The 40,590-nt window shown below is 58.6% G+C and carries 36 protein-coding genes; 16 read left to right on the top strand and 20 right to left on the bottom strand.

The features are described 5' to 3' along the window. The 8 genes from wecB to PLJ71_03655 form a co-directional block, all read right to left on the bottom strand. Positions 1-747 (bottom strand): UDP-N-acetylglucosamine 2-epimerase (non-hydrolyzing) (wecB, locus tag PLJ71_03690; protein ID HQM47762.1); only part of this gene is annotated, 747 nt, incomplete at its 3' end. Further along, positions 744-1,805, bottom strand: coding sequence for a DUF354 domain-containing protein (locus PLJ71_03685; protein ID HQM47761.1), 1,062 nt, complete (start codon positions 1,803-1,805; stop codon positions 744-746). The genes wecB and PLJ71_03685, both read right to left, overlap by 4 nt. A 10-nt stretch (positions 1,806-1,815) precedes the next feature. Beyond that, positions 1,816-2,496 carry a class I SAM-dependent methyltransferase gene (locus PLJ71_03680; GenBank protein ID HQM47760.1) on the bottom strand — a complete coding sequence of 227 codons (681 nt, stop codon included), beginning with the start codon at positions 2,494-2,496 and terminating at the stop codon, positions 1,816-1,818. Between the two features lie 6 nt (positions 2,497-2,502). Beyond that, a complete protein-coding gene (locus PLJ71_03675) occupies positions 2,503-3,372 on the bottom strand; it encodes a sulfotransferase domain-containing protein (GenBank protein HQM47759.1) in 870 nt (289 codons plus the stop codon). Then, positions 3,369-4,124, bottom strand: coding sequence for a hypothetical protein (locus PLJ71_03670; protein HQM47758.1), 756 nt, complete (start codon positions 4,122-4,124; stop codon positions 3,369-3,371). Before PLJ71_03670 ends, PLJ71_03675 begins: the two co-directional genes overlap by 4 nt. A gap of 3 nt (positions 4,125-4,127) precedes the next feature. After that, entirely contained in the window at positions 4,128-5,084 is a 957-nt protein-coding gene (locus tag PLJ71_03665) for a glycosyltransferase family 2 protein (protein ID HQM47757.1), read from the bottom strand. 35 nt (positions 5,085-5,119) lie between these two features. Further along, positions 5,120-5,707 (bottom strand): acyltransferase, encoded by a 588-nt coding sequence (locus tag PLJ71_03660; GenBank protein HQM47756.1) that lies wholly within the window; start codon positions 5,705-5,707, stop codon positions 5,120-5,122. Positions 5,708-5,909: 202 nt separating this feature from the next. Beyond that, positions 5,910-7,091 carry a hypothetical protein gene (locus PLJ71_03655; protein ID HQM47755.1) on the bottom strand — a complete coding sequence of 394 codons (1,182 nt, stop codon included), beginning with the start codon at positions 7,089-7,091 and terminating at the stop codon, positions 5,910-5,912. Positions 7,092-7,338: 247 nt separating this feature from the next. Here PLJ71_03655 and PLJ71_03650 point away from each other — a divergent pair, with 247 nt between their 5' ends. From PLJ71_03650 to PLJ71_03635, 4 genes are all read left to right on the top strand, one after another. Continuing rightward, positions 7,339-7,893 carry an acyltransferase gene (locus PLJ71_03650; protein HQM47754.1) on the top strand — a complete coding sequence of 185 codons (555 nt, stop codon included), beginning with the start codon at positions 7,339-7,341 and terminating at the stop codon, positions 7,891-7,893. Between the two features lie 69 nt (positions 7,894-7,962). Beyond that, positions 7,963-9,189 carry a glycosyltransferase gene (locus PLJ71_03645; protein ID HQM47753.1) on the top strand — a complete coding sequence of 409 codons (1,227 nt, stop codon included), beginning with the start codon at positions 7,963-7,965 and terminating at the stop codon, positions 9,187-9,189. A gap of 34 nt (positions 9,190-9,223) precedes the next feature. Then, a complete protein-coding gene (locus PLJ71_03640) occupies positions 9,224-10,444 on the top strand; it encodes a glycosyltransferase (protein ID HQM47752.1) in 1,221 nt (406 codons plus the stop codon). Between the two features lie 262 nt (positions 10,445-10,706). Continuing rightward, positions 10,707-12,995: a protein kinase gene (locus PLJ71_03635; protein ID HQM47751.1), complete on the top strand. Its 2,289-nt coding sequence runs from the start codon at positions 10,707-10,709 to the stop codon at positions 12,993-12,995. Here the strand turns inward: PLJ71_03635 and tsaE are convergent. From tsaE to PLJ71_03620, 3 genes are read right to left on the bottom strand one after another with little or no spacing between them, the layout of a single operon-like run. Continuing rightward, positions 12,992-13,477 carry a tRNA (adenosine(37)-N6)-threonylcarbamoyltransferase complex ATPase subunit type 1 TsaE gene (gene tsaE, locus PLJ71_03630; protein HQM47750.1) on the bottom strand — a complete coding sequence of 162 codons (486 nt, stop codon included), beginning with the start codon at positions 13,475-13,477 and terminating at the stop codon, positions 12,992-12,994. The genes PLJ71_03635 and tsaE overlap by 4 nt on opposite strands. Further along, a complete protein-coding gene (gene glgA, locus PLJ71_03625; GenBank protein HQM47749.1) occupies positions 13,477-14,958 on the bottom strand; it encodes a glycogen synthase GlgA in 1,482 nt (493 codons plus the stop codon). Before glgA ends, tsaE begins: the two co-directional genes overlap by 1 nt. Continuing rightward, the gene (locus PLJ71_03620) at positions 14,955-16,055 is read right to left on the bottom strand and encodes a Nif3-like dinuclear metal center hexameric protein (protein ID HQM47748.1); all 1,101 of its coding nucleotides are present in this window, start codon (positions 16,053-16,055) and stop codon (positions 14,955-14,957) included. Before PLJ71_03620 ends, glgA begins: the two co-directional genes overlap by 4 nt. A 415-nt stretch (positions 16,056-16,470) precedes the next feature. Here PLJ71_03620 and PLJ71_03615 point away from each other — a divergent pair, with 415 nt between their 5' ends. Next, positions 16,471-16,887, top strand: a complete 417-nt coding sequence (locus PLJ71_03615; GenBank protein ID HQM47747.1) for a hypothetical protein — start codon at positions 16,471-16,473, stop codon at positions 16,885-16,887. A 4-nt stretch (positions 16,888-16,891) separates the two neighbouring features. On the opposite strand, the gene amrB is transcribed toward PLJ71_03615, so the two are convergent. After that, positions 16,892-17,713: an AmmeMemoRadiSam system protein B gene (gene amrB / locus PLJ71_03610; GenBank protein HQM47746.1), complete on the bottom strand. Its 822-nt coding sequence runs from the start codon at positions 17,711-17,713 to the stop codon at positions 16,892-16,894. A 44-nt stretch (positions 17,714-17,757) separates the two neighbouring features. Beyond that, positions 17,758-18,393 carry an LON peptidase substrate-binding domain-containing protein gene (locus PLJ71_03605; GenBank protein HQM47745.1) on the bottom strand — a complete coding sequence of 212 codons (636 nt, stop codon included), beginning with the start codon at positions 18,391-18,393 and terminating at the stop codon, positions 17,758-17,760. A gap of 172 nt (positions 18,394-18,565) precedes the next feature. Between PLJ71_03605 and PLJ71_03600 the strand changes: the two genes are divergently transcribed. Continuing rightward, positions 18,566-19,330, top strand: a complete 765-nt coding sequence (locus PLJ71_03600; GenBank protein ID HQM47744.1) for an exodeoxyribonuclease III — start codon at positions 18,566-18,568, stop codon at positions 19,328-19,330. A 10-nt stretch (positions 19,331-19,340) separates the two neighbouring features. After that, on the top strand, positions 19,341-19,922 hold the full coding sequence (locus tag PLJ71_03595; protein HQM47743.1) for an ATP:cob(I)alamin adenosyltransferase: 582 nt from the start codon (positions 19,341-19,343) through the stop codon (positions 19,920-19,922). Positions 19,923-19,927: 5 nt separating this feature from the next. Here the strand turns inward: PLJ71_03595 and PLJ71_03590 are convergent, their stop codons facing one another. The 7 genes from PLJ71_03590 to PLJ71_03560 all read right to left on the bottom strand — a co-directional run bounded on the left by PLJ71_03590 (position 19,928) and on the right by PLJ71_03560 (position 29,656). Further along, a complete protein-coding gene (locus PLJ71_03590; GenBank protein ID HQM47742.1) occupies positions 19,928-21,550 on the bottom strand; it encodes a fused MFS/spermidine synthase in 1,623 nt (540 codons plus the stop codon). Between the two features lie 58 nt (positions 21,551-21,608). Next, positions 21,609-23,201, bottom strand: coding sequence for an aldehyde dehydrogenase family protein (locus PLJ71_03585; protein HQM47741.1), 1,593 nt, complete (start codon positions 23,199-23,201; stop codon positions 21,609-21,611). Between the two features lie 131 nt (positions 23,202-23,332). After that, a complete protein-coding gene (locus PLJ71_03580; protein HQM47740.1) occupies positions 23,333-24,532 on the bottom strand; it encodes an amino acid deaminase/aldolase in 1,200 nt (399 codons plus the stop codon). Continuing rightward, a complete protein-coding gene (locus tag PLJ71_03575; GenBank protein HQM47739.1) occupies positions 24,529-25,866 on the bottom strand; it encodes an MFS transporter in 1,338 nt (445 codons plus the stop codon). Before PLJ71_03575 ends, PLJ71_03580 begins: the two co-directional genes overlap by 4 nt. A gap of 20 nt (positions 25,867-25,886) precedes the next feature. Beyond that, on the bottom strand, positions 25,887-27,380 hold the full coding sequence (locus tag PLJ71_03570; protein ID HQM47738.1) for a Gfo/Idh/MocA family oxidoreductase: 1,494 nt from the start codon (positions 27,378-27,380) through the stop codon (positions 25,887-25,889). A gap of 277 nt (positions 27,381-27,657) precedes the next feature. Then, on the bottom strand, positions 27,658-28,572 hold the full coding sequence (locus PLJ71_03565; protein ID HQM47737.1) for a hypothetical protein: 915 nt from the start codon (positions 28,570-28,572) through the stop codon (positions 27,658-27,660). A 25-nt stretch (positions 28,573-28,597) separates the two neighbouring features. Beyond that, a complete protein-coding gene (locus tag PLJ71_03560; protein HQM47736.1) occupies positions 28,598-29,656 on the bottom strand; it encodes an MraY family glycosyltransferase in 1,059 nt (352 codons plus the stop codon). Positions 29,657-30,258: 602 nt separating this feature from the next. Here PLJ71_03560 and PLJ71_03555 point away from each other — a divergent pair. From PLJ71_03555 to PLJ71_03515, 9 genes are all read left to right on the top strand, one after another. After that, entirely contained in the window at positions 30,259-30,984 is a 726-nt protein-coding gene (locus tag PLJ71_03555; protein HQM47735.1) for a metallophosphoesterase family protein, read from the top strand. Positions 30,985-31,008: 24 nt separating this feature from the next. Further along, the gene (hisB, locus tag PLJ71_03550) at positions 31,009-31,599 is read left to right on the top strand and encodes an imidazoleglycerol-phosphate dehydratase HisB (GenBank protein ID HQM47734.1); all 591 of its coding nucleotides are present in this window, start codon (positions 31,009-31,011) and stop codon (positions 31,597-31,599) included. After that, positions 31,596-32,429, top strand: a complete 834-nt coding sequence (locus PLJ71_03545; GenBank protein ID HQM47733.1) for a universal stress protein — start codon at positions 31,596-31,598, stop codon at positions 32,427-32,429. The genes hisB and PLJ71_03545 overlap by 4 nt, the downstream gene beginning before the upstream one ends. 17 nt (positions 32,430-32,446) lie before the next feature. Next, a complete protein-coding gene (locus PLJ71_03540) occupies positions 32,447-33,322 on the top strand; it encodes an HDOD domain-containing protein (GenBank protein HQM47732.1) in 876 nt (291 codons plus the stop codon). A 47-nt stretch (positions 33,323-33,369) separates the two neighbouring features. After that, positions 33,370-33,609 (top strand): hypothetical protein, encoded by a 240-nt coding sequence (locus tag PLJ71_03535; GenBank protein ID HQM47731.1) that lies wholly within the window; start codon positions 33,370-33,372, stop codon positions 33,607-33,609. 117 nt (positions 33,610-33,726) lie between these two features. Beyond that, complete coding sequence (locus PLJ71_03530) at positions 33,727-36,480, top strand: hypothetical protein (GenBank protein ID HQM47730.1); 2,754 nt, start codon at positions 33,727-33,729, stop codon at positions 36,478-36,480. Continuing rightward, complete coding sequence (locus tag PLJ71_03525) at positions 36,477-37,631, top strand: glycosyltransferase family 4 protein (GenBank protein HQM47729.1); 1,155 nt, start codon at positions 36,477-36,479, stop codon at positions 37,629-37,631. Before PLJ71_03530 ends, PLJ71_03525 begins: the two co-directional genes overlap by 4 nt. Then, positions 37,609-38,700: a glycosyltransferase gene (locus tag PLJ71_03520; GenBank protein ID HQM47728.1), complete on the top strand. Its 1,092-nt coding sequence runs from the start codon at positions 37,609-37,611 to the stop codon at positions 38,698-38,700. Before PLJ71_03525 ends, PLJ71_03520 begins: the two co-directional genes overlap by 23 nt. A gap of 127 nt (positions 38,701-38,827) precedes the next feature. Further along, on the top strand, positions 38,828-40,590 hold a 1,763-nt coding region (locus PLJ71_03515; protein ID HQM47727.1), incomplete at its 3' end, for an ABC-F family ATP-binding cassette domain-containing protein.

The following is a 40,590-nucleotide window of genomic DNA, read 5'->3' as shown; positions in this document are numbered from 1 at the left end:
GCCCAATCGCCGGAGATTGGCGCCAGTTCGCGGATGAACGGGAAACACGACAGGAAAGGTCTTGCAAACTTCCTCCAGAATTTCCAGGATACGCAGCAGGCCCTCTTCCGAATCCACGTTCGAGGGCCGATGAACCGTCATTACCGCGTATCGCTTGTCTTGGAGCCCGAGCTTCCGGGAAGCCTCAGCTGCCTTGATAGCAGGCAAACATGCCACCAGCGAATCAATCATTACGTTGCCGACCAGAAACGCCTTTTGTTCCCTTCGGAGTCCCTCGCGCTCCAAGTTCGCCATCCCCGCCGGTTCACTGACAAATAGAAACCGCGCGAGGCGATCAACCAGCAAACGGTTTATCTCTTCGGGCATCGACATATCGAAGCTTCGTAATCCTGCCTCGACATGCGCAATCGGGATGCAGAGTTTCCCGGCAGTCAGCGCCGTGGCCAGAGTAGAATTGACGTCGCCCACCACCAGAACGAGATCAGGAGAATCACAGACACACAGTTCTTCAAATTGCGTCATTATGTCAGCCGTTTGCCTGGCGTGACTTCCCGGCTGCACGCCCAGGTAGCAGTCCGGTTCAGGGAGGTTCAACTGTTCGAAGAACAACTCCGACATGGCGCGGTCATAGTGCTGTCCCGTATGTACCAGTTTCGCGCTGATTCTTGTGCTTCTTGAGAACTCCCGCATGAGCGGAGCCATCTTTACAAAATTGGGGCGGGTCCCCACCACGGCAAGAATCTTCATGTACAGGGCCCCCGCTTCCCGGTCATGTACTCCTCGACGAATTGGACCATCCAGGAGGTCATGTCGCCATGTTCCGCGAGGTAGCGTTCGCGCTTCTTCATCCACTCTTCCTTGAGGTTTCTCCGTGCAAGGAGTTCTTCGATCTTCGATAGCATTTTCTCAAATTCGCTCGGCCTAAAGCCATAGGCCAAATCGTACTTTGACTCAAGTTCGTCAATTACCGTGGTTCTCCCTACAAACGAGTTGCAGCGGAGCGCGGGCGTCCCAAGTATCGGCGCCTCGACGCTCATACTCTGGCTGTCGCCCACAAAGAGCGTGGCATAATGGAGCGCGTCATGGATGCGGTTCGGTTCGATGCGAAGCCGGTACGGTTCAAAATCGGGGTCCAACTCCGTCTCGGACGTGATGAATACCCGGCCACGAGCGGCAAGAAACGCGACCAGCCGTTTCTTGGCATCGATGCTGAGCCCGCCTTCTCCAATATCATGGCTCGCACCCCAAGCGATGAAACGCACTACAAAATACGTCTCGCCGGGTTTCACGCCAAGTTCATCCAGCACGGACGGGTCTGGCGTGAACCATTTGGGATGCGTATCCGCGAGTTTATGGGAACTGTTGTGCGTGTAGACCTTCTTCCCCCACGTATATGACAGACAATTGGGCAACACAATGGCATGCGCAAATGGAAAGGACAGCCAGACAATGAACCTCACCAGGCTCGGGTCGCTCTCCATAAACAGGATGGACTTGGCCGGGTACAGCCGCGAGATATGCGTGATTGTGACGGAAGTGCCCAGCATGACATCGGGCTTCACCTTCATGGCGTACCGAAGCATTTTCCAGTCCCGCTGAACCATCTCACAGGCCATCCCGAGAAGCCCCTTGCGGTGGGATGACAACACCGTGTACTCGAAACCGTACTGGTCCAGAAGCCGGATCACGATGTCTTTGTCCCGCGCCGTCCAGAACACCGCATGCCCGCGCTTCTCCCATTCCCTCGCCGCACACCGGAACAGATGAACGTGAGCTGGATGATTCACATCTATGAGGATTCGCATCAGGTGTGTCCTACGCCCCCTCCAGCTTGCGAACCACAACTGTGGCCCGGAGAGGCAGGCCGCTGAGTTTCGTAAACGCGGTGGCTGCGGCGCTGCCGGGCGGGTCCATGGCGTGCCGCCGGAAAATCAACCAAGTCAATGGATTTGCGGCGAAGCGCCTCTCGATTCGAAACCCTTCGAAAACCGCGAAGTGCTCCACGTATTGCGAAAGCGTATGATTCATGCGGGTAGTCTTGCGCCCGCTGAGATCCGTCGTCTTGCGGAAAATCAGAACGCCGCCGGTCTTGAGCAATCCCAGCAAGGTCCTCATGAACCCCTCCTGAGTCCGCAGCTCTTGCGTATTATAGGTGGGAAATCCGCTCAGGAAGACGGCGTCCAGGCTGCCTTTTCGGACGGGCAACGCCAAAGCATCCCCTGTGAGATACATGCCCCCGCCGAACCCCCTTGCCGCCTTACAGATCCCCGCCTCTGCAAGGTCCATTCCATACGCATGTACCCCATTGCGCCGGAACAATTCTGTATACCAGCCGGTACCGCAGCCGATATCCGCCAACAGCTTCCCTCGCAGCCCCAGGGCGTTCACAAGCGTACGAATCTCGATGGGGTCCGCCCAGGAAAAATGCTTGAAGTCCTTCCGGGCATAGAAGTTTTCGTAGAGGTCTTTGGCTTCTTCTCGGTCATAGGCCTCCACGAGTACTCAAAACCTCCTGTCTTGCTCTTCGGCCGCGTAACCGTATCGTGCCATCAGAAAGCCGCATAGTTCGGCGAGTTGCTTCTTCCTTTCAGATGTCCAGTCACTGTAACTCGGAAAATACGTCTTCTTGCTTACATTCGTTTGCTTTCTGAAGACGGATTCAAACCTGGATTCGTGCGGGATGTCTAAAAAAGAAAGGAAAGAGGCGAGCACCTCTTCACGCCGCTCTCCGAACATAACGTCCTCGAAACGCAGTCGCATGTAGCGCGGGCTGTCCGAAAACAGTATCTCCAGCAGCTCGTTTTTGAACCGCCAATGCCAGCACACACGCTGAAATTCGTCCAGCGCCCGCCACTCACGAAACGAGAACTCTCCTGCCAGCCATCCGTTGGGGTGCCAGCCTGGCGCCCCCTTGTTGGCGATATAGCTCTTGAGACGCGTATGCGTCCAATTGAGATACGAGGGAACAAAGGTGCGAGGATCGCGAACGACATGCACAATCCGGACATTATCAAAGGCATCATGTAAGATCTTTGCCGCCAGATGGTCAAAGGCGAAACTTTGCACATAGTGCCTGCACTTGGCCTTTCTGATCTGGGGGATTCGGATACGCCGAACAAGCGCCTGCAGGGCTCGGGTGGGCAGGAGCCCGTCAAGCCAGAGATTTGACGCGCACGTCAACAGCCTCGAGCCTGGAGGCTGGTGATGGCATTCCAGAACTTCTCCGGCCAGGCCTTCCGCAAAAGCCTTCGTTCCCGTGCGCGCGGTCGAGAGTATGAATACGACACGCTCAGGAAGGTCAGCGTTGCACTCGTCCAGTGGAGTTTGCGAGCGTTCCAGCTTGCAGAGGCGTCTGAGTATCGCTTCTTTCACGTGGCCCCGGCTCCCAGCCATGTCTTCAGGCCGTTGACAAGCCAGTCGAATATGGAATGAAGCGCCACCGCCGCGTTTCCTTCAGGCCAGCGTTCAGGGTGCGTGGTTATCAGCACCAAGGGCTCCGTCCGCGGCTGGAGCACACCCGGCAAGTCATTGGGAGAGGTGGGATTACGCAGATTCTTGCCATTCGACCAATCCCTGCGGTTATGGGGACTGCCAAATATCCCGCCTGTGTCAGTCACGTAGAAGACTCTGGAGAAATCCATGTGTACCTGCGGTTCCCCAAGCAAACCGAGAGACTCAAGATCCAGCCCCTCTGAAAACCGCATGTTTGAGAATCGCGAGAGCGGGCTGCCGTGCGCGGCCACGGTTGCTACCTCGGCGAGTTCCCGCAACCGTGCAAGCTCCTCTCTGAAGAGTATCCGGGCATGTTCGGTGTTGCCTTTTGCCTGCGTCATGACATCGTAATGATATCCGATTTCATGCCCCATCACGGCAATTTCGCATACGGCCTTTTCCGGGAAAACACCCCTGGGACGGCACCTGAAATAGTATGTCGACAGGAACCCGGCCTCGGACTCAGCCTGTGCCATTCTGACGGCCCGCCCGGAAAGTCTGTCCACATCATGCCGCAAGAAAATGAACGGCTCAGGATACTCTCCCCAGTACTGCTTTACGGGCCCCGCATCATAACCCCGTCCACGGAGGGCGCCGAGCATGTCCATATAATCCGACAGAGGAAACGCCACCGCTCACTTCCCCTGGAGGTCTTTATTGGCCTCCATGTCGAAAAGCATCGCGAATAAAATGGACTGGAATCCCATAAAAGCGCAGAAGAGCACGGCAAATGCGTTCTCAACGGTCACCGACGCTCCCTGAGTCCATCTGAAGATGAGGCGCACCGCCAACGGAACGTCCAACAGCAGCATGAACCCTCCCAGAAGGTAAAAAAACACGAGGGGATGGGTATTGCGGATAATGTACTTCTGCACCATGCGGTACATGAAAAGCCGGAAAAGAAGCAAGGGGATCGTGAAGAAGACCTTGCGGATCTTGATCCCCGATGTCTCCCCGATATTGTAGACGGGTTTCACATGAACGTCTTTCACGCGAAAGTCGTAGACGTTCAGCTTCACCAGCATGTCGTTGGGCATGCCATAGCGTTTGTATATTCTGTCCAGGTCAAGGGTCTTGAGCACTTGGAGCGACGCCACCGTGTAGCCCGTCTGTGAATCGGCCACATGCCAATAGCCCGAGGCGATCTTGGTCAGCAGGGAGAGTCCCGAGTTGCCCAGATACCGAAGCCTGGGAATCATGTGCCACGCGTCTCCGTAGAAGAGCCGGTTGCCTTTCGTATAGTCCGCACGCCCCTCGACAACGGGGTCGAGGAGTTTGGGCAGGTCGTCGGGGTCCATCTGCGCATCACCCGCCATCACGGCCGTACAGTCTATCTCGCTGTCGCGCGCCCATTTATACCCTTCCGCGATGGCCCCGCCGACCCCCTGGTTCACTTTCAGGTCGAGCAACGCGACGCGGTCCGGGTCGCGACGGACATATTCCTGCACCACCACGGCCGTGTTGTCCGTGCTCTTGTCATTCACGACAAGTATCTTGTCCACAAAGGATGGCATCGTCTCGATAACCTTCCTGATCAGGACTTCTTCATTGTACGCAGGCACAACCACGGCGACGGTCTTTTCCCTGTACATCGATGCTCCTATGCTCCGCCGAACGCCACTGCGGCTCAGGCTGGTTCAGCAGTCATAACCACCACTTCGGCGCCTTCGCTCCTGTACTCCCTGCCGCAGGCGGCGCAACACGTCTCGTTGCCGCCCCCAAACCTCAATCGTTCGCCGCACCAGCAGACCCAGCCTTTGAGACGCGCCGGGTTGCCGAATACCAGTGCGAATGGGGGGACATCTCTCGTGACGACCGACCCGGCTCCCACAAATGCGTATCTCCCGATGCGGACTCCGCAAACAATGGTCGCGTTGGCGCCGATTGACGCTCCGCGCTCGACCACCGTTTCCTTGAATTCGTCGCGACGGCTCACATGACTTCGCGGATTGACGACGTTCGTGAACACCATCGAGGGGCCGCAAAAGACGTCATCCTCCAGGCGCACACCCTCATACACACTCACGTTATTCTGGATCTTGCAGTTGTTCCCGATAGTCACGCCGGGTCCAATCATCACGTTCTGACCGATGTTGCACCGTTCCCCGATATGGCTCTTCTTGAGCACGTGGCTGAAATGCCAGATCTTGGTGCCGGGCCCGATTTTACAGTCCTCATCAACGATCGAGGTGGGATGCACATAAAACTCGCTCATAACACTCCATTCTCGTCAGGTGAACTCGCCTCGTCTGCAGCAGGGGAGAGCCGGCCGCGGACACGGCGAGACGCTCATTCCCCAGCAGCGCCTCCACATGACCCATTGACTGTGCATAATTTCGTTCTCACCACAGAACGGACGAGAAGCCATACTAGCGATTTCCAGGGAACACTCGCAAATGACCGGTTTGCGCAGAGGCCTATTCTCGCAACGCGTCGATAATGCGCCTGAAGCTCCCGCTGAGCGAACTCGGCGACAGTTCTTCGCGCACCCGAAGGATGTTCGCGCACTGTTGTTGGTAGCGTTCCTTGGGAAAGCCCCGGCACAGGCGGATTAGCAGGCCGCGCATTTCTTCAAACGAATCAACCATGTAGCCGATATCGCCCATCCGCTCGAAATAATGTTCCACATACGCATTCCGAACATAGATTCCTGGTTTGGCGTAATACAACGAGTCGAGGAACGACGCGCTTGCCACCAGCCGGTAGTGTTCCGGCTCGCCTGTCCACACCGAATACGTCAGCGCGGATGCCCGGTTTGCGAACTCGTCAGCGTCCAGGGGCTTCGTTCCCACCCCCTGAACGGCGCCGCAGTGCTCCGTCTTTTCGCCTCCCTGCGTAGCGAACCCCGCCAGCACGAACTCGGCGTTTGAGGTTTCCCGCGAAACCTCGAACGCGAGCCTGCAAAACCAGTCAAAGCGCTTGATAGTGCTGGTCGTGCCCAGGAAGCCGAACCGAACCGCCCCGTCGCCTGCATTCGACACAGGCGCGGCAGCCGGCCATAGATAGGGATGGTCGAGTCCCACGAAAGTTCGCGCCAGCCCCGGATGCTCCAGTCTGAGGTGGCGCATGATAGGTTCTCCCAGGGCGACATAACCCAGCCTGCGCGGATGCGGAAGACGCATCACGCGTTTGAGGTGTAGCGCCCAGTGCCACGGCTTCCAGGGAGCGGGACGCTCCAGCGAGCCGAGTATTCCGTGCAGGAAAGCCACCACCGGCTTCGGAAAACGCGAGAGCCACATCAACGGTTTCAGAAACAGCAGGCCAGTGTTTGTTACCGAGCACAAAACAACGGAATCCACGTCTACGTGCTTCGCTTTCCGAAGGACCTGCCGGCACCACGCCCATTCTTTCCTCAGGATCTTGAAGCCGTTTGCTCCCCTGACGGGAACCTCAATCGGTATCCATGAAACAGCGCCTTCGAACGCGACCTTGTGCTTCTTGAGATGTTCTTGGACCAGGCGAAGATGCTTCTCCTCGCCCAGGAACGAAACCGGCCATCCCGGATACGCTTGCAAGACCGTGGCCAATAGCGCGGAATTGAACGGCACATGCACAAATCCGGTGCACTGCGGCTCACATACAATTATTCGTCGCGTCACCGCAAAACCCCTTATTGAGTCTCATGAGAGGATGCGGTAATGAACGCCGGGATTTCAATGCTGACACGAATGCATTCGGTCTGCTAAGATTCCGTTTGCCGTTCGGATGGGGTATGGCAGGGTGCGTGCGTTCTTTTTGAGGACGCCGATTGTTGGTCTACCGTCTATACTTGGGGAGATATCAGGGATTTCGGGATGCAGGGCGTGGTTGCTCCCTGGATGTCCAATTTCCTGTGGGAAGTTGACGATGCCAAGCCTGAAACGCAAAAGCAAGACTATGTTGCTCATGCTCTATTTGGCGATTGCCAATCACTTGGTGAATAGGATTCCCTTGAACGGCGTGCGGAACTTCCTCTACCGCCGCCTTTACGGCATCAGAATGGGCCGCGGCTCCGTCATCCACATGGGCCTTTTTGTCGAGAAGCCCCGTTGGATTTCCATTGGAGAGCACACCCTTATCAACCCCAACTGTATCCTGGACGGACGAAGCCGCTTGACCATCGGCAATAATGTCGATATTGCCATGCAAGTCGCGATTTTTACCCTCGCGCACGATATTCGTTCTGCTGATTATGAAGTGAAGGGTGCGCCCGTCGTAATCGAAGACCGTGTCACCGTATTCTCCCGGGCGACTATACTCCCCGGCGTGCGCATCGGCGAAGGTGCTGTTGTGGCGGCGGGAACCGTGGTCACGCGGGACGTGGACCCCTATACCGTTGTGGCAGGAAACCCCGCCCGAAAAATCGGCGTTCGGCCCCGGGACTTGACCTACACCCTGCACGTGACGCGGTATTTTCACTGATTTATTATTGAAGCTCAAAAAACCTGCCGTCCAAGCTGCTGGCGGCGTTGGGCGGGTGGAGCGCATGCCGTGAGAATCCTGATGATGTCCACGTCGTTTCCCTATCCCCCGACCCACGGGGGCGCTCTGCGGGTGTGGAACATTCTTGCGCAGGTCGCACACCGGCATTCGGTAACATTGCTTGCCATGGTGCCGCCGGACACCGAACCGTCGCGGGATGCCGTTGCCGAGGTACTCAAACTGGCTCGGCGTGTGGAACTGGTTCCGTTGCCGAAAAGCTTGGCGGCGCGAATCTGGAATGCTTCAGCGTCGCTGTTTACCGCGACCCCGTATACCATTGCGAATTTCCGGGTTCCCGCTTTCGAGGAAAAGATTCGGGAAATGCTCGCGGAAGAGCGTTACGACCTTGTCCATGCCCACTATCTTCACATAGCCCAGTACCACGAGGCTTTCGGGGACATGGTTCGCTATTTCGACTGCCAGAATATCAACCGGCACCTGTGGGCGCGTTACGCCGAGTCCCCATCGACCGGCGCACTCCGCGGTGTTTTTGCGCGCCGCCAAGCCCGCCTTCTGGAACGCTTCGAACCGGCCATCTGGAAGAAATTCGACGTGGTGACCTTTTGCTCGGAAGACGAGCGGGACTATGCCGCCGAACACTTGCCAGGCGGCCCGTACTTCGTATCGCCTAACGGCGTGGATTGCGCATATTTCCAGCCATTTCAGACCGAACCGGAGCAGCATGCTATCGTATTCAGCGCGTCCATGAACGCAACCCAGAATATCGATGCGGCCGTTTACCTGGCAGAAGACATTCTTCCGTTGATCCGGGCGCGTTACTCAGACAGTATGCTCTATCTCGTTGGCCAGAAGCCCGCGCCGGAGGTAAAGCGTCTGGCCTCGGCGAACATCGTAGTCACGGGGACTGTGGATGACGTGCGTCCCTATGCAGAAAAAGCCGCGGTATATGTGGCGCCCATTCGTATCGGCGGGGGGACGCGCCTGAAAATCCTGGAAGCAATGGCGATGGAGAAGGCCGTGGTATCAACTACTGTCGGAGCAGAAGGGATCCGGTGCACTGCGGGCGAAGACATCATCCTCGCCGACAGCACGGAGGGGTTTGCGTCGTCGGTACTCGCCCTGTTTGAACATCCTGAGGAGCGGTTGAAACTCGGCCGGGCAGCCAGAAAGCTTGTCGAAACCACATATGAATGGAGCGCGATTGGAGAGAAGATAGAGCAGTATTATCAGATAGCATGCGAGAACGCGCGGAAACGGCGGGGGAGACCGGCATGAGGCCTGCTATCCATGATCCGGGGCATCACCATCCATGAAGGTCCTCTTCCTCACACCGCGTCTGCCCTATCCTCCGGCTGGCGGCGACAAGGTGACTGTTTACAGCCACATCCGGCTGTTATCGCCACTGGTCGAGTCCATCCATCTTCTTTCCCTGATTGAGGACGACCGAGAAACAGAATCCGCGCGCGCATTCCAGTCCGAGTTCCCGAATCTCACCGTCGAAACCATCCGGCTCTCCCGTACCCGGTCGCGGTGCAACGCGGTTCTGGGGCTTGCAGCGTCGGCTGAACCGCTGCAGGTTCATTACTATCATTCCGCGCGCTTTGCCCGCCGCGCAGCAGAACTGGCCCGAGAAAACGCGTTTGATGCCTGCTACGCTCATCTCGTGCGCATGGCGCCTTACGCCAGGAACCTTCCGGTACCCGTCAAGACCTTGTGTATGACCGATTGCCTCACCCTTCGCTATGAGCGCTCCGCTCCTTACGCAAAGGGAATCGCGCGCCACATCGAAAGAATCGAGAGAGAACGTATGGCAGCCTTCGAGACCCGCTGCACGGAAGACTTCCTCTTTTCCATCGTGGTTACGGACCTTGACCGGCAGAAGCTCCTTGAACTCGGAGCGCGTGGCCAAATCGTTGTGATCCCGTTTGGAGTGGACCTCGGCATGTTCTGTCCTGAAGAAAGCGAGCGGCGCGATTCGGACACCGTCGTTTTTCTTGGCAACCTTCACAGCGCGCCCAACCGCGATGCGGTACGTTATTTCGTGGATACCATTTGGCCACGGATTCGAAAGCGGAAGCCAAGTGCCCGATTTATCATCGTTGGTGTCAATGCTCCAAGCTGGATTCAGCGTCTGCATGGTAAAAAGGGCATTGAAGTTGCCGGGGCCGTCGCCGATGTCCGCCCATTTTTGCGCCGGGCCGCATGCACGGTGTGCCCTATGCGGATCGGGGCAGGGATTCAGACCAAGAATCTCGAGTCTCTCGCCCTGAAGACGCCGGTCGTCAGCACAACCGTTGGTTTCGAAGGGCTGGAGGCGCAAGAGGGGGAAGGGGTGCTTGTGGCAGACTCTCCGCAGGAATTCGCCGACAGGGTTCTTCTGGTGCTCACGGATTCCGGGCAACGGACACGGCTGGGCGAGGCAGGCCGCAGAATCATCGAAGAGCGCTATGATTGGAATACCCGGGCTCAGGCGTTGTATTCCCTGCTTTCGGGCAAATTGCCTGGGACGGGAGTGGGGCAGGCACCGTAGCTCAAGGGCATAGAAGCCCCTCCTCTGCAATCTGTGGGGCGGGATTCAGCGCGGCGGGGCTCTTGAACCGCTCGTTCTCCGTTTCGCCCTCAACGGCGGTCTTGTGGGGCCGCCCGATTGGGGCAAGGTGCATGCCTGAACCGTTCCACGCATTGGGAGCCACCGATTTCCTGCCTCGAACCGCCGTCGGGCTTGTTCTTTTGCGGGAAGGGAATTAGTATGGATCCGAGTTGGGTGCGGGAAACAGAGCGGAAGAACGACCATGCGCTACATCATCTGGTTTTGGGACTTGGCCGATTGGCCGCTGCGGTATGCCGAAAAGCTTGCCGACAAGGAGTTTGCGGCGGCGTTTCACCTGATAGCCCGGCTTTTTGTGATTCTGGCGGCTCTGTACATTCTTGTTGATCTGAGTTCGCGCATTCACAAGATTGTCCGGCGCGGGCGCCGTACCACCTGGGTGGATGCGGCCGACATTGACGCCCTCGCTTCCACGAAAAACGTAGATGTGGTTAACCAGGTGCGTTCACGTCAGCTGTTGAAGGAACAGGCGCGCCAGCTCAAGGAAGCAAAGGACTACGGCAAGCTCGCAAACCTGTACTCCGAGGCGGGACATCCCAAGGAAGCAGCCAAGTGGTACAGGAAAATCGGCAACCACCACAAGGAAGCCATGGAGATTGCCAAGTCAGGCAATACGCTCAAAGCGGCCCAGCTCTTTTTGAAGGAAGGCGACTACGAGTCTGCCGCGCAGTATTTCATGGAGAACGCGCGGTATCAGGACGCTGCCGCGGCCTATGAAAAGGCCGGTAAACCGGTACTCGCAGCCTCGGCTTACGGCAGAGCCGGCAACATAGCCAAAGCGCTTCAGATGTTTGTCAATTACTTCAGGACTACGGGCGACGCCATGGAAATCCAGGTCCAGGCGGCGACCGAATGCTACAAGACGATTCAAGACGAACAGATAGCCGCATCGCTCAGCGAAGCGCAGCGGCGCGAACTCCATCCGCTTCTCGCGGAACGCTTCGAACGGGCAAACAACCACGATGTTGCTGCCCGTCTTTTCCGCAGCGGAGGCGATCTGGTGCGGGCCGGAGAAACCTACATACTCGCCGGCAATCTCGAGGAAGCCGCGGTTTGCATGAATGAGGCAGGAAAGAAGCAGGAGGCCTCGCGCATCGTCGGCCGGTTCCATGAGGGCAAAGGAAACTGGAAGGAAGCGGGCACTGCCTATGCTGCCGCCGGCGATTTTCTCCGGGCTGGGGAGGCCTTTTCCAAGGCCAAAGACGCCGGCCGGGCAGCCGACTGCTTCCTGCGCGCCGGGGAGTATTACCGGGCGGGGTTGGCCTTCGCTCATGCAGGGCGGTTCGCGGATGCTATCAAGGTTCTGCAGCGCGTAAAGGAAGACCATCCTACGTTTGAGATCTCGCGGGGACTACTCGGTCGTTGTTTCTACGAAATGCACGATTACGCTCACTGTGTCGCGGCTCTCGAGAATCATCTCACGGGAAAACGGGTCGACACCGCGCTGCTCGAGTACTTCTACATGTTGGCACTCGCTTATGAACAAACGGGACGCCTTGATGATTCTCTTCAAATCCTGCGCAAAATCCACACTGTGGACCTTGAATTCCGTGACGTAAGCCAGCGCATATCAAGCATTTCCACGCGGATCAGCATGAAGGCGGGACCCGGTACCGTGCTTCAGCCGGGAGCTCAGGGCGCCACTGGCGGACAGATGATGAAATCAGTGGAGAATGCCCTCGAAGGACGTTACGAGCTCCAGAAGGAACTGGGACGCGGTGGTATGGGCGTGGTCTATCTTGCCCGGGATAAGCAATTGGACCGGCCTGTCGCACTGAAATTCCTGGGCTCGCTCATCGATGATTCGGAGGAGTTTCGGGAGCGGTTTGTGCGGGAGGCTCGCACTGCGGCGAAGATCTCCCACCCGAACATCGTGAGCATTTACGATATCAGCGCAAGTGAAGGCCGCGCATACATTGCAATGGAATACGTCGAGGGAGTGAGCCTCTACCGCTACCTGGCCAAGAAGGGCGCGCTGATGCCGCGCGAAGCCGTGAATTTCATCGTGCAAGCCTGTTCGGCGCTCGGGGCAATTCATAAAGCGGGCATTACCCACCGCGATATCAAGCCCGAGAATATCCTGATTGCCAAGGGCGGTCTTATCAAGATCATGGACTTCGGTCTGGCGAAATCCGAAGACAACCGCCTCACGCGGGCCGGCGTCGTCATGGGAACGCCAAGCTACATGTCGCCCGAGCAGGCTTTGGGAAAAGAATCGGATGCGCGCAGCGACATCTACTCGATTGGCATGGTGTTGCACGAATGCCTTACCGGAAAAATCGTCTTCGCCAGCGGAAACGTTATCCAGCGCCAGGTACAAGAGATGCCGCCGCCGCCAAGCGCCGAAAACGATAAGATCCCCGAGGCACTCGATGATATCGTGATGAAATGCATCCAAAAGAAACCCGAAGAACGGTACCAGAACATGGAACGCCTGGCGGCGGACCTGCGAGTTTTGAGCCTTGGCGATTAACCCCGTTTGTGGCCAGTCGCGCGCGAGAGATGCTCTTGCCAGCCGTTCCCAAGCAGATTACGGTTGCGTAAGGTGAGCCGGCGGAGGTCTCGGCCAGCATGCTCGAGCAGAATGTCCAGCCTGTTTTCGGGAAGCAGCGTTTCAGCGCGCTCGGCCCACTCGATGACGCAAATATCGTCGGAATCGAACAATTCCGCGTATCCCAGATCTTCGACCTCTTCCGGGCCGCTTAACCTGTATAGATCGACGTGCAGCAGGGAAGGGTTTTCGCCGTACTGATTGACCAGGGTAAAGGTTGGGCTGTGGACATAATCCGCGCCGGCGAAACAACGGGCCATTCCTGAAACCAGGCACGTCTTGCCCGTCGCCAGCTCCCCGCGCAGAGCAACGACGGAGCCGCGCGGCAGCAGTCCCGCCAAGGCGGCCCCGAGCGCGCGCGTTTCCTCGGGCGATGCGGTCTGTATTACCCATTCCGCGTTCATCAGGGTTTTGCCATCGCCTCTCGATAGAGTGCCTGGTAGGCGCGGGAGGAGCGCTCCCAAGAGAAGTTCTCGGTCATTCCTGCTTTTCGAAGGCGTTCCAATACCGTGGGGTTTGAGTAGAGGCTGAGGGCGCGCCGCACTGCCTCCTGTAACGCTTGCGCGCTGGGGTGGCAGAAGACGATCCCCGTCGCTTCCCCTGCCTCGATATTCTGAGGCGTGGCGTCCTGGACCGTGTTGGCCAGACCTCCCGTACGATGCACGACGGGCAGGGTCCCGTAAGCCAGACTGTACATCTGCGAGAGTCCGCAGGGTTCCGAACGCGAGGGCATGAGAAAGTAATCGCATCCGGCATAAAACTGATGAGCCAGCTCTTCGTCGTACCGCAACACGACCTTGAGCCGTTCGGGATTCCTCTGAGATGTTTCCGCCAGACGCCGTTCCAGTTCGGGATCTCCCGAACCCAGAACAACGATCTGAAGATCTTCTAGGAGAAGAGCGTCAAGCGACTCGATAAGCAGATCTATTCCCTTTTCGTAGACCAGACGCGAAACGCAGCAGAACAGAGGAACGTTTTTCACCGGCAAATTGAGTGTTTGTTGCAGAGCGGACTTGCATCGGGCCTTGCCGGTCAGTCTGTTCCGCGAAAAACGGGCTTCGATGAGCGGGTCTCTCCAGGGGTTCCATTCCGAGTAGTCAATCCCGTTGAGAATCCCGCTCACGTCAGCCGAACGCGTACGCAGGAACCCGTCTAAGCCACACCCTCCCTCGGGGGTCTGAATCTCCTCTGCATAGCGCGGACTCACCGTGTTGATCTTGCTGGAGAACGCGATACCTGCCTTCATCACGTTTACATCGCCGTAGAACTCGAGGTAATCGGGTGCGAACAGATGCTCGGGCAGACCCGTGTGATAGAACTGGCCGCCTGGAAAACGCCCCTGGTAAGTCAGGTTGTGGATAGTAAAAACCGTCGGCAAACCGCGCCATGTGGGATTGACCCGCTGCGAGACTTTCAAAAGCGCCGGAACCAGCGCCGTGTGCCAGTCGTTGCAGTGTACCACGTCGGGGACCCAGCCAGTTTGGGCTACCCCCTCGAGCGCGCCGAGCGAGAAAAACGCAAACCGTTCGAGGTTGTCCGAATAGGGTTGGCCGTCCGCCTGGTACAAACCGCTGCGCGCGAAATACAGTCCCTGTTCGATCAGGTAGATTGGCGCATTGGAACCTGGCAGCGACGATAGGCGAACCGCGCCAGCGATGTGAGTGCCTCCCAGGTACACCATGAACGTGCCAAGCCGGTTACCGAGCCATTTCTTGTCGAGCGTCGCGTAGCACGGCATCGCGAGCCGAACGTCGTGTCCCATCGAGATGAGCGCCTTGGGAAGGGAGTTGGCGACATCGGCAAGCCCGCCCGTCTTCGCGAGGGGAGCAACCTCTGACGCAACAAACAGGACCTTCAACGGCTCGTCTTTTCGCTTCGCAGTCATTTTGTCACAATCTTGAAAAGCTGGGGTTCAGCATAGGCATATACACGCAACCCCTTGCATCGTTTCCGCAAGTACTGCGCAAGAACAGGGACGATTGGCCGCTCGGTGATTTCATGGCCGGCATCGATGACCGCCAACCCTCTTTGCCGGGCCTCGAGTCCCTCATGGTACTTTACATCGCCGGTGACGACGACATCCACGTCACGCGGCACGCGTTTGAGTTCCGAACCGCCGCTGCCGCCAATAACCGCCACCTGCTGCACCTTCCTTTTCAGTTCGCCTGCCACCCTCACATGGTCCGTCCGCAACCGTGAACGCACGTCCTCCGCAAACCGCCCCAGGGAAATTCCGGCTTTTAGACGGCCTCGTGCTCCTAAGCCGGTTTCGGGGTCCGGATTTTCCAGCGCAATAATATCGTAAGCAGGCTCCTCGTACGGGTGGACCTCGAACATGGCGCGCAGGACGCGGTCCAGGCGGACTTTTGGCACGAGTGTCTCGAAGCGCAGTTCGGGTTCTGAATTGAGGACGCCCTTGCGCCCGCTGAATGGGTCAGCCGTCGCAGCGGGTTTGAAAGTTCCGGTGCCAGGCGCCGAAAAGGTACACTCCGTATAGTCGCCGATTTTGCCTGCTCCGGCATCGCAGACGGCGCTCCGAAGAATCTCCAGATAATCCGGTGGAACAAAGGTGACCAGCTTGACCAGCCGGGCATGCTCGACGGGAAGCAGAGGGTGCATATCCTCGATCTCTAGAACCTTGCCCAGACAATGGCTGACACCTTCCCGCACGACATCCAGATTCGTGTGCGCCGAATAGCAGGCAATGTTGGCCTCCGCCAGCGCCAAGCATAATGCGGCACAGGGGTCATCGCGCCTCAGTGAAGCCAGAGGAGTCCATATCAACGGATGGTGGGCAACGATCAACGACGCCTTACGGCGTTTGGCCTCCTTCACGGTGTCCGGCTCGACAGTAAGGGACACGAGAACCCCGCACACTTCGGAATCAGGATCGCCGGTATGCAATCCTGACTTGTCCCATGAATATGCTGAGCCCGGAGGAGCAATTTCATCAAGGAGCAAGCAGATGTCGCGGACTTTCATGTCGTTTCCCGGAGAACGTGTCAACTGTCGGGTGCGTCCCTATTCATGGAGAGCATACCTGGGGGAGCTGCAGATGTCCAGGGACCCCAATTATGCCATTGCCCCGGAACAGCTTGGCGTAGGGTGTTCCGGGTTTCAGGGAGTTTTGAACACTAAACCCTCCTTTTCTATTTTTTTCACCTTGCACACAACATATAGCGTCCCAGACAAAATTGGGGCTTGAAAACCACCAGCTTTTGTGCTATCAAGTTGGACGCTGCACATGAATTGGGGAGAGAATTCCTGTGCGAGACGATTAGTTTTCGTTGAATTGTCTCGTTCCTGTCAGACCAGCCTTCGAGGGAAGTAGCACGCCCGGCACACACACGAGGGGGAATTCCGTTAATTGCCGCGCATGAGCGGTGTGGAGAAAAAGGTGAATCGTCTGTCGGGCTGCATCGCCCTTTCGCTGTTGCTGGCCTGTTGTCTCATTTCCCTCTCAGGATGTCCACCTCAAGACGGCGTTCGGCGGGTCTGGCTCTTAAACGACGGGGACTGTCCCATTACCGGCATGTATATATGTTCGGATCCGCGGGAAGAGGCCTGGGGACAAAACCTGCTTTCCACTCCCCTTGAGATCAAGGAGATCGAGCTTCTGCCTGTAGGGGTTTCGGAAGAACACGTATGGTGGATGTGGCCGCATATTGATGCCCATGGTCTGATGGCGGTCGGCGTGCTTCCGGGCAAGTGCGATATCTTTGTCGCAATCAGCAGAAGCGAGGAAGGCGACCATAACATTCGTGTGCTCGGGGCAGCACAATCGCCGGTGTCCGTCCGGTACCTGCTTGAGTAACAGCTCAGGCCGTTTCCATAGACACGGCCGCGTAACCGACAACTTGGCTGTAGTCCTTCGAAGCGTCGGCGCTCGTTCGATAATCCAGGAGCCGCCAGGTGTCCGCGCCGGCGGCGGTAGCGAAGGCCATCGCACAGATCACCGCGGTCGAGCCGCACATCGAATAGCGCTGCTCGTCTATGCCCCAGCCCACTTCGTCAGTATCTTTGCTCAGAATGGCGTTAAGGGTTCTCTGGTCGATCTGATTGGCTTTGTCCTGGCTGAGATAGTGGGAGAGGTCAGTCGAGGCCACAACGAGATCGTCTTGGCCAAGAATGTCCGCCAGTTCACGGCCCAATTCCGCATGCCAGGACGAATGGGAGCCGAAAAGTATGGGAACAAGCGGCACCGGTCCTCCGCACGCGGCGTGAAGGAAGGGCAACTGGACCTCGAGGGCATGCTCAAGGAGGTGCGGCTCGGCCGACTGGCTGTCCGTCCGCTGCGCCAGGGTGCGCGCGGTCGCGCTGTCGATAGGGAACTCGCCGAGGGGGGTTTCAAAGACACCGTCGACGAAAACCGACGCCCGGGATATTGCGTAGCGATGGGAACAGCCCAGCAGGACGACGCGTTTGGGCTGTTTCCCCTTGATGCGCTGGTACGCAAAACCGGCAGTAGGACCCGAATACATATACCCCGCGTGAGGCACGATCAGTGCGCGCACGGCATCAGGAGCGGGTTGCACTTCCGAATCATCCATGAACGCTCGTACGGCTCCCGCCAATTTCTCGGGGGACGAGGGGTAGAATTGCCCTGCGACCGCCGTAGCGCGTCTCGTCATGCTGTTCATCTCAATCCCCTCCCATCTCCTGCGATTGCAAGGACCTGTGCAGTTCAGAAGTCTATCGCCGAGAACTTGTAGAAATGACCGTTTCCGCGGATGCGGCGTTTGGTCTCTCCAACCGCTTCCAATTTGGGGATGACGTCACCCATATGTTCAATGATGAGTGCTTCGCGTTCGGATTCGCGCTCCAACGAAAGCAGTTTCACTTTCTGATACAGGGTTAATCCCACTTCCTGGCCCAGCTGGAAAGAAAGGTTCGGGCCCGAGAAATTGTCTCGCTGATAACCGGTTTCGAGGAGTTCATGGAGACGGTGGAACTGTTTTGAGAGGGTTTCCTTGGGAGTCGCGGTGCTTGTCTCGAGGTTGTTCACAAAGGTGACTTCACCCGCGGAATACAGCTTTCCAGGGACGTCGCGCACGAAGCGCTCAAGATGGAATGCGCGGCGGCCCTTGGTGAGGATGTCCATCTCGCCGTTGTCATAGGTCCTGCTGATTTCTTCCAGGGTCATCTCCGTGCCGTACTCGGCCACGCCTCCGTCGACGTAAGCAGGTATCCCGAACGAGGCGTTGGTATCACGGCATTCAGCAATCAGTTGTTTGTAGCGCGGTTCGAAGATATGCAGGCGGAGGTGTTCTCCGGGGAAAACAACCAATTCGAGAGGAAACAGGGGCAGAAGCATCTTCATCTCCGTGCTCGTTTTCAGGTGAAGCGATATGCCATATTCGCGCGCAGTGCGGCCCTCCCAGTATAACAAACCCGCGAACCCAGGCATATTCCACATGCTGCGGTTTGTTTTAACCTATTGAAAGAACTATTCTTAACGTGTTTCGCGTTCGCTGTCACGAATTGGAGCAAGCATGCATCTTCACTCATGGAATGTGAACGGGATCCGTGCGATCGAAAAGAAGGGTTTTGTGCCTTGGCTGCTCGGGACCAGGGCCGACGTGATCTGTGTACAGGAGACCAAGGCGCTTCCCAGCGACCTCTCCGAGTCTGTTCTGTCCCCGGACGGGTACCGCAGCGTGTGGCACAGCGCGAAGCGCCGGGGGTATAGCGGTGTGGCAACGTATTTTCGAAAAGGATTCGAACCCGTGCGCGTCGAGGGTCTGAACATCGGGAAGTTTGACGACGAGGGGCGAGTCCAGGTGCTGGACTTTGACTCGTTTGTGCTCGTCAACGCGTATTTTCCGAACAGCCAGCCCGAACGGGCGCGAATCCAATACAAGCTTGAGTTCTGCCGCGCGATCGGCAAGCTCGGCAAGGAATTACGCGAAGCAGGCAAACCTATGATCCTGTGTGGCGACTTCAATATCGCACACCGCGAGATTGACCTGGCGCGTCCCAAAGAAAACGTCGACAACCCGGGGTTCTATCCGGAGGAGAGGCGTGCGATGGATCGGCTGCTTCGGGCGGGGTATGTGGACACGTTCCGGCACCTGACGCCGGGTCGGGGCCACTACACCTGGTGGTCGTACCGGACCAATGCCCGGGCCCGGAATATCGGCTGGCGGCTGGATTATCATGTAATCGACGAGGGGCTGTTGCCCAGGCTGCAGGAATCCCGGATACATTCCGATGTTCAGGGCTCGGACCATTGTCCGGTTTCCGTTGCCATCGATTGAGGGTAGCAACATGCGATCAAAAGTCACGACCAAACAGGGAGACCAAGGCGAGACGATAGCCCTTAACGGGGAAACCTATCCGAAGTCCCATCCCATCATATGCTGCATCGGAGCACTAGACGAAGCGCGGGTACAGACCGCCTTGCTGCGGCAGGTGCTGGCTTCACAGAATGACGAGGCGCTGGACGACATCCTGCGTTTTCTGCACTGGGTCTTGCACACGTTTTTCATCATTGGGACCGACTGCAGCGACCCGGCCGGGAAGCATCCCGAGTGCAGGCGCGGAAAGATCAGCGAGAAGGAACTGATCAAGCTGGAGGATGCCCAACTTCGTCTCGAGACGGAGCTGAAGTTGCCAAACGCATTCATCGTGGGAGCGTCCACGGTTCCCGCTGCCCACGCGGATGTCGCGTGCACGGCTGTGCGGCGTCTCGAACGAGCTTTCGCGGAATTCCGGCAGGCCTTCCCCGAGTTTGACGCCGGCACAATTCCGGCATTCCTGAACCGCTTGAGCGACTACCTGTTTGTCCTGGCCCGATGGCTGGAGCGCGGAAATCACGCCCCAGTCGATTATTCGGTGCTTGACACGTAGGTTCGTCAGCCCCCTGCACCGAGGTCGGTGGGCGCGAAGTCGTCGGTCAGAACCGTCCCGCGGTCCGGCCCGCTCACAGCGGGGGATATCTGCCGCACCCGGTCCTGGAGCCGGGGCAGCGGAAGCCGCCCCTTCTCCGCAAGCATACGCGTAAGGTCAGCCAATTGCTCGACATTCAGGGGATGGTTGGACACGGGCCCCTGGGGCCACTCAGGGTAAGTGACGGCGGGCGCACCCTCGGCCGTCTGAGGAAACTTGATGGCCACGAGCACCGTGTTCAGGCTGGTCCTGGCCTTGAAGGCGTACGTGAACTCAAATACCTTGCCCAGCGTTGTCAGGAGATCCTGCACCCGGTCGCGCTTTGTGCGGCGGTCGACCTCGACGGTGTTGTAAACCAAGCAGCCGCCGTCTTTTAGGTGTTCTCGTGCGATCTTGAAGAACTCGATCGTGGTAAGGTGATAGGGAAGATAGAGACCGTAGGGGCTGGTGCCGTACGCATCCATGATGATGACGTCGTAACTCTTGCGCGCCCTCCGGAGGAAGACCCTGCCGTCCGCTACCGAGATCTGCAGCCTCGGGTCCTCAGGCACCTGGAAGAAGTCGTGCGCGACTCTTACCACCAACGGATCGATTTCCGCGACGTCAAGGCGCGCACCAGGGTAGTATTGGAGAAATGCTTTGGGCCCCGTGCCACCTCCCAATCCGACGAACAGGACGTCCTGGGCTGCCGGATTGAACACCATCGGCACGTGGAAGAAATCCGTGTACTCGAATCCGCCCTCGACGGGGTTCTTCAGGGACATCTGGCTCTGCCGGGTGTCATCGAAACGGAGCATACGGGTATCTCCCTCGTCGACGACCAGAATGTGGTGGTAGGCGCTGTAGCGATCGAAGAGGATTTGGGCATCCGCTCCGCCGCACGCGCAGAGCAGCGCCAGGAGCACCGGCGCGGCGGCAATCCCTCTCTTTCGCGTCAGCAGGGATACCGCCACCACAACAAGTCCAAGGGCGGCAAGCGCGAGGGACACCCAGAACAGGGTGTCCCGAACGCCGTATTTCGGCAAGAACACGAAGGTGATGAGCATGACGCCCAGTATGCTCCCGACGGTTGACAGGCTTGCTATCCACCCTGCGCCCGAGCCCACCCGGTCGAGGCTTCGCACCTGCAACCGTATGGCCTGGGGCGTAACGGTTCCCAGGGCGAGAATGGGGACAAACGTGCACGCCCCGGCGGCGAATATCGGCCACCACCACGCAGGTTCAGTATTCTCAAAGGAAAACAGCCAGTCCGCGGTGCGGAATGCCAGGGGTTCCATGGGCAAGGCTGTAAGCCCGCCGATAATGAATACGGCGCCCAAGAGCCACCACGCCCGGAAACGGTCCGCGAGGTATCCGCCCAGCGCGTAACCGATGGCAAGCCCGGCCAGAACTACCGTCATCTCCGCTGCCCATATTTCCAGAAGGCTGCCGAAATCCCGCTGAAGAATGCGCACAGCAAGAAACTCATAGATCATCACGGTAGCGCCGGAATGAAGCACACAGAACGTAAGCGCAAGCGAAACGCCCGCGTGGCGCACACGGGAGACGGACTCATCAGGCGATACACACGCATCGGAAGATACGGACATCGGGACCTCCAGCGCTTTGCGCGTTGACCGAACATACTTGCCTGAGCGGGCTTGGATATTACAGGCGGTTCTTTCTTGCGAGAATCTCGAGTTTCAATCCCGCCACCGCGGTTCGCAACAGCGAGAAGGGCTTGCCGCCAAAAGCGGCTGCCATCAGCTCATTGAACAGTTCGAACTTCCTCTTGGAATAGGGATACCAATTCAGCTCCGGCTTGGAGCTTTGCTTGTCGATAACAAGAGACTTCACGTTCGAGAAGGTATGCAGGCCAAACGACCCGCGATAGCGCCCGAAACCGCTGTCTTTCACCCCGCCGAACGGCAATCCGGAGTTGGCCTGAGTCGCCAGCACATTATTGATCGAGACGTTTCCAGTGATAATGCTTCGCGCAACCCGCTCGGCGCGTTCGAGGTCGGCCGACCATACGCTTGCGCTCAGCCCGAAAGGCGAGTCGTTGGCGAGCTCGATGGCCTCCTGCTCGGTCTTGAACTTGCCGACAGTCACCACGGGCCCAAACGTCTCGTCGTACACGATCTTCATGCCGTTCTCGAGGCCCGTAACAACAGTGGGCGGAAAAACATGGGACTTGCCGTTGCGCCCGCCGCCACACGCGATTTTCCCGCCCCTCGACTGTACGTCGCTGAGCTGGTCCTCGATGGTCTCGATCTGGAATTCCGCGGTCATGCAGCCTACGTCCAGTTCGCCGTCGTCTTTCCCGGAGCCGTCGGGCGCCAGGGTTCTGAGTTTGGCAATCTTTTCCGTCAGCGCCGCCACGAATTGATCATAGATGCGTTCCTGGACGTATACGCGCTCGACCGACGTGCAGGTTTGCCCACAGTTCGCAAATGAGCCCCACAGCGCACCGTTAACGGTGCGGTCGATGTCGACATCTTCGAAAACAACCATGGGATCCTTGCCGCCCAACTCGAGTTCCAACGGGATAAGGTGCTGGGCGGCGGATGCCATGACCTGTTTGCCCGCCCCGACGCTGCCGGTAAAGAAGATCTTGGCGGGCTTTTCGTCAATGAGCATCTGGGCGTGTTTCCGAGTCGCGTAGATGACCTGAATAGCGTCTTTCATGAATCCGCTATTGCCGGTAATGGCTTCGAACAACCCTTGGAGCGGAGTATAGCTCGACGGCTTCAAAATCGTTGAATTGCCCGCGATGAACGCGCACATAATAGGCACAAACGAGAGATGAAACGGGTAGTTCCACGGGGAAATGACGAGTACGGGCCCCATGGGCTCGTACACCACCTTGGATTTCTTGCCCAACAGAAAGATCGGCGTCTTGACGCGCTGCTCGGCCAGGATGCGCTCGGCGTTCTTCTCATAGTAATCGATGGTGTCGAGTGCCGGGAAGACCTCGAGCATGAGGGCATCGGTAAGACATTTGCCGGTCTCGCTTACGATCTTCCGCGCGATTTCCAGACGGTTTTCGAGCAAATACCGCTTGAGTTTCGAAGCCTCATCAAGCCGTTGCCTTACTGACATGGCTTTGAGTTTCTTGAAGGCTTCCCTGGCGCGCGCATAGGTGTCCGTCACGTCTTGCGCGGATGGGGCGGGGATTGTGTATAGAACTTCGCCATTACGCGGGTTGCATACGGTGATTCCCACGTCGGCACCGCGTGTCTCGCCTGCTGTCATGGTCATTTAAGGCCGCCTCTTGCTGAGGGCACTCGCGCGCCCGTTTCACGTTAAAGATTCGGCCCAACAGTATAGCAAAGGCGTGGAATCGACCCAAACGCGCGCGAAACCAGTGCTTGGCTCGACGCATCCGGACGCTACAGGAATGCCTGCCCCTCGCCGCGGTAGGTCGGCGCTTCGTCGATAATTGCGCCATTCGAGACGAGCGCAAGCGAGTTGAAATGCTCGCATAATTCCCCCGCCTTCGCATGTCGCATGAGGATGGGATCGCCGATGTCCAGGCGGGGCTCACCCCGGTACCGGACCGGGGTCTGCACCTCTCCGGCGCCCTCGCTCGGGAGTAACCGGGCGCCCCTCGGCAAGTACGGGCTGGGGAGGCGGTCCGGACCGGCGGAACCCGAAGCGGCGTAGCCTCCGCCCAGGCACGTGAAGACGCCGGGTTTCGGGATGCGCGTGATTTCCAATGCGAATCCGGCCGCCGGTTGATACTGAACGTTGTGGTAGCCATCGAAGAGGGCGGGGGCGAAGAATGCCGAGCCCACAGTAATTTCAGTCACCGCGCCGTCGGATACCGTGAAATCGATGCTGCCCGAGCCTCCCCCGTTGACGAACGCGAGTTCGTGCGCGGCTTTCACTATCGCGCTTGCCAATTCCCGCCGCCGGCGCAACACGTCCCGCCTGGATAGCGATTGCAGAAACCGTACGGCGCTGTTGCGGAAAAGGCGGCCGGGTACGTCGTCGGGTATGCCCGCAATCTGCGCTTCGTAGGCCATGAGGCCCTCAAGACGCAAGTGCCGGCAACCGATGACATGCTTGGCCACGTGAGCAGCGCTGGCGGCGTCCCTGATGGGACTTCGCTGAACGCCAAAATGAAGCCCCAAGAACGAATACGACATGTCGGCATCGATGCAGACAGGGATCTGCGTGTCAAACGCACGGCCAGACTGATTCAGGTGATCGGCATGTTCCACGCTGTCGATCGTGCAGATCAGTCTCTTGCCGCGCCGAAGCTCACGGCATAGTGAGGCCAGCTCCGCCTCCTGCCACGCCGGGTAGGCGATCAGAAGATTGTTGAGTCCCAATTGACTGAGAAACACCGCCTCACCCGCCGTGTAACACATCACACCATCGAAACGTTCATCACTGGCCAGAATGCGCTCCAACAAAGGAACGCACCGGATGGATTTTGAGGCAACGCGGATGCGTGTTCGCCCGGCGCGTTCAAGCACGGCTGCGATATTTGCGTCAAAGAGTTCCAGATCTACATAAGCCAGCGGAAGAGGGCGTTCGCGGAAGATGTTCCGGTAGTAGTCATATTCCCGCACGAATCGCTTCATGGCTCTTCCCCGGGGTTGTCATGGACGTGAGCCACCCGGCCGTGGCGTTCGCGCAGGGGATAGGGCAGAAAAACAAGGAAGCCGATAACGCACGCGATTCCCGCCAGGACGGCGGCCCATTTGAGGCCGGCAACTGTTGCGTCGGCCTGTGCATTGCCAAGTCCCTTGAGATTGCTCAGGGTCACGATTCCCAGACCGATCATCAGCTTCTGAAAAATGCCCTGTACGCCAAAAAACATGCCTTCCCGACGCTGGCCCGTGAGCCGCTCATCATAGTCGACCGCGTCGGAAAGCAGCGCGAAGGGAAGGACCATGAACCCCGCCACGGTCACCCCTACGAACGCCATCACAAGCATGGTTTGAGGGATGACCCCGCCCACTGGAATGGCGCCGACGCCCGCGAACATGGCAAAGACCGCGCCCGAACCCAGCAGGGTCAGCAGGAAGACCCTGTACTTGCCGAAAAGGGACGAAAGCTTCTGCATCAGAAAGAACGAGGCAACGTTGAATACCACGAAGAATCCCATCAGAACAGTTGTGAACGCCTCGCTCTTCTCGAGCACCGTCTCGACCCAGTATGGAACCAGGGCGATGATAATCTGCAGGCCAAACCAGTAGAAAGCCGTGGAAATCGCTATAACGAGAAACGCGGGATTTCTCAGCGTGAGCAGCATACCTCTGATCATCGGTACGCGGGGCAGACCGTCTTCCAGGTTCATGGGCTGGCGCTCGCGCACGGTCCAGCCGATCGGAACAAATGACAGGACCGCGATGCAAGCCACAATACCGGCCGTAATACGGTATCCGAGGGTCGCAATCAGGACGCCGGCGAATGCAAAGCATACGCTGGAGACCACGAGGAAGAGGGACTGCGCTACGGTGAGAGATACCCGCTCTTCGACGTCGGGCGTAAGTTCGGGCAAGAGGGCAAGATAGGGCGTGACCACAAGCGAGTACAGGAACAGATACGCCTGAAAAAGCACGAGAAGATATACGAAATTGATTATGCTGGTCCCGTCGATTGGCGGGTTATACAAGAGAAAGACGACCAGTGCGAACGGAATGATGCCCCGCCGAATAAACGGGATGCGGCGCCCGTTGGCCGACCGGAAGTTGTCGGTCCAACTGGCAATGATTGGGCAGTATATCGCCTCGCAGATGCGGCCGATCATGTAGGCGGCAGCGAACAACCGGGGAGCTACCAGCGGGACGGCATCCTCGGTTCCCGGAACGTACCGCTTCATAAGCCACTGCAGCAGGAGGAGGTCCGGCAGATTCATCCCCAGCCCTGCCAGGCCGAAGACCAGTTTTGTGCGAAATGGGAGTTTTGACAAGCGCTCAACTCCTGTTCATTCTAAATCTTGAACGCGCCGCGGAGCTTGAGTCCTTCTTCAGCGCGCCCTTCATACTTGATTTTCCCCTGGAGCAAGGCGGTCTCGAGGCGTTTCTTTCCCATCAGGATTGCCGCCCACGTTCCCGCCGGCATGGTTAACGTAAGCTCGGCATCCTTGGGAAGAAAGCCTTCTTCTACGGAAAGACCGCCGTCCTTTATCCGCAGCGCGTACGACTGCTCCGTCACTCGTTCTTCGGCAGTGAGGCGGAGACCCACGACACACGACCAGCCCGCGGCCTTGGATGGGTCATAACGACTGCCCAGATCCAGCGTGAGCTCGCGCGCATGAGGGGCATACTGGCGAGTCCCTCCGCCGAACAAATCGGACAGACGCTTCTTGCGGGGCCCAACAATGCACCCGCTGCGCTCTCTCCGTTTCCGGCGCCACGAGTACCAGCGCGGAAATGCGTGCTCGAACTCTTCAACATAGACCTCGCGGCGTTCGGCGGCGCTTCGTTCGACGGCCAGGGAGAACCGAAGCACTTGGCGGGCGGACTCTGCGTCGAGCAGGGGGGGCTCCCGCCTCTGAATGGCCCGGACGAAGTTGGCCGTGGATGCGGTAAATCCCTCGATCCAATCGGCCGGCGGACTGTAATGCCGCCAACCGGAGCCGGTGAAGACGGACACCGGAGGCCGCTCATGGACATCGCCCGTGCCCTTGCTAATGAACAGGATTCCCTTTGACCCCGTGACTTCCAGCCACTCGTCGTTGGGATAGTACTTGGAGGGGATGGTGAGGAACCTGGCATGATTGAAATCGCACACGCCGTATCGGGTTCCTTCTTTGCATTTCCACATGATGGTTGCGGGGCAATCGAGTATGCCATCCTCAGAGTCGACCCATGCAGTGACGCGTTCGGGCGCGCCAAGCAGGTGCCATGCCATGGCCCATTCGTGGTGCCCGTGGTCGAACGTCTCAAACCCGTGGCCGTGCGCGACCTGACGGAGCTGCTGTTCGTAGGTCGCGGCGGGCACCTCCCATCCGCCGCCGGGGCTGGAGATCGACCGCATGCGAAGACCTGCGGGTTCCCCGATTACGCCGGCATCGATCAGGGCTTTGGCTTGCGCCACGGGGGGATATAGCACATAACATTCCGTCACCTTGAAAAGTACGCCCGCCTCTTTTACGGCCGCGAGCATCCGGTCCGCGCTCGGCAGGCTGTCGGTCATGGGTTTCTGGCAAGCGATATGTTTGCCGGCCCGGGCGGCGGCAAGTACGACTTCCTCGTGCGTGTCGAACGGAGTGAGCACTTCCACGGCATGAACTTCGGGGTCGGCCAGAAGGTCGCGATAGTCTGTGTACACCTTTTCAACGCCCCATTCGGCCTGACGGCCGGCGAGACGGGCAGGATCGTTGTCGCAGATCGCGTACACGCGCGCATCGCCGAGGCGTTTGTAACCGGCAAAGTGCAAGTCGGCAATACGGCCACAACCGATGAACGCCACATTCAGCATGCCTCGGGATCCCTCCGCTGTTCCCCCAACAGACTGGTGCCATTCTGCCTGTTTTGCGCGGACGCGTCAACGCGAGCCGCAAACAGGGGATAGTACGGGAGGGCATTGGTTCCAGCACCCTGGGCGGCAGGCGATGGGCATACCCCATACGCAACCGGAGCGGATTTGGCGCTCGCAGGAAGCGGGCCGCCTGCGCTCAGCTCGACCCGCCATGGCATTTTTCTCGTCCGCGGGCGAGCTCAACGTCGGTCAGACGCGCTCCCCGCCTTGAACGTGGTCAGACTCTGGGTACCTCTTGCACCAGAGGCAAGAGGGTCTTATCAATGCCTTTTTCGTCTTCGGGGATGTCGGCCTTGAAGAGTTTCCAATGCTCGACGTGGGTCACGGAACCGCCATTTGCCGCGAGCGACACCATCGGGCCCAGCGTTTCCACCTCGAGAATGTCGCTATCGGTGTAAAGTTCGTTGTTGCAGCCGTAATCGGGATACGGGGCGGGGTCGATGCAGGCAAAACGTTTCACAAATACTGCACCGTTAAGGGTATAGGCGGCCCATCCCTGCTTGTTCAGGACTCCGGCCTTCTGTTTGCTCACGCCGACAGCTGGCTCCTGCTTGAGTTGGATGTACTTCTCGCCCCAGCGCCATCTCGGGTCGCTCATGTTCGTGTAATGCCAGAGCACAAGGGGCCTGGCAGGGAGAAGGTACTCCAAGTGCGACCGGAATTCCTCCTGAGGAAGAATTGCGCGTCCGCCCTGCGCCATTACTGAGAGTGCCCACGGCGCGAGGGTCACGTTCCACAGATTGGTGTTGGTGAGCGTATGTTCAAGACGGACTGCGCCGCTGTCGCCCGTAAAGCACAGACGTATATCCTTCTTGATGCCCGTGGCAGCTTCGGTTTCCTGCGACAATGCCAGGGTCTTGCCGTCCCAGTCGGCGTGAACCGGCTCGTTGTCGGGAACATAGGTGCGCGGCGAGGCCTCGGGGGCGTGCCAGAGGCGGTGTCCGCCATAGCTGCGCCACTCGTCGCCTCCGGTCTGACCCAGATGCTCCTCGAACTCCTTAAAGAGATTGTGCCCGCCGGAAAACCCGAAGCGGATAATTCGGGGTCCTACATCCGTCGTCGCGATCAGCTCAATGGGGCCCTTGGCAATGCGGATGCAGTTGGGCCAACCTCCGTATGCGATTTTCTCCATTTCACGTTCTCCTGGGGTCTGGGGTTCATTTTTCGGGGTCTTTTCGGTGGTCGTGGCCAACTAGATAAAAGGACATGAACAGGAAAAGACCGATATTGAACACATACAGAATACGGTAATTGAGGTCAACGTGCCGATAAATCAGCGCCAGGACGCCCATGTAAACATTCAACGCGTATGTGAAAAGAACGACTTCCTTGTGGGAAAGGCCGAGACTCAACAGGCGGTGATGAATATGGCTCTTGTCGGCGGAGAACACTTTACCGGAATTACGAGCGCGGGTGGCCATGATGCGAAGCATATCGAAGATCGGGATGCCCAGGATGACCAGGGGCAGCAGCATCGTTGTCAGGGCGGTTGCATGCGAGGCCGCGTCAAGCATTTCGGAAGCAAGAAACAAGCCCAGAAACATCGAGCCGGTGTCGCCCATAAAGACCTTCGCCGGATGAAAATTGAAGAACAAGAATGCCCCCGTGATGCCCATGACGCCGGCGCACATGGACGCCGAAAGAGCACCGCCTTGCGTCGCCTTATTCACTAGCAGGAACCCGGACATGATGAACGTGCATCCCGCGGCGAGACCATCCAGGCCGTCCAGCATGTTGATGGCGTTGATGACGGCCGCAACGGCGAGCACGGTGAGCAAGAAATCGATCGACCCAAGCTCAACCACCCTGAAACTGAAGGGCAGCATGAAGGCCTGGAACCGGTAACCCGCCCAGAACAAAATCGCCCCGCTCACGAACTGGCATCCCAGCTTCGTTAACGCGCGCATGTTGCGCATATCGTCCCATAATCCGGCGAGTGAAATGACCAACAAGGCAACAAGGAGACCCCGGTAGTGCGGCTGGCAATACTGTGGCCAGACAATGTAAATGGTCCAAAAGCACAGGAGAATCGCGGGGAAGAATGCGACTCCCCCGATGCGCGGAACCGTGCCCGTGTGCACTTTCCGCCAGTCTGGGGGATCCACGAGCCCGCGTTTAAGGGCGAAGCGGAGAATGAAGGGCTCAAGGAGCATGACCACGCCAAATCCCACGCCAAAGACCGTCAAACAAGGAATGATGTGCTCCTGCCCTGCCATAATGTTGGACCTGCTCCCGTCCCGTGCGTTTCTTCGAAAGACAGGAATTACAATACCGGATTTGGGACCCACCTTCTAGCCCCGGTTTTCTCTTACCAGTTAAATCGACTCTTCTGAGGTTCAAGATCGTTGGCTCGAGCATGCCCTTGGTTTCTCCGTGACGGCTACGAGGTGACACAAGCCTCGGGGAAGAGGAAGGCAGAACACATTGCGAATTTTCGCATTATGTGCCACAATAAATAGGGTCCAAATCGTAGAACAACCAGGATCACAGGGCCCAGAATCCGCCGCGGCCACGATGCCGGCCCAATGTTCCGAGCATCAGTCAGGCGAACGGCAAAATCTGGAGTTTGTTTTGTCGTCAAAAGGGGGGGCAGATTCCGCTCCGCACCGTGGCTGGTTTCGCCGGTGATTGTCCGGCGGCACACGTCGGGGTTGTTTGTTGATAAACGGTTGAGGTATGGTAACGTGTGTGTGCTGGGGGAGAACTCAAATAGTGGGTCTTTCCTCCGATTCGGGTGGTGGAGTGGTTCACACGCTTTGGCGTGTTCAATACTGGACGGCGCGGGGAAGCCGTACAGTGTTCGATGGGAGGTCGGCTATTGCGATACGCGATTCTCTCCGACATCCATGCCAATATTGAGGCCATGGAGGCCGTGTTGGGGAAGATCGATGCGCTCGATATCGATCAAGTCCTGTGCCTGGGAGACATCGTCGGCTACAATGCCAACCCGAACGAATGTACCGCCCTGATCAGGGAAAGGGGCATTCCAACGGTGTGCGGAAATCACGACGCCGTGGCGTGCGGGCGGGAAGAGCCCTGGGGATTCAATCGTATAGCACTCGAGGCCGCGATATGGACCAGGGAAGCGCTCACGCAAGAAAATATCGAGTGGCTGAATGCGCTTCCCGACGCTGTACAGCCCAATGGCGTGATTGGGGTGCACGGCGCCCCCGGAGACCGCGATTCCTACATGTTCACCTGGGAGGATGTGAGTCCTCATTTCGGTGATGTCTCCGTCAAGGGAAGAAATGCCTGTTTCTTCGGTCATACGCATGTGCCCGGTATTTTTGAGTCTGACGGGGGCTGGACACCCGTCAATGGCACCAAGTTCATCTTGAAGGACGGGCCTGTCACGTTCATCAATCCCGGCTCCGTGGGTCAGCCGCGAGATGGCGACCCGAGGGCTTCGTTCGGAGTGTACGATACAATTGGGCGGGAGTTCTCGCTGGTCCGCGTCAAGTACAATGTCAAGGCCGCGATGACACATATTCGGAACTCCGGCCTTCCGGACTATCTTGCGGACAGGCTGGAGGTTGGCCGCTAGTCAACACGGCAAGGGAAGTCTGAAATGCGCAAAGCCTCTGTAAAACGTGAAACGGGGGAGACCCGCATCACGCTTACGCTCGTTCTCGAGGGGAGTGGCCGCTCCGACATAAAGACCGGCATCGGGTTCTTCGACCATATGCTCACCCATGTAGCCCGGCACGGCCTATTCGACCTTGATGTCTCCGCTGAAGGTGACCTCGAGGTCGATGCTCATCATACTGTCGAGGACGTGGGTATCTGTCTGGGCAAAGCCTTTCTGCAGGCCTTGGGCGACATGAAGGGGATCCGGCGCTTCGGGCACGCGGTAATACCGATGGACGAGACGTTGGCCGAGGCTTCGATCGATTTCAGCGGCAGGCCGTTCCTGCGGTTTGACGGCGATCTCCCCTGTGGCAAGGCAGGAGAGTTCGATTCGGAACTCGCCGAAGAGTTCTTTCGCGCCTTCGCTATAAATAGCAGGGCAACTCTGCACTTGGTCCTGCGCGCGGGAAAGAATCTGCATCATTGCATCGAGGGGCTCTTCAAGGCGTTCGCACACGCATTGGACGAAGCGGTCCAGATCGATCCGCGGGTCGAAGGCGTGCCCTCAACAAAGGGGGTGTTGGAGAGGTGATAAAGCACATCCTGGTGCCAACCGACGGAAGCCCCGCGGCAGAGGCGGGGGTGCGGTTTGCCGCCGCCTTTGCCACAAAGTACCGGGCCACGGTACGAGGCCTTCATGTGGTGGACATCAAGCTCCTCGAGGGCCCCTTTCTTCGGGATATATCGGCATCGTTAGGCACCGCTCCCTATGTCAACTATCAGGGCAATATTGCCATGATCCTGGAAGAGCGCGGCAAGGCGGCTCTGGAATCCGTGAAGAAAATCTGTGCAAATGCCGGCATCGAGTGTTCGACCGAACTCGTAACCGGCTTGGTAGTGGGCTCGGTTGTCGAACAGGGGGAATTAGCAGATCTCATCATCCTGGGAAGAAGCGGGGAACACAGTGCATGGCTCGATGGGCTAGTCGGCTCGACCACGGGCGCCGTAGTGCGGCGCGCGACGCGTCCCGTCCTGGTAACCGGCCGCGATACGCCCGGCCACGACGTGTTCGTGGCGGCGTATGACGGTTCCGGGTATTCCCGGGCCGCGCTGCATGTCGCCGCGGAAGTCACAAGGGACTGGGAAGCGGCCTTGAAGGTACTGGTAGTCGGCGAAGGCGAAAGCGCGGAGGCATGGGCCAGGGAGGCAGAGACCTACCTGGAACCTTATAATCTCAACGTGCGGTCCGAAGTCCGAAGGGGCGATGCAAGCGAGACCATCGTGGAGTACGCGGAAGAACACAAGGCAGACATGCTTATCATGGGTGCCTATGGTCATAAGAAGGTGCGCCGGCTGGTTGTCGGCAGTACCACAGCGTACGCCATGAATCATAGTCCTTGTCCCTTGTTATTAACCCGTTAACTGCTAGGATGCTTTTCATGAGTGCATCTGCCAATCTCGAGCACGTGATCGAGCGCGTCGGCGACCTGCCGGCGGTTCCAAAAGTCGTGTCAGAGGTCCTTCTCCTTACCGAAAACCCCTATGTCGATCTGCCCGCCGTGGCCGAGGTCATCCAAAAGGATCCCGCCCTGAGCGCGAAAGTGCTCCGCATCAGCAACTCCCCGTATTACGGCATGCGGCAATATGTTGGTACCGTGAAGCTGGCCTTGGTTATTCTCGGTGTCCAGGAAGTCCGCAATATCGTGTTGGGCATCTCTGTTTTCGATATCCTGCGCAGCAGGAGAACCGCGTCATTGTTTGCCGGCGACTTCTGGAAACACTCGTTCCTGACAGCGGGGTTCTCGAAGAAGCTTGGCGAACACTTGCGGCTGGCGCTGCACGGCGAAGATTTCATCACCGGCTTGTTACACGATATCGGGAAACTCGTGCTGATGCGCCAATTCGCAACGGACTACACCAAGATGTACGCGCAGGCCGGAGGCGGGGGCAGGAAACTATGTGATATCGAGACTGAAGTGTTCGGGTTTACGCATGCCGATGCCGCGGCGGCACTCGCAACACGATGGAATTTTCCACAAACGCTGACCGACGGCCTGCTGTTACATCATCCCAAGGCCGACATTGCCTTAACCCGAGCAAAAGACCCATTGCTTGCCGCTGTCGTGCGAATTGCGAACCTTACCGCCCATGAAGACCCAAGCCATTTCGAGCCATCGTGCCAAAAGGCCGCTGACGATGCCGAAGCCTGGGATATCGTCATGAAACAGGTACCCGAATTGACCGAGGAGCATCGCGGGGCGCTCCTCGGAGGGTTCATGCGGGAGGTGGGCCCCATCTCTGCGCCTATGCTATAACATCTGCTATCCAATAGTTGCAGCAGAAATCACCTCACGGAAGAACTATGGCCAAGAAACGAAAAATCGAAATTCACCAGTCCGAGGACCTGGCTCAGATCGATGACGAACTGGAGCTGGCCCTCGAACAACTCGAATCCGCCAATCTTACGGTAGGCGGCCTCCTCACCGAAATCGACCTGTCCAACAAAAAAGAAGAAGGAACATCCGAAGACGTCCCCCTGCCTGACCAGGAAGAGGACACCAGTGCCAAGACCGGGGAACACCCACCGGATACCACGCGTTGATCCCACAGCGCCCGGCGGCATCCAATAAGTAAGTCATTGTAAGACAGTGGCTTATGAGCGCCTCTTTCCTTTGCCCCAATGTATTTGATAGAATCTGTATGGCAAAGAGGCGAGCGCATGGCAACGGGCAGATACAAAGCGGATATATACCCACAACTCGAACTGCGCGACGCACCCCAACGCCGGGAGCCTGCGTATGCCCACGTATCGAGGGGCGAAGGGACGCTGGGCAACGGGTTCCTCGAGTTGGTCATCAAACTGGACCCGCGCGAACCCGGGCATGCCACGATGACCAACAAGCTGACCGGCGAGCAGCTCCACCTGAGTTTCAGCCCGTTCGAGGCGTGGTTCTCATCGGGTCCGTTATCCGCCCTGGAAGGGCAGGTGAGCGCAATGGAGGCCCGGGGCTCGGGAGACGTATCTACCCTGGTAACCAAACTGGATTGCGGCTGGCTCCAAGCGCAGATTTCATATGTGTTGTTCCGTGGCGAACACTTCATACGCAAGAATGTCGCCTTCCACGGGCTCACTCAGGACGCATTCCTCGAAAAAGTCACGGTTATCAAACATACCGTAGACCCGAGATACGGCTGTCACGTGCATGACGGGGGCATGTATTACCCGGTCATGTTCTTGCGGTCACAACGGAGCAGTCTTTTCTTCTGCGTGGATTTCCCGGGGTATTTCGTGGTGTGTGAAGGCCGTGATTTCACCTTCGAGTACTATCCAGGGACGAAGCTTACACCGGGGCGCAGTCACCAGATGCTTGCGGCACATATCGGCGTTTGCTCGCTCGAAGGCAGAAACTGCAAGAACCCGTTTCACGATACGGCGGCAGATCTGGACATCGGCGAGCAACAATGGTTTCGCGAGTATCTTTTGACGGGCGCATCGCTGGCCGAACTGCCTTCCGTGGAGTTGAAGGGGCCCGAACAAGGCACTGCCGGCCCCAGTGATCTCGAGGTGTTGGAGCAATGCCGCTGGCTCAATGCTACCCGCGTATTCTTGCCGCGTATGCTCGAGTCGCTGGAATCCTATCCGCTTCGCGAGACCGTAGAACAACAACTGCAGATAGAAGGCCTCGATCAAGTGCTGCGAATCCGGCGGGACCGCACGGAAAACTTGGGATGGGTGGCCCTGGACCCCTTGGGTGCGCCCGCCACCCATGATTTCGCCCCCTGTTTTGCCTCGGAAGCGTTCTGCGATTCGTTGGTGGACCGTTGTCTTCGAATCATGGACCGGTATCAGTTCCGAAACATTGAAGTCAGCGGTAGCCCCATTGTGCAGTGCCATGCCGCGGGTCATGGTCATTCGGCGGGGATTCAGTCGCTGATGAAAGCGTTTCAGGGGCTGGTCGAAGTAGTGGCTTCCCTCAAGGAGAACTATGCCCATGTGACCTGCATGCGGCCGTACGTGAGCTACGGGGCCGGGCTGGCCCGTCTGTGCGACGCCCTGGCCGTAATGTCCGAGGAACATCCCCTGCCATTGCCTGACATTCATCCGGGACGGCTTTTCGCGGATATGCAGCGCCTATACTTCCGGCGTGCGCACAGCTTCCTGATACCGCGCAGCAAGCTCTCGAACGCAGTGGGCATGGCGCCCGAAGCAGCGCTGGGGGCGCCGTACCCCGGCGCGGAACATTACCCCTGGTACCTGTATCACGACAGTGCCGGCTGGCGCTATGGCTTGATATCGGCCCTGGCCACGACGCCCCGGCATAGATTTCACGCCCTTCCACAGGATCTTCCCGAAGGAGACCGGGCCTTCGCTGTCAAATGGCTGGCCTGGGAGCGCAAATACCTCGCCGACCGCTTGTTTGTCGAGGAGATCCTTGCGGAACCAGGACTCGGCGAGGTTGATGGATACAGCTACGCCACGGCTCAAGGCGCTGTGCTCTTTCTGTTTAATACAAGCTACGATCCCCGCGAAGTGCACTTGCGGCTCCACCTCAAACACGACCTGGAGTACATCGTCCGGGAAATCCATCCCCGCAAGTACAACTATCTCGGGCCAAACGACGGACTGTTCACCCGCGATAGCGAATTGTCCTGCCTTCTCGAACCGAAAGAGGCCCGGATTGTCGAGGTGGTGCGCCGCTCGCCGGCGGCGGCCCGGCGCAAACGCCCGGAGGTCTTTGGCGTGCCCCACCGCACGGACAACGGCAACTTGTATGCCCAGGGCCAACCCGGAACCACGGCGAAGATTGTCGTGCGCAGCGAAGACCGTTTCAGCCGCCAGACCGTGACGTTTCGAGGAGAGGCCATGTCCGCCAGCATCCGGGACTGGCTGGTGACCCGGCGTCTGTTCGCCGAAGGGGTAGAATCGCTGCCGCAGGGAGATTTCGAAGGCGTGCGGCTGACTACAGAGATGGATATCCGCCGCGATGTCTGGCTCTCGGCTGCGTTTCACGTGCCCGAGTCCCTGAAAGAAGATATCGATACGCTTCCCTTCCAGCTCAACCGCCCCTGTTGGGCCTACCCCAAGCGCCTGTTCTTCGTGATTCGGTTCGAGCCGGAAGCGGCATTCGATCCCATTCGAACGGGTTCCGGCGTGCCGGGCATACCGGAGGGATACGCCTCGCCCTTGCCGCCCAAGTGCGGACTGGACTTGGCGGGAAGCAACTATGGGCTTCGGGCCTGGGTCAACGGCGTGCAGCGCACCGTGTTTCCCGCCTTGGCATCATGGCGCGGATATACGCCGAATCCCAACCCTGTCGTAGCCTATTTCTTCGAGGCCGGCAGCAAACTCGAGTTCGGCAAGACCAACAAGGTCGTGGTGTTTGCCAACCATTTCGACCCGGCTGCTTTCAAAGGTATTACGATCGAGCACCTGCCGGAGGTGACGGTGGAAGAGGCGATTTCCCTCAAGTGACAGGCCGCCCGCTTCATATTCTCATGACGGACCCCCATCTGCGCGGCGGGGGACAGGTCCGCTACGTTTCCAGCCTGGCTGCCGAACTCACGCGCTTCGGACATCGTGTCACCATCGGCTGCAAACCGGATTCCGTGCTTGTGGAACACGCCAAGGCGGCCGGCTGCGGGGTAGACAACCGTTTTACGTTTCGCGGGGGACTCCGCCCGCTCTGCTGGCTGGCCGATATTCGCGAGACGCGCCGCTTCATCCAGCAGGAAAAACCGGATATCTTGCACGTGAACGGTTCGCAGGATCATTGGGCCGCGGCAGCCACAAACCGCCTTCTGGGCCGGCCCGTGTGCCTCGTGCGGACACGCCACAACACCTACCCCGTGCATGATATGTGGCCCAACCGCGTCTTGAACCGGCGCTGGACCGATTTCCAGATCGTGGTGTGCGACACGGTCCGGCAAACGCTGGGAGAGCAACGGGCCTTTGACCCCGCGCGAATGTGCTCGATTCATAATGGCGTTGACTCGGAAGAGTTCAAGCCTGACGCGGCGCAACGGGCCCAAGCGCGCGCCGAATTTGGCTATCGAGACGATGAGCTGGTATGCGGAATTGCCGCGCGGCTGGTTCCCGCCAAGGGCCACGAATTCCTGTTTCGCGCCGCGGCATGGCTCAAGGGGGAGTTTCCCAACCTGCGCCTGCTTGTTCTGGGCCAGGGGGATTTGGAGCAGGAGCTGGTCCGCCTCGCCGAGGAACTTGGAATTGCCGGCATCGTACGCTTCGCGGGGTTTCGCGGCGACATGGCCCGGTCCACCCAGGCCTTCGACATAGGCGTCCAGCCATCCATCGATTGCGACACCTCTTCGTTCAGTTTGAAGGAACAGATGGCCGAGGAAAAGCCCGTGGTCTGTTCGGACTACGGCGGCCTGACCGAGATCTTGACCGACGGCGTCGAGGGATTCATTGTGCCCGCGGGAACCGTCGAACCATTGGCAGAGGCGATAAGAACATTGCTCGCTAACCCTGAACTGCGCCGCAAAATGGGGGCGGCGGGACGGCAGCGGATACTGAAAGACTTCACCTTAGAGGTGTTTGCGCGGCGCACAGCCGAAGCATACTGCCGCGCATTGGAGATTCATGGTACGCACACTGCATCTTGACGAACAGCGCGGCTGGCGCGGGGGCGAGCAGCAAGCAAGCTACCTCATCAAGGGATTGGCTCAGCGCGGCCATTTCGTGGCGGTCGGGGGTCATCCGGACGGGGAGTTCACGCAGCGGGACCACGGCATCCAGAACCTCACCCGCATAACCTGCCCGTTTCGCGGAGAAATCGACCTGCTCACCGCCTGGCGGCTCGCGAAAGCCGTCAAATCGCTGGATATCGATATCCTGCACGCCCACACAAGCCATGCCCATACGCTGGCCTGCCTGGCGCGGATGTTTGCACGCAGAGCCAAGGTGATGGTTACCCGGCGCGTGGACTTTGCCCCGAGAGCCAACGTCATCAACCGATGGAAATACGAGTTTCCTGACCGCATTGTCTGCGTCTCGCAGTGCATTGCGGACATCCTTCGCGAATTCGGCGTGTCCGGGGCCAAACTCTCCGTCGTGAACAGCGCCCAGGACCCCGCCCGGTTCGATGTCACCCCCTGTACCCGCGCCGAGCTGGGTCTGCCTGAAGAGGCGCCCCTCTTCGGAAATGTGGGGGCTTTTGTCGGACATAAAGACCACGCGACCCTCATCGAGGCCATGTCTGTTGTAAAGAAGACACTGCCTGGCGCCCATCTCGCGCTCGTTGGCGACGGGGAACTGCGCGGCGCCATCGAAGCGCAGGTCGCAGCGGCCGGATTGAGTCCAAGCGTCACTTTTCTGGGCTACCGGACAGACGTTCCCCGGATACTCCCCGTACTCGATGCCTTCGTATTGTCGAGCAAGCAGGAGGGGTTCGGCGGCGTGTGCGCCGAAGCGATGTTCTCGGGCGTCCCCGTCGTATCCACTGACGCCGGCGGCATGATCGAGACCGTCAAACCCGGCATCACAGGGTTAATGGTCCCCAAGCAAAACCCCTCAGCCCTTGCCGCGGCCATGATACGGCTCATCCAGGACCCGGAGCTCGCCTCCGAACTCGCCGACCGCGCCACGGGCTACGTCAACGAACACCTCACCACCGACCGCATGGTCGAGCGTTATGTCGCGCTCTACGAAGAAATGATAGAGGGGAAGGACTAGAGCGTATTGCGCTACCCGGGACGGTTCTCCTTGGTTTCTGGATAGGGGTCCTCCGAGCCGGTATAATCTCGTTTCGGTTTGTGTCGCGGGAAGACTTCCGCACAGATATCAAGGATGATACGCTCCGATGAGCTTGGTGCGTTTGGAAAAGGTCTCGAAATCCTACGACGGTGTCCCGTTGCTCGAGGACGTCGATTTCCGCATCGAGGAAGGCGAGAAAATCGGTCTGATCGGCCGCAACGGCACGGGTAAGACTACGATTTTCCGCCTCATAACCGGCCAACTTGAGCCGACGTCGGGGTCCATCGAGCGGATGCGCCGCGCGCGTGTGGCGTGCCTGGCCCAAATGCCGGACCTGCTGCCCGGTGAAACCATCCATCGCGCCGTCATGCGGTCGTTCCAAGGGCTCATCGAAGAGGAGAAGCGCCTCAGCGACCTCGAACACAGACTTGCCGCGGGTGAGCATGGAGTCATGGACGCCTACAGCCGGCTCCAGGATAAGTTCCGCATTCACGGAGGCTACGAATTCCGCGCCCGGGTACGCAGCGTGCTTTTCGGGCTGGGGTTTCGGGAAGACGAGTTCGCCCTGCCGGTCACGGCCCTGAGCGGCGGCCAACGCACCCGCCTCATGCTCGCCCTGGTACTGTTGCAGGACGCGGACCTCATCCTTCTCGATGAACCGGAGAACCATCTGGACATCGCGGCGCGCGAATGGCTCGAGGCTTTCTTGCAGGAATCCACGAAGGCGTTTGTCATCGTCTCGCATGACCGGCGCACCCTGGACGCCGTGGTCACGCGCATCGACGAGATCGAACGCGGGCAGGTGCGGAGTTACACGGGGGATTATTCCTTTTACCTGCGCCAGAAGACCCTGTTGCGCGAACAGCACGAGAAGGCATACCAGAAACAGCAGGAGTTCATCGAGAAGGAACAGCGCTGGATCGAACGGTTCCGCTACAAGAACACCAAGGCCAGCCAGGTCCAGAGCCGTCTGAAACGCCTCGAGAAGATCGAGCGGATCGATGCCCCTCCCCCCGAAGGCAAATCAGCTGGATTCCGGTTCGGGGACGTGGTCCGCACGGGCGAGGTGGTCATCGAGGCCAAAAACATCTCGATGCGGTACGGTCCGCTGGTGCTGTACCAGGGTTTCTCGTTAGAAGTGAAACGCGGTGAGCGTATCGGCATCATCGGCCCCAACGGCTGCGGCAAGACTACTCTGCTTCGCCACTTCGCGGGTCGCCTGCCCGAAGGCGAGGGCGACGTGCGGCTTGGACACAAGGTGCAGCTGGGCTTCTACGAGCAACATCACGACACCCTCAGCCGCGAGCTCGACATCTTCCAGGAGATGCGCAATACCCGCACTGATTGGACTCCCGAGCAGGTGCGGACATATATGGGGCGGTTCCTCTTCGTGGGAGACGAGGTTTTCAAACCGGTGTCGGCACTGAGCGGCGGCGAACTGAGCCGGGTGGCCATCGCGAAACTCATTGCCAGGGAACCCAACGTCCTCTTGCTCGACGAGCCGACGAATCATCTCGACATCGCGTCGCGCGAGGCCCTCGAGGAGGCTCTGGCCCAGTATCCCGGCACGCTGGTGATGGTCTCCCACGACCGCACACTTATCGATAAGATGGTTGACCGGCTGGTGGTGTTCGAACAGGACCGCGTGATCACGCATCTCGGCAATTACACGGAGTACCGCGAACAGCGCGAGCGTCAGGCGAGCGCGGAAGACGAAAAACCCGATGATCCACTCAAGATCCGCCGGGTCGAGCGCCGAAAGCGCGACAAGGCCGAGGAGCGCGAGCGGCGCCGCCGCAAGAAGGACCTCGACGAACTCGAATCGCGCATCGAGGCCATGGAGGAGGCCGTCGAGGACCTCGAAGCCCA

Source organism: Candidatus Hydrogenedentota bacterium (genome assembly GCA_035416745.1).
GTDB lineage: Bacteria > Hydrogenedentota > Hydrogenedentia > Hydrogenedentales > SLHB01 > UBA2224.
Note: the sequence above shows the minus strand (reverse complement) of the source record. Positions and strands in the feature narration are given on the sequence as shown.

Excerpts from the sequence above, each read along its gene's own strand:
- PLJ71_03540 (HQM47732.1), top strand. The coding sequence starts at position 32,447 with ATGAGTGCATCTGCCAATCTCGAGCACGTGATCGAGCGCGTCGGCGAC.
- amrB (HQM47746.1), bottom strand. The coding sequence starts at position 17,713 with ATGAACAGCATGACGAGACGCGCTACGGCGGTCGCAGGGCAATTCTAC.
- PLJ71_03650 (HQM47754.1), top strand. The coding sequence starts at position 7,339 with ATGCCAAGCCTGAAACGCAAAAGCAAGACTATGTTGCTCATGCTCTAT.
- PLJ71_03605 (HQM47745.1), bottom strand. The coding sequence starts at position 18,393 with ATGAAGATGCTTCTGCCCCTGTTTCCTCTCGAATTGGTTGTTTTCCCC.
- PLJ71_03580 (HQM47740.1), bottom strand. The coding sequence starts at position 24,532 with ATGAAGCGATTCGTGCGGGAATATGACTACTACCGGAACATCTTCCGC.
- PLJ71_03635 (HQM47751.1), top strand. The coding sequence starts at position 10,707 with ATGCGCTACATCATCTGGTTTTGGGACTTGGCCGATTGGCCGCTGCGG.
- PLJ71_03600 (HQM47744.1), top strand. The coding sequence starts at position 18,566 with ATGCATCTTCACTCATGGAATGTGAACGGGATCCGTGCGATCGAAAAG.
- PLJ71_03530 (HQM47730.1), top strand. The coding sequence starts at position 33,727 with ATGGCAACGGGCAGATACAAAGCGGATATATACCCACAACTCGAACTG.
- PLJ71_03590 (HQM47742.1), bottom strand. The coding sequence starts at position 21,550 with ATGTCCGTATCTTCCGATGCGTGTGTATCGCCTGATGAGTCCGTCTCC.
- PLJ71_03520 (HQM47728.1), top strand. The coding sequence starts at position 37,609 with ATGGTACGCACACTGCATCTTGACGAACAGCGCGGCTGGCGCGGGGGC.
- glgA (HQM47749.1), bottom strand. The coding sequence starts at position 14,958 with ATGACTGCGAAGCGAAAAGACGAGCCGTTGAAGGTCCTGTTTGTTGCG.
- PLJ71_03660 (HQM47756.1), bottom strand. The coding sequence starts at position 5,707 with ATGAGCGAGTTTTATGTGCATCCCACCTCGATCGTTGATGAGGACTGT.
- PLJ71_03585 (HQM47741.1), bottom strand. The coding sequence starts at position 23,201 with ATGACCATGACAGCAGGCGAGACACGCGGTGCCGACGTGGGAATCACC.
- PLJ71_03565 (HQM47737.1), bottom strand. The coding sequence starts at position 28,572 with ATGGAGAAAATCGCATACGGAGGTTGGCCCAACTGCATCCGCATTGCC.
- PLJ71_03535 (HQM47731.1), top strand. The coding sequence starts at position 33,370 with ATGGCCAAGAAACGAAAAATCGAAATTCACCAGTCCGAGGACCTGGCT.
- PLJ71_03570 (HQM47738.1), bottom strand. The coding sequence starts at position 27,380 with ATGCTGAATGTGGCGTTCATCGGTTGTGGCCGTATTGCCGACTTGCAC.
- PLJ71_03665 (HQM47757.1), bottom strand. The coding sequence starts at position 5,084 with ATGTACAGGGAAAAGACCGTCGCCGTGGTTGTGCCTGCGTACAATGAA.
- PLJ71_03560 (HQM47736.1), bottom strand. The coding sequence starts at position 29,656 with ATGGCAGGGCAGGAGCACATCATTCCTTGTTTGACGGTCTTTGGCGTG.
- PLJ71_03620 (HQM47748.1), bottom strand. The coding sequence starts at position 16,055 with ATGAAAGTCCGCGACATCTGCTTGCTCCTTGATGAAATTGCTCCTCCG.
- PLJ71_03640 (HQM47752.1), top strand. The coding sequence starts at position 9,224 with ATGAAGGTCCTCTTCCTCACACCGCGTCTGCCCTATCCTCCGGCTGGC.
- PLJ71_03685 (HQM47761.1), bottom strand. The coding sequence starts at position 1,805 with ATGCGAATCCTCATAGATGTGAATCATCCAGCTCACGTTCATCTGTTC.
- hisB (HQM47734.1), top strand. The coding sequence starts at position 31,009 with ATGCGCAAAGCCTCTGTAAAACGTGAAACGGGGGAGACCCGCATCACG.
- PLJ71_03595 (HQM47743.1), top strand. The coding sequence starts at position 19,341 with ATGCGATCAAAAGTCACGACCAAACAGGGAGACCAAGGCGAGACGATA.
- tsaE (HQM47750.1), bottom strand. The coding sequence starts at position 13,477 with ATGAACGCGGAATGGGTAATACAGACCGCATCGCCCGAGGAAACGCGC.